52 protein-coding genes (2 of these 52 running past the window's edge) are annotated in these 57671 nt (G+C 39.2%); 20 read left to right on the top strand and 32 right to left on the bottom strand.

Annotation, left to right across the window (positions count from 1 at the left end; genetic code table 11):
- The 4 genes from AC1PJ9_RS04080 to AC1PJ9_RS04095 form a co-directional block, all read left to right on the top strand.
- Nucleotides 1-720: the 3' portion of a globin domain-containing protein gene (locus AC1PJ9_RS04080; RefSeq protein ID WP_311086482.1), read on the top strand. 45 nt of this gene lie to the left of the window's left edge; the window shows 720 of its 765 coding nt (coding positions 46-765); its start codon lies off the left edge, out of view; the stop codon is at nt 718-720.
- 85 nt (nt 721-805) lie between these two features.
- Nucleotides 806-1243: an RrF2 family transcriptional regulator gene (locus tag AC1PJ9_RS04085; protein WP_145849729.1), complete on the top strand. Its 438-nt coding sequence runs from the start codon at nt 806-808 to the stop codon at nt 1241-1243.
- A gap of 108 nt (nt 1244-1351) precedes the next feature.
- Nucleotides 1352-2128, top strand: coding sequence for a ribosome biogenesis GTP-binding protein YihA/YsxC (gene yihA / locus AC1PJ9_RS04090; RefSeq protein WP_005067265.1), 777 nt, complete (start codon nt 1352-1354; stop codon nt 2126-2128).
- Between the two features lie 123 nt (nt 2129-2251).
- Nucleotides 2252-3202 carry a metal-dependent hydrolase gene (locus AC1PJ9_RS04095; RefSeq protein WP_145849731.1) on the top strand — a complete coding sequence of 317 codons (951 nt, stop codon included), beginning with the start codon at nt 2252-2254 and terminating at the stop codon, nt 3200-3202.
- A 43-nt stretch (nt 3203-3245) separates the two neighbouring features.
- Here AC1PJ9_RS04095 and AC1PJ9_RS04100 read toward each other — a convergent pair whose 3' ends face one another.
- Both AC1PJ9_RS04100 and AC1PJ9_RS04105 read right to left on the bottom strand, forming a co-directional pair.
- Entirely contained in the window at nt 3246-4511 is a 1266-nt protein-coding gene (locus AC1PJ9_RS04100) for a dicarboxylate/amino acid:cation symporter (protein WP_191001671.1), read from the bottom strand.
- Between the two features lie 105 nt (nt 4512-4616).
- On the bottom strand, nt 4617-5489 hold the full coding sequence (locus tag AC1PJ9_RS04105; protein ID WP_004705360.1) for an acyl-CoA thioesterase: 873 nt from the start codon (nt 5487-5489) through the stop codon (nt 4617-4619).
- A 275-nt stretch (nt 5490-5764) separates the two neighbouring features.
- Here AC1PJ9_RS04105 and plsB point away from each other — a divergent pair, with 275 nt between their 5' ends.
- The gene (gene plsB / locus AC1PJ9_RS04110; protein WP_311086483.1) at nt 5765-8338 is read left to right on the top strand and encodes a glycerol-3-phosphate 1-O-acyltransferase PlsB; all 2574 of its coding nucleotides are present in this window, start codon (nt 5765-5767) and stop codon (nt 8336-8338) included.
- 42 nt (nt 8339-8380) lie between these two features.
- Here plsB and AC1PJ9_RS04115 read toward each other — a convergent pair whose 3' ends face one another.
- Complete coding sequence (locus AC1PJ9_RS04115; protein ID WP_311086484.1) at nt 8381-9376, bottom strand: putative solute-binding protein; 996 nt, start codon at nt 9374-9376, stop codon at nt 8381-8383.
- Nucleotides 9377-9434: 58 nt separating this feature from the next.
- The gene (locus AC1PJ9_RS04120) at nt 9435-10262 is read right to left on the bottom strand and encodes an NAD-dependent epimerase/dehydratase family protein (RefSeq protein WP_311086485.1); all 828 of its coding nucleotides are present in this window, start codon (nt 10260-10262) and stop codon (nt 9435-9437) included.
- Nucleotides 10263-10282: 20 nt separating this feature from the next.
- Here AC1PJ9_RS04120 and recG point away from each other — a divergent pair, with 20 nt between their 5' ends.
- Nucleotides 10283-12328 (top strand): ATP-dependent DNA helicase RecG, encoded by a 2046-nt coding sequence (gene recG / locus AC1PJ9_RS04125; protein ID WP_311086486.1) that lies wholly within the window; start codon nt 10283-10285, stop codon nt 12326-12328.
- Complete coding sequence (locus AC1PJ9_RS04130; protein WP_311086487.1) at nt 12321-12956, top strand: ComF family protein; 636 nt, start codon at nt 12321-12323, stop codon at nt 12954-12956. Before recG ends, AC1PJ9_RS04130 begins: the two co-directional genes overlap by 8 nt.
- 5 nt (nt 12957-12961) lie before the next feature.
- Here AC1PJ9_RS04130 and AC1PJ9_RS04135 read toward each other — a convergent pair whose 3' ends face one another.
- Both AC1PJ9_RS04135 and AC1PJ9_RS04140 read right to left on the bottom strand, forming a co-directional pair.
- Nucleotides 12962-13360, bottom strand: coding sequence for an NUDIX hydrolase (locus tag AC1PJ9_RS04135; RefSeq protein WP_263614662.1), 399 nt, complete (start codon nt 13358-13360; stop codon nt 12962-12964).
- Nucleotides 13361-13374: 14 nt separating this feature from the next.
- Nucleotides 13375-13956, bottom strand: a complete 582-nt coding sequence (locus AC1PJ9_RS04140) for an LOG family protein (protein WP_311086488.1) — start codon at nt 13954-13956, stop codon at nt 13375-13377.
- 157 nt (nt 13957-14113) lie between these two features.
- Between AC1PJ9_RS04140 and AC1PJ9_RS04145 the strand changes: the two genes are divergently transcribed.
- On the top strand, nt 14114-15127 hold the full coding sequence (locus tag AC1PJ9_RS04145) for a magnesium and cobalt transport protein CorA (RefSeq protein ID WP_263614664.1): 1014 nt from the start codon (nt 14114-14116) through the stop codon (nt 15125-15127).
- A 74-nt stretch (nt 15128-15201) separates the two neighbouring features.
- Here the strand turns inward: AC1PJ9_RS04145 and AC1PJ9_RS04150 are convergent, their stop codons facing one another.
- The 8 genes from AC1PJ9_RS04150 to dxs form a co-directional block, all read right to left on the bottom strand.
- Nucleotides 15202-15489: an STAS domain-containing protein gene (locus AC1PJ9_RS04150; protein ID WP_000250997.1), complete on the bottom strand. Its 288-nt coding sequence runs from the start codon at nt 15487-15489 to the stop codon at nt 15202-15204.
- A gap of 11 nt (nt 15490-15500) precedes the next feature.
- The gene (locus tag AC1PJ9_RS04155; RefSeq protein ID WP_263614666.1) at nt 15501-16142 is read right to left on the bottom strand and encodes an MlaC/ttg2D family ABC transporter substrate-binding protein; all 642 of its coding nucleotides are present in this window, start codon (nt 16140-16142) and stop codon (nt 15501-15503) included.
- 26 nt (nt 16143-16168) lie between these two features.
- A complete protein-coding gene (gene mlaD / locus AC1PJ9_RS04160; protein ID WP_311086489.1) occupies nt 16169-16855 on the bottom strand; it encodes an outer membrane lipid asymmetry maintenance protein MlaD in 687 nt (228 codons plus the stop codon).
- Nucleotides 16855-17631, bottom strand: coding sequence for a lipid asymmetry maintenance ABC transporter permease subunit MlaE (gene mlaE / locus AC1PJ9_RS04165; protein WP_004705340.1), 777 nt, complete (start codon nt 17629-17631; stop codon nt 16855-16857). Before mlaE ends, mlaD begins: the two co-directional genes overlap by 1 nt.
- Nucleotides 17628-18446, bottom strand: a complete 819-nt coding sequence (locus tag AC1PJ9_RS04170; RefSeq protein WP_004705339.1) for an ABC transporter ATP-binding protein — start codon at nt 18444-18446, stop codon at nt 17628-17630. The genes mlaE and AC1PJ9_RS04170 overlap by 4 nt, the downstream gene beginning before the upstream one ends.
- A 405-nt stretch (nt 18447-18851) precedes the next feature.
- Complete coding sequence (locus AC1PJ9_RS04175; RefSeq protein WP_311069750.1) at nt 18852-20714, bottom strand: DEAD/DEAH box helicase; 1863 nt, start codon at nt 20712-20714, stop codon at nt 18852-18854.
- Nucleotides 20715-21124: 410 nt separating this feature from the next.
- Nucleotides 21125-21955: an inositol monophosphatase family protein gene (locus tag AC1PJ9_RS04180; RefSeq protein WP_000433617.1), complete on the bottom strand. Its 831-nt coding sequence runs from the start codon at nt 21953-21955 to the stop codon at nt 21125-21127.
- Between the two features lie 121 nt (nt 21956-22076).
- On the bottom strand, nt 22077-23981 hold the full coding sequence (gene dxs / locus AC1PJ9_RS04185; RefSeq protein ID WP_311086490.1) for a 1-deoxy-D-xylulose-5-phosphate synthase: 1905 nt from the start codon (nt 23979-23981) through the stop codon (nt 22077-22079).
- A 303-nt stretch (nt 23982-24284) separates the two neighbouring features.
- Between dxs and ribA the strand changes: the two genes are divergently transcribed.
- From ribA to aroE, 3 genes are all read left to right on the top strand, one after another.
- Nucleotides 24285-24887, top strand: coding sequence for a GTP cyclohydrolase II (gene ribA, locus AC1PJ9_RS04190; RefSeq protein ID WP_001121170.1), 603 nt, complete (start codon nt 24285-24287; stop codon nt 24885-24887).
- 127 nt (nt 24888-25014) lie between these two features.
- On the top strand, nt 25015-25965 hold the full coding sequence (hemF, locus tag AC1PJ9_RS04195; protein ID WP_019457803.1) for an oxygen-dependent coproporphyrinogen oxidase: 951 nt from the start codon (nt 25015-25017) through the stop codon (nt 25963-25965).
- A 179-nt stretch (nt 25966-26144) separates the two neighbouring features.
- Nucleotides 26145-26933, top strand: coding sequence for a shikimate dehydrogenase (gene aroE / locus AC1PJ9_RS04200; protein WP_311086491.1), 789 nt, complete (start codon nt 26145-26147; stop codon nt 26931-26933).
- A 47-nt stretch (nt 26934-26980) separates the two neighbouring features.
- On the opposite strand, the gene AC1PJ9_RS04205 is transcribed toward aroE, so the two are convergent.
- Nucleotides 26981-29326, bottom strand: a complete 2346-nt coding sequence (locus AC1PJ9_RS04205) for a hypothetical protein (protein WP_311086492.1) — start codon at nt 29324-29326, stop codon at nt 26981-26983.
- A 256-nt stretch (nt 29327-29582) separates the two neighbouring features.
- On the opposite strand from AC1PJ9_RS04205, the gene AC1PJ9_RS04210 reads away from it, so the two are divergent.
- Nucleotides 29583-31406 carry an acyl-CoA dehydrogenase C-terminal domain-containing protein gene (locus AC1PJ9_RS04210; RefSeq protein WP_174747979.1) on the top strand — a complete coding sequence of 608 codons (1824 nt, stop codon included), beginning with the start codon at nt 29583-29585 and terminating at the stop codon, nt 31404-31406.
- A 71-nt stretch (nt 31407-31477) separates the two neighbouring features.
- Here the strand turns inward: AC1PJ9_RS04210 and AC1PJ9_RS04215 are convergent, their stop codons facing one another.
- Nucleotides 31478-32134, bottom strand: coding sequence for a DcrB/PsbP domain-containing protein (locus tag AC1PJ9_RS04215; RefSeq protein WP_263614673.1), 657 nt, complete (start codon nt 32132-32134; stop codon nt 31478-31480).
- Between the two features lie 243 nt (nt 32135-32377).
- Here AC1PJ9_RS04215 and AC1PJ9_RS04220 point away from each other — a divergent pair, with 243 nt between their 5' ends.
- Nucleotides 32378-32632 (top strand): PspC domain-containing protein, encoded by a 255-nt coding sequence (locus AC1PJ9_RS04220; protein WP_002052345.1) that lies wholly within the window; start codon nt 32378-32380, stop codon nt 32630-32632.
- Nucleotides 32633-32701: 69 nt separating this feature from the next.
- Here the strand turns inward: AC1PJ9_RS04220 and AC1PJ9_RS04225 are convergent, their stop codons facing one another.
- From AC1PJ9_RS04225 to AC1PJ9_RS04240, 4 genes are all read right to left on the bottom strand, one after another.
- Nucleotides 32702-33802: an HPP family protein gene (locus AC1PJ9_RS04225; RefSeq protein ID WP_311069755.1), complete on the bottom strand. Its 1101-nt coding sequence runs from the start codon at nt 33800-33802 to the stop codon at nt 32702-32704.
- Between the two features lie 132 nt (nt 33803-33934).
- Entirely contained in the window at nt 33935-34732 is a 798-nt protein-coding gene (locus tag AC1PJ9_RS04230) for a TIGR03915 family putative DNA repair protein (RefSeq protein WP_311069756.1), read from the bottom strand.
- Nucleotides 34733-34734: 2 nt separating this feature from the next.
- Nucleotides 34735-35997, bottom strand: coding sequence for a putative DNA modification/repair radical SAM protein (locus AC1PJ9_RS04235; protein WP_151823145.1), 1263 nt, complete (start codon nt 35995-35997; stop codon nt 34735-34737).
- A gap of 109 nt (nt 35998-36106) precedes the next feature.
- Complete coding sequence (locus AC1PJ9_RS04240) at nt 36107-36523, bottom strand: lysozyme inhibitor LprI family protein (protein WP_311069757.1); 417 nt, start codon at nt 36521-36523, stop codon at nt 36107-36109.
- Between the two features lie 29 nt (nt 36524-36552).
- Between AC1PJ9_RS04240 and AC1PJ9_RS04245 the strand changes: the two genes are divergently transcribed.
- The 3 genes from AC1PJ9_RS04245 to glyS all read left to right on the top strand — a co-directional run bounded on the left by AC1PJ9_RS04245 (nt 36553) and on the right by glyS (nt 40114).
- The gene (locus AC1PJ9_RS04245; RefSeq protein ID WP_311069758.1) at nt 36553-36978 is read left to right on the top strand and encodes a hypothetical protein; all 426 of its coding nucleotides are present in this window, start codon (nt 36553-36555) and stop codon (nt 36976-36978) included.
- Nucleotides 36979-37067: 89 nt separating this feature from the next.
- Complete coding sequence (gene glyQ, locus AC1PJ9_RS04250; RefSeq protein WP_002044989.1) at nt 37068-38045, top strand: glycine--tRNA ligase subunit alpha; 978 nt, start codon at nt 37068-37070, stop codon at nt 38043-38045.
- A complete protein-coding gene (gene glyS, locus AC1PJ9_RS04255) occupies nt 38045-40114 on the top strand; it encodes a glycine--tRNA ligase subunit beta (RefSeq protein WP_311086493.1) in 2070 nt (689 codons plus the stop codon). The genes glyQ and glyS overlap by 1 nt, the downstream gene beginning before the upstream one ends.
- Before the next feature lie 53 nt (nt 40115-40167).
- Here the strand turns inward: glyS and AC1PJ9_RS04260 are convergent, their stop codons facing one another.
- Nucleotides 40168-40452, bottom strand: a complete 285-nt coding sequence (locus AC1PJ9_RS04260; RefSeq protein WP_311086494.1) for a YciI family protein — start codon at nt 40450-40452, stop codon at nt 40168-40170.
- A 35-nt stretch (nt 40453-40487) separates the two neighbouring features.
- Nucleotides 40488-41390 (bottom strand): DMT family transporter, encoded by a 903-nt coding sequence (locus AC1PJ9_RS04265; RefSeq protein WP_311086495.1) that lies wholly within the window; start codon nt 41388-41390, stop codon nt 40488-40490.
- Nucleotides 41391-41498: 108 nt separating this feature from the next.
- Here AC1PJ9_RS04265 and AC1PJ9_RS04270 point away from each other — a divergent pair, with 108 nt between their 5' ends.
- From AC1PJ9_RS04270 to AC1PJ9_RS04280, 3 genes are all read left to right on the top strand, one after another.
- Complete coding sequence (locus tag AC1PJ9_RS04270) at nt 41499-42365, top strand: LysR family transcriptional regulator (RefSeq protein ID WP_311086496.1); 867 nt, start codon at nt 41499-41501, stop codon at nt 42363-42365.
- Between the two features lie 146 nt (nt 42366-42511).
- Nucleotides 42512-42931, top strand: coding sequence for a hypothetical protein (locus AC1PJ9_RS04275; RefSeq protein WP_263614683.1), 420 nt, complete (start codon nt 42512-42514; stop codon nt 42929-42931).
- A 96-nt stretch (nt 42932-43027) separates the two neighbouring features.
- The gene (locus AC1PJ9_RS04280; RefSeq protein ID WP_311086497.1) at nt 43028-43459 is read left to right on the top strand and encodes a hypothetical protein; all 432 of its coding nucleotides are present in this window, start codon (nt 43028-43030) and stop codon (nt 43457-43459) included.
- A gap of 99 nt (nt 43460-43558) precedes the next feature.
- Here the strand turns inward: AC1PJ9_RS04280 and AC1PJ9_RS04285 are convergent, their stop codons facing one another.
- Both AC1PJ9_RS04285 and AC1PJ9_RS04290 read right to left on the bottom strand, forming a co-directional pair.
- Entirely contained in the window at nt 43559-44890 is a 1332-nt protein-coding gene (locus AC1PJ9_RS04285) for a S8 family peptidase (RefSeq protein WP_311086498.1), read from the bottom strand.
- Between the two features lie 35 nt (nt 44891-44925).
- On the bottom strand, nt 44926-45234 hold the full coding sequence (locus AC1PJ9_RS04290) for a hypothetical protein (protein ID WP_031945722.1): 309 nt from the start codon (nt 45232-45234) through the stop codon (nt 44926-44928).
- A 581-nt stretch (nt 45235-45815) separates the two neighbouring features.
- On the opposite strand from AC1PJ9_RS04290, the gene AC1PJ9_RS04295 reads away from it, so the two are divergent.
- Nucleotides 45816-46550: a hypothetical protein gene (locus AC1PJ9_RS04295; RefSeq protein WP_311069769.1), complete on the top strand. Its 735-nt coding sequence runs from the start codon at nt 45816-45818 to the stop codon at nt 46548-46550.
- A gap of 57 nt (nt 46551-46607) precedes the next feature.
- Here the strand turns inward: AC1PJ9_RS04295 and astE are convergent, their stop codons facing one another.
- The 8 genes from astE to AC1PJ9_RS04335 form a co-directional block, all read right to left on the bottom strand.
- Nucleotides 46608-47582 carry a succinylglutamate desuccinylase gene (astE, locus tag AC1PJ9_RS04300; protein ID WP_311069770.1) on the bottom strand — a complete coding sequence of 325 codons (975 nt, stop codon included), beginning with the start codon at nt 47580-47582 and terminating at the stop codon, nt 46608-46610.
- Nucleotides 47583-47594: 12 nt separating this feature from the next.
- Entirely contained in the window at nt 47595-48938 is a 1344-nt protein-coding gene (gene astB / locus AC1PJ9_RS04305) for an N-succinylarginine dihydrolase (RefSeq protein ID WP_263614688.1), read from the bottom strand.
- Between the two features lie 17 nt (nt 48939-48955).
- Nucleotides 48956-50425 carry a succinylglutamate-semialdehyde dehydrogenase gene (gene astD, locus AC1PJ9_RS04310; protein ID WP_311086499.1) on the bottom strand — a complete coding sequence of 490 codons (1470 nt, stop codon included), beginning with the start codon at nt 50423-50425 and terminating at the stop codon, nt 48956-48958.
- Nucleotides 50425-51456 carry an arginine N-succinyltransferase gene (gene astA / locus AC1PJ9_RS04315; RefSeq protein WP_311086500.1) on the bottom strand — a complete coding sequence of 344 codons (1032 nt, stop codon included), beginning with the start codon at nt 51454-51456 and terminating at the stop codon, nt 50425-50427. Before astA ends, astD begins: the two co-directional genes overlap by 1 nt.
- Nucleotides 51457-51474: 18 nt before the next feature.
- Entirely contained in the window at nt 51475-52689 is a 1215-nt protein-coding gene (locus AC1PJ9_RS04320) for an aspartate aminotransferase family protein (protein WP_311086501.1), read from the bottom strand.
- Nucleotides 52690-52833: 144 nt separating this feature from the next.
- Entirely contained in the window at nt 52834-54108 is a 1275-nt protein-coding gene (locus tag AC1PJ9_RS04325; RefSeq protein ID WP_134262440.1) for a Glu/Leu/Phe/Val family dehydrogenase, read from the bottom strand.
- 1036 nt (nt 54109-55144) lie between these two features.
- Nucleotides 55145-56578 (bottom strand): amino acid permease, encoded by a 1434-nt coding sequence (locus AC1PJ9_RS04330; protein ID WP_311086502.1) that lies wholly within the window; start codon nt 56576-56578, stop codon nt 55145-55147.
- 413 nt (nt 56579-56991) lie between these two features.
- Nucleotides 56992-57671, bottom strand: partial view of a hypothetical protein gene (locus tag AC1PJ9_RS04335; protein ID WP_311086503.1) — the 3' portion only. The gene runs 598 nt beyond the window's last position; the window shows 680 of its 1278 coding nt (coding positions 599-1278); the start codon falls outside the window, past its right edge; the stop codon is at nt 56992-56994.

The following is a 57671-nucleotide window of genomic DNA, read 5'->3' on the forward strand; positions in this document are numbered from 1 at the left end:
TTACGTGAACATGGCGTTACGCTGACTACATACTTTTATAAGCGTATGTTGAATAACAACCCAGAATTAAAAAATGTATTTAATCTTGATGATCAGACCAGCCTGCGCCAACCTCGCGCTCTTGCAGCAGCAGTACTCGCGTATGCTGAAAATATTGAAAATCCTACAGTGCTCGCTAAAGCAGTTGAACGTATTACCACCAAGCATGTGAGTTTAGATATTCAGCCAGATCAATATGCAATTGTGGGCGACAACTTACTTCATTCAATTAGTGAAGTTTTAAATGTTCCATTTGAATCAGAACTGATTGAAGCGTGGAAACAAGCTTACTTACAGTTGGCCAATATTTTAATTGGTGTTGAAAAACAAAAATATGAACAGCTTGAAAGCTTAAAAGGTGGATGGGCTGGCTGGCGTTCATTTGAAATTACACAAATTGATCCACTTGAGTCTGGCAAACGCTTTACATTAAAAGCGACTGATCATGAAGATGTACTGACTAGCCCAGCAAATGCTTTTATTTCAGTAAAAGTTCAGGTTCCTGATCAACAACTGGAACAACCTAAAGCTTTTAAATTTACAGAAGCTCAAGAGAACAATAGTTATCATTTTGATGTTCAACCTGAAGAAAACCATACAGAGTTTTCGGTCTCGAACATTTTGCTTGAACACTATAGAGTGGGTGATCAAGTACAAGTTTCAGCCCCTTTAACGCTGTAACTGAAAAAGCGCTAGCCTGAAAGTTTTATTCTTTAGACTTTCAGGCTAAGATGATCAACCTCTTAACCTTTAGTTTTTGGTGATCATGCAACTTAATAAATTTACCGATTATGCTTTGCGAATATTAATGTATGTCGCTCGCCCAAGTGACGCGCCATACACAATTGCAGAAATCGCTCAAGATTTATATGTTTCGCAAAATCATCTCGTGAAGGTTGTCCATTTTATGGGTAAACAAGAGTGGATTATTACCATTCGCGGTAAAGGTGGTGGAATTCGCTTAAACCCCAAAGCGTTAGACTTAAAGCTCGGTGCAATTGTCCGAATTTTACAAGGTGACCATCAAATTGTTGAATGCAACACTCCACCGTGCGTCCTACGTTCGCATTGCGGTTTAAAAGGAATTCTTGATCAAGCTTTAGAAAGCTTCTATCAAAGTTTAGACCAATATACGCTGGGTGAAGTCTTACAACAGCCTAAATCTGCTTCAAATACCTCGCCTATAGACTTTTTACAAATCTAGTGCCCGTAATTCTATTTATCTTTGCAAGCAAGCTTACTGAAAATTAGCAAGAATAACCAAGCTCCTTTATACTAGGCGCGAGCCCTCTCATTTAAAAAGTTATTTTTTATGCGTCGTAGTGAAAAATCGAAAGACACCAAAGCCAGACTCGCACCCAAGCAAAAGATCAGTTATGAAAAGAAACCAGATCCAGCAATCACAGCGTATGCTGTGCAATCTCTGAACTGGTTACGTCAAGCTGAGTTTTTAATGAGTGCTCCTAAATTGGCACTTTGTGTTGAAGATAGTGGCTACGAGATTGCTTTTGCAGGACGCTCAAATGCTGGTAAATCTAGTGCTATTAATGCTTTAACCAACAAAAAACAACTCGCACGCGCCTCAAAAAAACCTGGCCGTACTCAAATGATTAACTTCTTCAGCCTAGGTAATCCTGATCAACGCTTAGTTGACCTTCCTGGTTATGGTTATGCAGCTGTACCAGAAGATATGAAGCGTGTTTGGCAAAAAGAATTAGAAAACTATCTAATCCATCGTAAAAGCTTACAAGGATTAGTTTTACTTATGGATATTCGCCACCCTTTACAGCACTTTGACATGATGATGCTAGAGTGGGCTTATTCACGCCATCTATTTGTTCATATTCTTTTAACCAAAGCAGACAAACTGAACCGCGGTCCAGCAAACAAAGTCTTGCTTGAAGTTAAACAACAACTGAAAAAAATGAAGCTTGATTTCTCGATTCAGCTTTTCTCTTCATTAAATAAACTAGGCTTAGAAGAACTCGCAAGTGTGATGGCCGGACGTCTGCACTTTACGCTTGATCAAGAGCCGGAATTTGACGTTGATGCGATTCCTGAAGCAAGCGATGAGGATGCTGAAGAGTAAATCGTCAAAACAGATACAATTTCTTTATTAAATTTATATTCAATTGGCCCCTATTGCTAAACACAAATGTAGGGGCTTTTTTTATACTCGTTATAACTTCATCGAGTTAAAAATCAGGACTAAATGATGAAATTGTTATCTTTTTTGAAGAACAAGGCTTTAGGTTCTTCTATTGACTATAAAATTCTTCCACGCAAAGTAAAATTTGACTGGAAAGATACCCCTGTAGACTGGATTCCAAACCAACCGTTTGCAAGTTATTTTATTAATGAAATTAATAATATCCTGCCTGCTGGAGAGTTCTGGTTCTGCCGACTCTATAACAAGGTTTTACCTCGTATTACCGATGAAAAACTTAAACAGGATGTTCAAGCATTTATTCGCCAAGAAGCAATGCATGCCAATGCACACACTTCTGCCAATAAAGAATATTTAAGCGCACGTAATATTGATATCCAGAGAAATCTGGACATTATGAATTATCTATTTACCACCGCTTTGGCAGATAAACCTTTTGACAAAGAAGTTCCTCAATTCTTACAAGAGCAATGGGATCTATTCCGTTTAGGCGTTATTGCCACTGTTGAACATATGACCTGTGTACTCGGTAAATATGCGCTTTATAACAATCGTTGGGAGGAACTAGGTGCAGATCCAGAAATGGTCGATCTGGTTAAATGGCATGGTTCAGAAGAAATTGAACACCGTACCGTAGCTTTTGATTTATATCGCCATTTGGGCGGTGGTTATATCCCACGTTACTATTTAAGCCTTGCAGTGATTGTACTGGTACTTGGATTATGGGTAGACGGCGCTGCACATATTATGAAGCAAGACCCTCGCTTTGCTGATGCTGCTAAGTCGAGATTTTTCCCAGCATGGGTTGCTGTAGAGTGGTATAAAATTAGCCGAAAAGATAATCAGGTTTTACCAAACCCAATCTGGCTTATTGCTCAGCAAATTGACTACCTTATGCCTTGGTATGATCCGGTCAAAGAAGGCAGCACTGAAGATGCGGTAAGTTATTTATCTCAATCTCCAGCAGCAAAAAGAGCCGAGCTACAAGCCGCTTAAAAATAAAAAAGCAGGATATAAATCCTGCTTTTTTATTTAGAGATCAGACACTGATATCTTTATCTTTTGTATATCGATCTACAACCACACTAATCATCATATCGCCCTGAACATTTACCACTGTTCTTACCGTATCAAGTAGACGGTCGATTGGAAGTAAAATTGCAATCGCTTCGGCTGGCAAGCCTACAGACTGTAAAACCATAATCATGGTAACCATACCCGCGCTCGGAATTCCCGGTGCTCCAAGTGATGCAATCATTGCTGTTAAACACACGACAATTTGCTGGGTCAGATTTAAATCCAGTCCTACTAGATTTGCCACAAACAGTGCAGCTGCTGCTTCATATAGTGCGGTACCATCCATGTTGAGCTGCGTACCTAATGGAATCACAAAACCCGCCGTTTGAGGACGTACGCCTAAGTTTTCTTGTGCGCATTTCATACTCAGCGGCATTGTGGCAGAGCTAGAACTGGTTGCGAATGCAGTAATTAAAGCTGTACGTGTACCTTTGAAAAAAGTCCAAGGGCTCATACGACCAAAAATCCAAAGCAGTAATGGCAAAACGACAGCACCATGAAAAATAGTAGTTCCGGTTACCACAACGGCAAATTCAGCCAGTCGACTTAATACTGAAATGTCTTCTGTCGCCATTAACTTAGCAAGTAATGCAAAAATTCCTAATGGCGCCAACTTCATGACCCAGCCTACTAGCATCATCATCATTTCAAAAAACTGATGACTCAATAAGCGGATACTCTTAAAGCGCTCACCACCATGAACTAAAGCAACACCCACAAATAGTGCAAACACGACAACCGCTAGGACATTTCCATCACTAAATGCTTTAAATGGGTTAATTAAAGTATTTTGAATAAAATTAGTGAAGAAAGTTGCCGGGTTTAAACTATCTGGTGCCTGATAACTTTGCATTGATGCCTGAAAAATTGAAATATCTACGCCTCGACCCACCTCAAATAAATGAGCACAGCTAATACCTAAAATTAAGGCCAAGGTGGTGGTGGTGATACAACATAAAAATGTGATTTTCCAAACGGGACCTAACTGCCCACCTGCCTGTAAATTTGAAACTCCAACCACAATGGAGGTAAAAATTAATGGCACCAACAACATTTTAAGTAGTCCAATAAAAACACTACTTAATATGCCCAAGCCATATAAACTATGCTTTACAAAAGCAGTGTCTGGATACATGGTGAGTAGGAAGCCAAAGGCTAAACCTAAAATCGCGGCAATCAGAATTTGTGTATTTAAGTTCATATCAACATTATTTTTTTCAGTAGGCAATCCTTTTGCAAATATGACATGAGCTTGCTTTTCATTCGAGCAATTTTTTGTCACATCCTTTGAATTAAAAATAAAAAAGCCATCTTTTCGATAGCCCTTTATTCTTTATTGCGTTTCAATTTCCCGCAAACGGATCAAACCCTCTTGCACCGTACTACATACAAGTTGGCCATTTTGCCACATACGGCCAAAATTCAATCCGCGAGAAGCTGCACTAACCGTTGCCTCCATGTCATAAAGCATCCATTCATCAGCACGAAGTGGACGATGGAAATAAATGGCATGATCAATACTGGCACATTGCAAACTTGGAGAAATATAGCTTAAGCCATGTGGTCTTAAAGCCGTAGTCATTAAAGTGAAGTCTGAATAAAACGCCACAATTGCTTGGTGTAAAGCAATGTCATCTAGCTGTTTTGGAATGCGATCATGGGTACGAATATAGTGCGCATTAAACGGTGCTTCCGGCTGAGGCTGAAATGGATTGACTGGATCAATCGGACGAATTTCAACATGACGCTCACGCATGAAACTTGCACGAACATTCTCTGGTACAAAATTAAGAATACCTTCTTTAAGCTCACTTTCCGATTTTAATGTCTCAGGAGCTGGGTATTCTGGTTCTGAATGCTGGTAATTCAAACCTTCTTCAGGGTTGGCGAAAGACACCATTGCCGAGAAAATAACTCGTCCATGCTGAATTGCCCGAACTTGACGGCTGACAAAGCTTTTTCCATCACGCAAACGATCTACTTCATAGATGATTGGAGCATTAATGTCGCCACCATATAAAAAGTAAGCATGCATAGAATGCGCAGGACGATCGGTTGTATAAGAGGCTGCACGTAAAGCCTGACCTAAAACCTGACCTCCAAAAACACGTTTACCGACCAAATTACGGCTAATTCCACGGTAAATATTTTCTTCAAGCTTTTCTAAAGTGAGCAGCTCAACCAGTTCTTGGGTTAACGCATTCATGAGAGATACCTTCATATTGCAGGCAAAATTGGTATTAAAGGACAGATGTGTATAATCTATTGTGCCATAAAAAACTATTTGTACATGGAACAATCAGTCAACTTCTGACGAACATTGCCCTTAAAACAGCTAAAAATACGATTTTTAACGATAAAAAATGCCAAAAGCATTATAATTTATAAGAAAGTAGCATATTGTTTTTTTTAATAAATGCCTCAAAATAATTACCCTCTGCATTTGGTGCCGGGATTTGTCTTTAAGAAGTAGGAGTTCTTATGTCCAAGAGTGGGTTTGGTCAAATGTATCGTCGGCTTTCGAGTAAGCTACTTGACCTCGTGGTAACACCACATGTTCTTGGGGAAGTTCCTACTGAACCAGTATCAGAAACAGCGGAAACTGAAGCAAAGACTGAGCGCCAAAAAGTGGTGTGCTATGTCTTACAAAACCATTCTCGCAGTAATGCTTTAGTGGTGGATGGGGAAACTCGCCGTTTAAATTTAAAGCCGGCTTTAGATCCGTTAGTTATCGGTTCTCATCAGGAAAAAGCATCAGTTTTATTTTTACAGCATAATGATGAAAATAACCTGTTAAATCCCCCACCTCATGCTTTTCCACCTCGCTTAATTAAACTGATTGAAGTTTTACAGGCAAATCCTGAGCTCGACATAGAACTGGTTCCAGTAACCGTTTTGTGGGGTCGTTCTCCAGATAAAGAAGACTCTTGGTTCAAGCTCTTATTCTCAGATACATGGGCAACACCAAGTACAGTTAAGCAGCTTGTGAATATCGGTTTACATGGGCGCCAATCTTATTTGGAGTTCCATGAACCGCAGTCTTTACGTGACCTCGTTGAATATGCTCAACAGCATTATCCGAACCTTTCACCAGCGACTTATATTGTTAGTACTTTAAATGACTACCTTGACCGTCAGCGTGAAGTGGTCTTAGGTCCTGACTTATCAGATCGCCGCAATGTCATGCAGTCAGTTGTAAAGTCTCGTGATGTGCAAGAGGCTATTCGACGCGAGAGTATTCGTGGCAAAATTAGTATGCTCGAAGCAGAACGTCGTGCGATTGGTTATGTCAATGAAATCGTATCTGACTACTCACACTCAGCAGTTCGCTTTGCAGATTTAGCATTAACACGCCTATGGACTCAGCTTTATGACGGCGTAGAAGTTCATAACTTTAGTACCGTTCGTGAACTCGCGAAAGATTACGAAATTGTTTATACACCGTGTCATCGCAGCCATATTGACTACTTATTATTGTCTTATGTGATTTATAGACGCGGCCTAATGGTTCCGTATATTGCTGCTGGTGACAACTTGAACTTGCCTTTCGTGGGCCAGCTTTTACGTGGTGGTGGTGCTTTCTTTATTCGCCGCTCTTTCCGTGGCAATGGTCTTTATACAACTGTATTTAAAGAATATTTATACAGCATTCTTTCTCGCAATACGCCACTTGAATACTTTATTGAAGGTGGTCGTTCGCGTACAGGTCGTTTATTACCACCGAAAACCGGTATGCTTGCCATGACTGTTCATAGTCATTTACGTGGCCGTACAAAGCCAATTGTATTTGTACCAACTTATATTGGTTATGAACGTCTGATGGAAGGTTCGACTTACGTTGGCGAAATGCAAGGTAAGCCAAAAGAAGCTGAATCTATTTTTGGTATTGTTAAAACATTACGAAAAATTGAGCGCATTTTCGGTAAGGTACACGTTAACTTTGGTGAACCCGTTTTTCTTGATGATTTGCTTAAACAGCATAACGCAGAAAATGTCTATATCGAGAAAAATGACGACCCAATTCCTCAAGCCGTTTCAGATGCTGTAAATAGCTCTGCACATGCAATTTTAGAAAATATTAACCGTGCGGTAGTTATTAACCCGGTTTCTTTACTCTCTATTATCTTACTTGCAACTCCAAAGCATACGCTTGATGAAGAAATCTGTATTAAGCAGCTTGAAGCTTACCGCAATTTAGCATCGAATTTCCCTTATGATCAGCGTACAGAAGTAACGCCGTTATCTGGCAAAGAAATTATTGCTTACGGCTTAAAGCTTAAATTGATTAAGCGTGTACAACATGCGCTTGGCGATATTATTGCGATTGAAGATAACCAAGCAGTTCTGCTTACATACTTCCGTAATAACATTTTGCATGCTTTCGTTTTACCTTCATTGGTTGCATCGCTTGTTGAGCATAACGGTAAAATCAGTCGTGCTGATTTAAGTAATGTCATCTATACGCTTTATCCATTCTTAAAAGCTGAACTATTCCTTAAGTGGCAAAGCAGTGAGCTTAAAGAACAGATTGAACAATATGCAGATGCATTGGTTCAATCAAACCTTATTCAGCAAGATGATGAAGGTAACTTGATTAGCTCTGCTCCAAATACTGAAGAGCACAATCAACTTGTAGTATTAGCAACACCTGTTAAACAAAGTCTTGAACGTTATTACATGACTTTAGCTTTAATCACTCAACGTGGTTCAGGCAATATCTCAGCAAAACAAGTTGAAGAGTTAAGTCATTTATTAGGACAACGTTTATCTGTTCTTTATGAATTTAATTCTCCAGAGTTCTTTGATAAAGCACTATTCCAAAGCTTTATTAAAGTTTTAACTCAGCAAAATTACATTCGCACAAATGACCAAGGCCAAATCGAGTTTGATGATAATTTCCGTCAAATGGCAGCAGGCGCACAGTTAGTACTTGATGAAGTAACGTTACAGATGTTGCAACACATCACGACCTTTACTGATGAAGAGTTAAAAGAAGCTCTTGAAGCAATGGCATCTCAACAAGCGAAACGTCGTTTAAAACGTAAAAAAGCTTAAAATTTTACTCAAAATAAAAGGCAACTCAGGTTGCCTTTTATTTTATCTACGCATTGAACATTCGAAATAACGTGGATCATCGATACAACGTAAACGCTTCATCAACTCAACAAAGTAAGCATCGTAATATCCAGAACGAACATATTGATTGCGTATTTTGGCTACCATAATGTCGTAGCTCTGCTTTTCGTAAAAAGAAACATCCACCCAATAATAAGCGGGCAGATGGTTTTCCCACTGTATCGCTCGATTCGTTAATAATTGGCTATTTTGCACAAACCAAGCCCGAATTTTTCGGCCAAAATTGGCAGGATAAGCTTGAGGTTTAATAATTAAATTTACTCCGAAATAAGCCAGTGGAAAGTTAATCACCTGAGTGTCTGGCCCAAAATCTTTCTGTAAGTTATAAGATAAAAGCCCATAAATCGGTGCAGGCATAATATCGATTTTATTCTGCTGAAATTGTGAAATCGCATTAGATAAATCAACATAGACTGGCTGCGCCCCTACACTTCTCACCAAAGCCTGCTGTGGAGGATTATTGGCTAACACACCGACTCGTTGACCTCTAAGCTGTGCCACTTTCGATATTTTTTTGTTTTTCATGACCATATAGGCAGTTCCTACCGGAATCATACCAACTACTTCATAGTCTTGATTAATTAGTTTTTTCTCAATCGTCGGGTGATTTAAAAGCTGTAATAAATTTCGGGCGGTTCGGTTATTAGGTATAAGACCAATACCCGAACTGCTCCCCATAAAATGATTGTATTGATACGTATTAAAGTTACTGGCTGCTAGACCCGAACATTTTCCCTCATCAAAAGCTTGTATAGCTTGCTGCTCTTTTTGATAACTGACGACCTTGAACTTGACTTGATATTGCTGAGCATATAATCGGATGTCATTTAAACGACGCGTTATATCCCCTTGGGTACCCATAGGATCATATGTGCACCACAACTGATCCTCGGCCCAACTCGCAACAGACATTGCACTCAAAATAAGAGCTAAACAAAATTTCTTTACTTTCAACATTTTTATCTTTATCGGCAATTTATTTGCCTCTTCAGGTATTTCTATTGTTATTTAAAGTTTAGTCTAAATTTTGATTTGTACCATGAGCATTTAAACATAATAAATAGTCATTAAAGCAAATCGGGTGCTCCAGCTGAAAACCTGTTTCAAATAAATATTTCGCATATATTTTTTTACCTGAAACATGAGCTGAATCTAAGGTGAGTAGCGGTAAGTCTAATTGGCTTTGAAACCAAAGAATGACTTCATGTAGAGGCACAGGGGCATTATTAGCAACAAGATAGCTCTTATGCGGTTTTTCATAATCGGCTAAAAATACTAAAAATCTTGCTAAATCATCAATATGAATACGATTACTATAGTGAATATTTGGATAAGTCTGTGTGTTTTCAGCCATTCGTTTTAATCGATCGACCGAAGCACCATAGATACCTGTAGGACGCACAATCACGCATTGAGCTGGAAAATATTTCTGCCATAGCAATTCCATATTATGAAGGATATGCCCTTGAGCATCATTCGGATGAATCTGGCTATCATCATCAATCGTTTCACCAGAATTTTCACCATATACCCGCGTAGATGACACGACAATCAATCTTTTGACTGGATGAGCTTTTAAAGCCTGACGAATAGGTTCAATACTGTCCACATAAGTATGTTGATAACCTTGAACTGTACTATCGTCCGGAGAAAGTAAAATATAAACTACATCTACAGGCGCAATTTCACTTAAATCGAGCGTAAAAATATCCTGTACGAGGTGTGTCCCGTAAGGATCTGTTTTTTCACCGCGGCTGATTGTGGTAATTTGATGTCCTGTCTCAAATAGTTGTTTAGCAACACGCTGAGATGTTTTACCATAACCGATAAATAATATATGCATAGAAAACTCGTTGAGGGGACATGACTTCAGTCCATCAGTTACAAGGCGTTGGATCGGCTTCAGCAGCCCTACTCGAAAAACTAAATATTTTTACCACAGATGATTTACTGTTTCATCTGCCCCGTGATTATGAAGATCGCAGTACCATTATTCCTATGAATCAATTGGTGGTTGGTCGTAGTTATTTACTCGAGGGTGAAGTCAAATCTGTTGATTTCCCTCCAGGTAAACGTAAATCTATGGCTGCATTAATACAAGATGAATTTGGTAAGGTGACTTTACGTTTTTATCATATTTATAAAAACTTAACCGACAAAATAAAACCTGGTAACCGTTTACGTATTTTTGGTGAAGTTCGCGTAGGTGCACGAGGGCTTGAGCTTTATCATCCAGAAATTCAGCTCATTAATGAACATACACCACTGCCAAAAACGCAGCTCACAGCAATTTACCCGAGTACTGATGGATTAACACAACCTAAATTACGCGAATATGTTAAACAAGCTTTGAAGCATCATAGTGATGCTCTACCCGAGTTACTCCCTAAGCAATATACAAATGGGTATGCTCTCAAAGAAGCTTTACATTACATTCATGAGCCACCTGTCGATGCCAATATGCTCCAATTGGCCCAAGGATCTCACCCTGCACAGCAGCGACTTATTTTTGAAGAACTGGTCGCACATCAAATTAGTCTTCTCACCCGACGTGCTTATATTCGTCAAATTGCCTCGCCCACTTTCCCAAGCAGCAAAGTACTTGCGAAAAAACTGTTAGAAGCTCTACCCTTTCAAATGACCAATGCACAAAAGCGTGTATCAAAAGAAATTTTAAGCGACTTAAAACAACACCAGCCTATGCTGCGTTTGGTACAAGGTGACGTAGGTGCAGGGAAAACTTTAGTTGCGGCAGTTGCAGCATGTCATGCATTAGAAGCAGATTGGCAAGTTGCATTAATGGCACCTACCGAAATTTTGGCAGAGCAGCATTATTTAAATTTTAAACGTTGGTTTGAACCTTTGGGCATTACGGTCGCTTGGTTATCTGGCAAACAAAAAGGTAAAGCGCGAGCACAAGCTGAACAACAAATTAAAGAAGGTCATGCCGAACTGATTGTAGGTACTCATGCCTTATTTCAAGATAATGTTGGGTTTGCAAAGTTAGGACTTGTGATTATCGATGAGCAACATCGCTTTGGGGTAGATCAACGGTTAGCCTTACGTAATAAAGGCGCTGAACAACTAACTCCACATCAATTGGTCATGACTGCAACGCCAATTCCTAGAACATTAGCGATGAGCGCTTATGGCGATTTAGACACATCCATTATTGATGAATTACCACCAGGTCGTACACCAATTCAGACAGTGACTATTCCGCTAGATCGTCGTGAAGAAGTGCTAAATCGAATTGCTACAAACTGCCGAGAAGGCAAACAAGCTTACTGGGTATGTACTCTGGTTGAACAGTCAGAAACTTTAGATGCTCAAGCCGCGGAAGCCACCTATCAAGAAATGAGAGAGCGCTTTCCTGAACTTAATATTGGTTTAGTTCATGGCAAAATGAAAGCTGATGAAAAGCAATCTGTCATGCAAGCATTTAAAAATAACGAACTACAACTCTTGATTGCCACAACTGTCATTGAGGTTGGGGTAGATGTACCCAACGCTTCGATTATGGTTATTGAAAATGCTGAGCGTTTAGGCCTTTCACAGCTACACCAATTACGTGGTCGTGTCGGACGAGGTGCAAAGGCTAGTTTTTGTGTTCTTCTTTATAAACCACCACTTTCACAAAATGGGCAAGAAAGATTATCAATTTTAAGAGAAAGTAATGATGGCTTTGTGATTGCAGAAAAAGACCTTGAACTAAGAGGACCAGGTGAATTATTAGGAACAAAACAAACAGGTGATATGGGCTTTAGAGTGGCGCGATTAGAACGAGATGACCATTTACTGAGTCAAGCGCATTATGTTGCACAACAGGTTCTAAAAGACTATCCAGAACAAGCTGATGCCCTCTTGAAGCGCTGGCTTCCTGAAGCACCACGATATGCTTATGTTTAAGTTGTTCAACCCTCAATATCTGTTTCAGTTATTGTCCCCTTGCCTGTTATGTGAAATAGGAACACGGGGCAAATACTCTCTTTGTAAAGAATGTTGGGAACAACTACCGTGGCTTAAGCAGACAGTTCAGCGTAATGATCTATCTGTTCTTGTGGCCTGTCATTATACCTATCCAATTAACCGCATAATTCAGCAGTTTAAATATGAACAAAAATTACATTACCAAACCTTACTTGCTGAAGTTTTGCAGCAGATAAAATTTCCTAAAGTACAGGCCATAGTACCGATGCCTATTTCTAAACAACGTTTAACGGAACGTGGTTTTAATCAATCCTTATTACTTGCCAAACTTCTAAGCAAGCAATTAAGAATACCCGTTTGGCAGCCTGTACAGCGCCTAAATGAGCGCTCTCAAAAAGGGTTATCTCGACTTGAAAGATTTGAAAATATTGAACAGCAATTTGTTGCGATAACTCAAGAAAAACGACGCTACCGTCGTGTGTTGATTATTGATGATGTAATCACAACAGGAAGTTCAATTTCCGCTTTAAGTCAGGCACTCAAACAGCTAGGTTGCACCTCTATTTATGCAAGCTGCCTAGCTGCTGCCTCATCTACATCGTATTAAAATAATCAAACTGTAGATAAGTTTTGCTCACACCATGGAATTACAATTTCTTTAGTTAATGGCGCAAGTTTGGTCTCGGAATCATTAAATTTCACCCACTTCATTTCAGCAATTTCAGCTGCAATTTGTGGAGATTGTTTTAATCGAACCAAATATAAATGGCTAATCAGCGTATGGTCCGGTTCATTAGCAGCTGCTGTCTCAAAACGCCCTATAAACTGTTCTATTACACACGGGCTGCCTATTTCTTCCAAAATTTCACGTTGTATGGCTGTTTCTGGAGCCTCATTCGGCTCCAGCTTACCGCCTACTTGCATAAAAGCTTGTGTATTACGCTTTCTAACAAGCAATAATTCATTGTGTTCATTTAAGATCACCGCAGCGGCGACCGTAATTATTTTCACCTATTTAACCTCGTTTATGGTTGAACGTCTGCATTAGCCCATTTTGGAGCTGGTGGTTGATATTGTTCAAATTGTTGAAGAATATCTTCAATTTTATCCGATGCGATCAATTTATCAGCGAATCGTGCTTGGCTAAAACCTTTATCTACAGTTCCTTGAACCATTTTAAGCAAATCTTCATAAAAGCCCGCTACATTTAGAAAAGCACACGGCTTTTGATGAATACCTAATTGCGCCCACGTCCATTGTTCAAAGATTTCTTCCAATGTACCTGCACCACCTGGTAAAGCAATAAAACCGTCCGACAGATCTGCCATTTTGGTCTTACGCTCATGCATATTCTCGACGACATATAATCTTGTCAGTCCGGGATGAGCTAACTCGCGATCGACTAAAGCACGAGGAATGACGCCAATGACCCGCCCACCGGCTTGCAAAGCACTATCAGCGACAACGCCCATTAAACCTGAACGACCGCCGCCATAAACGAGAGTTTTATCTTGTTTGGCAATAGTTTGACCGGTTAATTGAGCAATTTGTTGAAAGATTGGGTCTGAACCTAGAGATGAACCACAGAAAATGCAAATTGAATTCATAGTATAAAAACCGTTTTATTGAACTGTCATGCTGACAAACTAGACTATCGACAGAGTTTTTTTTTGCAAAATAGCGTATTGGCAAGTGTTTTTCGGCAAATCCTTGTCTAAAATACACCCATCGATTTCCATCAGACTGCGTGAGGAAAAAAGACACATGCTTGAAGCCTTTTATGCCACAGAACGCGGAAGTCTGGAAGATGCCACCATCAACGGTGGATTTGATCTACATCCCGAATTAGTATGGCTTGATCTAATTGCACCCTCTCAAGAAGAACAACAATGGGTCTTAGATGCCTACGATCAGAACTTACCTACACTAAAATCGCTAGAAGACATTTCATCTTCTGCTCGATTCTACCGTGATGATGATGGTATTTTGCATATCAGCACCTATTTTTTAACGAAAAATAAAAATTATCAGGTCGATGGTGATGCTGAAGAGTCATCACATATGCTTGCCATGGTACAAACCGTAGCATTCATTTTACACAAAGATCGCTTATTTACTTTACGGGGTGAAAAGCTAGTTGCCTTTCGTGCGTTTCGTGCCCGAGCTCGCCGTAATGACTATGAAATGGACTATAAAGATCCAACTTGGATTTTATTAGGCCTGCTTGAAGCAAAGCTGGATGAGCTTGCGGATATCTTAGAAGATATCCACAAGGATCTAGAAAAATACTCCACTGAGGTTCTTAACAACCATCAACGTGAGAAGATTTTAGACCTTGATGACATGATTACTCGCTTGGCTCAACAAGAAGACATGCTTGGAAAAGCACAACTTTGTTTAATTGATTTACGACGTGTCTTAACGTTTTTATCTCGTCCACGTGCCTTAGGCAGTCATATCTATGATGCCGATATTCGAGAGCTCAGTGAAGACGTCCGCTCGCTTGTAGAACATGATGCATTCTTATTCCAAAAAGTACGATTCTTACTTGATACAACGTCTGGGTTCATTAACACCGAACAAAACGATACGATTCGTCGATTCTCGATCTTACCAAGTATGTTAGCGCCACCGATGCTCATCGCAAGTATCTATGGTATGAACACTGAAGTATTGCCTTTTGCTCATGGTAAAAGTAGCTTTATCGCTGTCTTATTAATTATTGCTGGCTTTTTTATTGGTCCTATCATTTACTTCCGCTGGAAAAAATGGATTTAGAGTCTGTTTTTATCCACCCATCCTTTATATAAAAAAAGCACCTAAATTTAGGTGCTTTTTTTATTTTTGCATCATCAGACCAAATGTAGATCTTCTTGCAAATGGCAAGCTTGAATGATTTTCAGCATCTTCTCTGGAACATTTTTAAAATGTAATCCAGACTTCTGTGGCGTCTGACGTAACCATTGGACTAACACCGCCAATGCCAACGTATTACCATGCTCAAGCTGTTTTAGATCGACAATTAAAGGAAAGCTTGTCTGCTTTTTAATAATTGCCAATCCAGCTTGGTATTGTTGCTCAGCATTTTCAAAATCGATTTTGCCTGAAACAACTAACTCTTGGTTAAGATACTGAACCACTCTTCACCTACTTATTTTTGTTTGTTCTGATTAACAGCAGCATCTGCATCAGGTTGGAATGTAGCAATTGCTTTATTTAAATCGCCACCATTACGTTTCACAGTTGCAGCAAACTGGTTGCGGAACTGTAATCCTAAATCAATGCCAGAAACATTGATGTTACGGATTTTCCACTGTGAACCTTTGTCAGCCAACTGGAACGACACAGGAATTTTGTCGCCATTGTGGTTGAAGTCTAAAGTCACAACAGGGTTTTTACCTGCAGTCGCTTTATAAGGACGCATGGTATAAGTCTGGTTTGTATACTTAGCAAATGCGCTACCGTAATTCTCAATTAATGTATTACGGAAGTTTGTTTCAAACTGAGCACGCTGTGCAGCTGTACTATACTGATTTGTCGCATAAGTACCCATCACAATACGAGTGAACGCTTGTGAGTCAACATACGGATCTAAGTTCTGACGTATGATTGATTTAACCAAAGCAGGGTTGTTTTGTAGCTTGGCATGATCTGTTTTTAAACGAGCAATCAAACCATCAGCAACACGCTTAATAAAATCAGGTGGTGCTTCTGAAGGTGCAGCAAAAGCTGTACCTGCAATCATAGTAGACAAAATACTTGCTGTCAGGGTTTGTTTAAACAACGTATTCACCTGGAACCACTCCTTCAAATAATCTCTTACTCAACAAATGACGGCTGTGCGCTGCTGTCAGTACTTGCAGGAGCTTTTTCTTCTGCTGAGGATGATGATGAACCAGCGGCAACTTTACCTGCGCCACCACCAGTAATAAATTTACTAATTAAATCTTCTAAATCCATCGTTCCTTGGGTGTTAGAAATTGTATCGCCACGTTTAAGGTAGTTAAGACCACCACCCGGTACGATTTTTAAATATTTCTCACCCAACAAACCATTGGTTGCAACCATTATATAAGCATCTTCATCAATACTGGTGATGGATGACATGTTACTGATCAGTTGCTGTTCCATTGTTTTTTGTTGCGCTGGAGTCGCTTGCGTATAATCAGAACTATAACGTAATTCGTCTAAAGCATTTTTTTGAACTTCTTTTAACTGCTGAGCATTAAAACTTGTCAGTTTTCCATCAAGGTCAAAAGTTACTGTAGCTAAACGTGTAACTGGATCAAGCGTAATTGAATCAACACGGCCAATTGTTACACCACTCATCGTTACTTTAGCACGTGGTTTAAGTCCGTTAACGTTATCAAACTGAGCTTTCATGGTGTAACCTTCGCTCAAGTTTGTACCTACCAAACCACTTACTTTCATTGCTAAAAAGAATAAAGCGATACCGAAGATAATGACAAAGATACCTACGGCCAGCTCACTAGTACGTGATTTCATTAAATCCCTCCGAACATGACCGCAGTCAACACGAAATCAAAACCTAAAACACATAATGAAGAATATACAACCGTCCGGGTCATTGCCGTTGCAATGCCTTCAGGTGTTGGATCACATGCATACCCTTGGAAAACTGCAATCCATGTACAAAGTAAAGCAAATACAATGCTCTTAATGATGCCATTTACGACATCATGGCCAAATTGAACATTATTTTGCATACCACTCCAGAAGGAGCCTTCATCAACGCCAAGAAAATCAACGCCAACCATTTTGCCGCCAACAATACCAATCGCAGCAAAGATAACGGTTAACATTGGCAAACTGACTATGCCAGCCCAAAGACGTGGTGATACGATTTGCTTTAAAGGGTCAACACCAATCATTTCCATACTGGCAAGCTGTTCACTTTGTTTCATTGAACCAATTTCAGCAGTTAATGCAGAACCTGCTCGACCAGCGAATAATAAAGCAGCAACAACTGGTGCAAGCTCACGTAGTAGGGTTAAAGACACCATCGTGCCTAGCATTGATTCACTACCCACATTGACCAATATTGAGTAGCCTTGCAATCCGAGTACCAGACCAATAAATAAACCTGATACCGTAATAATAAGTAAAGACATTACCCCTACACGATGCATTTGATAGACGAAACGCCCAAAACCGCCCGATGAAGGTAATGAAAAAATAATCTGTAAGAGCATCAGTGCCGCAACACCAATCCCTCGAATCCGCTCAATAACGAGTCTACCTAACCAGGCAATCGTATTCATGGACGAACCTCGTTATCTAAATAAGCTTGGTGGCTAAACTGGTACTCAACCGGACCTTCTGCCGAACCGGTTAAGAACTGTTTTACAAAAGGAGAAGCATATTTTTGCAATTCTTCCGGCGTTCCCTCCCCTTGAATCTTTCCTTCCGCTACAACATAAATGTAATCAGCAATAGATAGGGTTTCGGAAACATCATGCGAGACAATAATGGTGGTTAAATCCAAAGCTTCACGCAACGAACGAATAAGACGAGTTAAAACACCTTTTACAATCGGGTCTTGCCCAGCAAATGGTTCGTCATACATGATTAAATCTGGATCAAGTGCGATTGCACGAGCCAAAGCAACTCGTCGATTCATACCACCTGATAACTCTGTAGGCATGAGCTGTTCTGTTCCACGCAGGCCAACAGACTCAAGCTTTAAAGCAACCAGTTCAGCAATCAAATTTTCAGAAAGCTTGGTATGTGCCCTAATTGGAAAAGCGACATTTTCATAAACCGACATATCGGTAAATAAAGCACCACTTTGGAATAGCATTCCCATACGCGCACGGGCTGCAAACAATTCCTGACGTGACATTTGTGCAATATCTTTCCCATCAAGCAAAACTTCGCCTTGATCAGGAACAAGCTGTCCACCAATCAGACGCAATAAAGTCGTTTTACCTGTACCAGATGGTCCCATGATGGCCGTAATCTGGCCTCGACGTATATTTAAACTAATATTGTCATAAATGACGCGTTCCCCTCGGTTAAAACTCAAGTTTTTCACTTCAATCAGTGACTGAGTCGAGAGAGGAGTTTTATTATTCATAATGGCAATCATTCCTGCACTTTTATGCCCGCATACTATAACACTGAATTTTGGGAATCTTGTTGTAATTTTGACAAAAGCAAAAGCAAGCTCATTTATAAATATGAGCTAGATTTTAAAAAGAAATTTATTGATTGAGAACTTGAAACTGATCTACGAAATGGCCAGTTAACAAAGCATACGCAAAATAGATTCCATTGCACAAAGCGAGTGCAATAAAAAGGTATGGCAAACCATGTTGAAGTAATAATTTACTCAACCATGCCAATGGAGTCTCTTTTCGCTTACTTTTACGCATTATTACAATAAATATTGAACTATTTCACACTTTGTTATTTTATAACAAAACTGAAAAATAAAAAAGGCCAGTATGTTAACTGGCCTTTTTTTTAAATCTTTTTAAGATTAACGGTCGAATTTACGACGCGGTTTATCATCAAAACTACGACGCGGACGATCTTCACCACCGAAGCTACGTTTTGGACGATCTTCGCCACCAAACGCTGGACGCTCACCACGTGGTTTGTCGTCAAAGCTACGACGTGGCTTGTCATTAAAACCACCTTCACGACGTGGACGATCTTCACCACCGAAGCTACGTTTTGGACGGTCACCGAAACCACCTTCACGACGTGGTTTATAGTCTACGCGGTTACCACGATTGTCATCATTTGAATCAAAACGAGGCTTATCGTTAAAACCACCTTCACGACGTGGGCGATCAGAGTTGAACTCGCGACGTGGACGATCTTCACCACCAAAGCTACGTTTTGGACGGTCTTCAAAACCACCTTCACGACGTGGACGATCTGAATTGAACTCGCGACGTGGACGGTCCTCAAAACCACCCTCACGACGTGGGCGATCAGAATTGAACTCGCGACGCGGACGGTCTTCACCACCGAATGGACGATCACCACGTGGTTTGTCATCGAAGCTACGACGTGGACGGTCATCACGACCACCTTCACGACGTTTGAAGTTGCTTTCGCCTTCAAAACGACGACCACCGCCAAAACCGCCACCACCACGACGACCATCACGACCACCGTTGCCGCCACGACCACGACCACCACCGTCACGACCTGAACGAGCAGGAGGTGGAGATGGCTCTAAGCCTTCAATTTCAGAAACACTTAAACGTGCTTCTAAATATTCTTCAAGTGCACGAATCTTACCGCGTTCACGATAAGTCGCTAAAGTAATCGCTTGACCTGTACGACCAGCACGACCTGTACGACCAATACGGTGTACGTAGTCTTCGTGCTTCATTGGTAAGCCGAAGTTAATTACGTGAGAAATAGTTGGTACGTCAAGACCACGAGCAGCAACGTCAGTTGCAACTAAGATCTTCGCACGACCTTCACGGATACTACGTAAACGACGGTTACGAACTGTTTGTGGCATTGCACCGTGAAGTGCAACAACTGAATGACCTGCTTCTGCAAGTTCTTCAGCCAACATATCAGTGTCTTCTTGAGTGCTTGCAAAAACTACAGCTTGATCTAAGTTTTCATCACTTAACCAGTGAGTAAGTAATTTTTTCTTGTGCTCAAAGCCATCAGTCCAATGCAATGTTTGGGTAATATCTGTATTGGTTGAATGACCTGTTTCAATTGCGATACGCATTGGATCTTTCATCATGCATGCTGCAAGACGAATAATACGATCAGCAAATGTTGCAGAGAACATTAATGTTTGTTTACGGTTAGCCGCTAATTCGCTAATTGCTTCTAAGTCTTCAGAGAAACCTAGGTCAAGCATACGGTCCGCTTCATCAACGATTAAAGCATCTACTTGGTCTAATTTAATTTGACGACGATTTACCAAGTCAAGTAAACGGCCTGGTGTTGCAACAACAACTTGCGCGCCTTTTAACTGTTGGATTTGTTTAGCAAACGGCATACCACCCATGATGGCAGCAATACGAACACCTTTCATGTGACGTACAAATGCGATTGCATCTTGGCTTACTTGTTGCGCCAATTCACGAGTTGGTGAAATTACTAAAATATTCGGTTGTGTTACAGCTTTCATGCGTTCTTTGAACGGAACGAAAGTTTCTTGACCTGCCAAGTTATTTAATGTCGGCAACAAGAATGCAGCAGTTTTACCAGAACCAGTCTGGCTAGAAACTAAAAGGTCTTTACCTTCTAAAGCTGCAGGAATAGATTGTTCTTGCACAGGAGTCGGGGTAGTAAAACCTAAACCTTCAAGCGCTTGTTGTAAGGTTTCATGCAAAGAAAATTCGGCAAAAGTTTTGCTCATAGAGAGTTTCACCCTAGTGGGTGCTCCATTTTTAATAAGTACAAAATAGACATCGGCACAAAGCGGCAAAGCAAAATTAGCTGAACCTTATTATTCAGCGGCAATCCGAGTAACGACGATGTGGATTAAACGCACGCTTGATTACGGCCGAACCTGAAGAATCGCTGAGCGATCGGGGCGCAAGAAATGGTCCTCTCTATGGACAGCGTGCGCTTACAATGAATAGAACAGAATGTTCAGGTAATGAACGGAAATTTAAGTGCGTGGGCGGATTATAGCAGAAAGAATTTAAAAGTCATGTGTTTTAATCAACTTTATCGTTATTTCTACTATTATTTGTATTTTACCGATCATTAAAAAGTTAAAACCCTCTATAAAAAGAGGGTCTTAACATTGAAAGCATTTCTAAATTATTTTGCAGCTTTGTCCCAAGCAGGAACAACTGTTTGCATTAATGGCTTTAACATTTTAAGTGAACATGCAATCACTTGACCATTTTCAAGTGAATCATTTCCACCACGAGCATCAACCACTACACCGCCCGCTTCTTTAATAATAAGCTCACCAGCAGCGATATCCCATGGTTTTAAACCAAGTTCAAAGAAACCATCGAAACGACCAGCAGCAACATAAGCTAAGTCGAGAGCAGCTGAACCACCACGACGGATTTGAGCACCCGCTTGAGTCACAGCTAATAATGAAGCAAAGTGCTGCTCTGCATAAGATACGATTTCACCAGCACGTTTAGCACGGTAAGGGTGACCTACTGCCAAGAATGTATTTTCTAAGCTATCTTTTACATTTACACGAATACGGCGTTGGTTCATTACCGCACCGCGACCGCGACTTGCAGAGAACAACTCGTCACGTACAGGATCGTAAATTACGCCGTGTTGAGTAACGCCTTTATGTTGAACTGCAATAGAGATACAGAAATGAGGGAAACCATTAATAAAGTTTTGCGTGCCATCAAGTGGGTCAATTACCCAGCACCAGTCTGCATCATGGCCTTTGCCTTCTTGCAAACCGAACTCTTCACCTAAGAAGCTATGGTTTTTATAACTTTTACGTAACGTATCAATCGTTAATTGTTCTAAATAACGATCTACACGTGTTACCGGGCCATCAATGCCTTTCTCTTCAACTTGCAAATCGAGTTTATGACGATTTTGATGCGCTTTTAAAAGCTCTTGACCAACTGTTTGAGCCGCACGCGCAGCCATAACCACCATAGGTTCCATTGAACACCCACTACAATACAAATTTGAAGATTTTGACAAAGAATAATGCATAAAAGCGCATACATTTTAGCAAATGAATGCGCTTTATGGGAAAAAATGTTTCAAAAATTTTATTAAAGGCTTAAACGACCTGATTTTGCTTAAGCCAAGCTCTCTCAATTGAGTTCAAAATACCCTTAGCATCTAGACCACAATCTTGCAGCATTTGATTATGCGAAGCCTGATGCAGGAATGAGTCTGGCAAACCTAAGTTAATGATAGGTTTCACAATTTGCTCTTGCGCCATAAACTCATTCACAGCACTACCTGCACCACCCATAATCGCGTGTTCTTCAACTGTCACGAACAAATGAGTATGTTCAGCCAAATCTCGAATCATTTGTTCATCAAGCGGTTTTACAAAGCGCATATTTACGACACGCACACCAACATCGTGTTTTTGTGCAAGTTGCTCGGCAGCTTCTATAGCAACCATGACACGGCTACCAAATGCTAGAACTGTAATTTGCTCATCACTATTTGGTTTAATTTCTACAACAATTTCAGCTTTACCTAATTCAAGAACAGTCATTTCTTTTTGAATTTCGACACCAACACCAGCACCACGTGGATAACGTACTGCGGCAGGGCCATTATAGGCATAAGCTGTATGAAGCATTTGACGACATTCATTTTCGTCTTTTGGCGCCATAATTACCATATTCGGTACAGTACGCATATAAGCATAGTCATATGCACCTGCGTGTGTTGGGCCATCTTCACCTACTAAACCAGCACGGTCGATCCCGAAAGTTACATCAAGATTCTGTAATGCAACATCATGAATAAGTTGATCGTAACCACGCTGCAAGAATGTCGAATAAATTGCAACAACAGGTTTTAGGCCTTCACATGCCATACCCGCTGCAAGCGTCACAGCATGCTGCTCTGCAATGGCTACATCAAAGAAACGTTGTGGGAATTGCTTGGCAAACTTAACCATGCCCGAGCCTTCACACATGGCAGGCGTGATCGCAAGTAAACGCTCATCTTGAGCAGCTTCGTCACACAACCATTCACCAAAGACATCGGAATACTTTGGCGGTGTTTTACCGCCTGAAGCAGCATTAATTTTGCCAATCGCATGATAAGTGATCGGGTCAGCTTCCGCTGGAGCAAAGCCTTTGCCTTTTTTAGTATAAACGTGAACTAAACGTGGGCCTTTACGTTTTTTAAGCGCATTGAACACTTGAACCAACTGAGTAACGTCGTGCCCATCAAATGGCCCAAAATAATCAAAACCAATTGCTTTAAATAGATTATCTGCTGCATCAGTTGCTGATTGGTGTAACCGAGAGTTATAGGTCCATTTTGGGTGAGGTTGAATGTAAGCCTCACCATGTTCATCTACATTGACTAAATGACCTTTTTCCCAAATTGCAGCTAAATGTTTAGCAAAGCCACCAGTACTACAAGAAATTGACATGTCATTGTCATTAAGTACAACAATCAAGTCAGCATCATGTGCGACAGCATCGTTCATGGCTTCAAATGCCATGCCTGCAGTCATTGCACCATCACCCACAATACAAACAACTTCACATGGGTCATTTTGATAGCGGCGTGCAAGTGACATACCCAAGCCAGCTGAAATGGCTGTTGATGAATGCCCTACCCCAAAGGTATCAAAAACCGATTCTTCTCTAGCAGGGAAAGCTGCTAAACCATTTTTTGAACGGATAGTTGTAATTTGTTCACGGCGACCAGTCAGGATTTTATGTGGATATGCTTGATGACCCACATCCCAAACTAAACGGTCATTTGGTGTATTAAAGCAATAATGCAGCGCAACCGTCAGCTCAACCACGCCGAGGTTAGCACCGAAATGGCCACCACTCTGGCCTGCTGCATATAAAATATATTGACGCAACTCATCAGCCACTTGAACCAGTTGACTATGCTCGAGCTGACGTAATTGTTGAGGATGATCAATTGCATCTAACAATGGCGTAACAGGGCGTTGAGTTGGAATTTCGGTATACAACATATGTGGCAAAGCCTTTATAAGCCTGGCAAATCCTAAGCTGGGTCAAAATGGGTCGATCATACAATCGAATGAAGTCACCTTCAATCAGCCACATTTGCGAACGAGATCATGCAAAGCAGTCTCTCATACATTATGGGTATGGTTGGCAGATTATCCTGAATAATCTGACTATTTATCAACTATTATCGTCTTCTTTATACAAAAAAGAAAACCTTAGTGTGCAAAATGATTATGACAATTCGACCAATCTCCCAGCATTACGCTATACTTTAAACCGTTTTCGGTTAAAAGATGAGTTAATCTGTGCCTATAGAGTTCATTGCAACATCAAAACTCCCGACCGCTTTTGGTGAATTCAATATTTCTGTGTTTCAAGATCCAGCAACAGGTGAAGAACATGTGGCACTTTCTAAAGGGTTAGAAAATCCGCCAACAGGCCCTGTTTTAGTCCGTGTACATTCTGAATGTTTAACAGGTGATGCTTTTGCATCATTAAAATGTGATTGTGGCCCACAACTACAAGCCACTCAAAAACTCATCAATGAAGCAGGACAAGGCGTAATTCTATATTTACGCCAAGAAGGTCGTGGAATTGGTTTAACCAATAAAATTCGTGCTTATGCCCTACAAGATCAGGGACACGATACTGTAGATGCTAATTTACTACTGAATTTACCTGCCGATGCACGTCGTTACGATATGTGCAGCATCATGCTCGACCACTTAAAAGTAAAAGAAGTGAAGTTAATTACCAATAATCCTTTGAAAATTCAGGCACTCAAAGATCAAGGTATTAACGTTGTAGACCGTGTACCGTTAACCGTAGGTCGTAATCCTTTTAATGAACAATATTTAAAAACCAAGCGTGAAAGAATGGATCACCTTTATCAAAAAGATGATTTTTGATTTCAGGTGTAAAGTTTAAAAACAATGTTTAAGGGATTTTTTCAAGATTTAGAAAAAATCCCTTACTTTTTTTATGGTTTTATGTTTTGATGTATTTAATTTATATCAATCATCTTTGAGGGTCATTATGCAACATCCGACTTCCACAGATATTCAACGTGTCCGCGAATTTCTCCTCGATTTACAAGCCCGTATTTGCGCTGGTTTAGAACAACAAGAAAAAGCTGGCGGTGGTACGGCAGAATTTATTATTGATGATTGGGAACGCCCAGAAGGCGGCGGCGGTCGTTCACGTGTGCTGCAAAATGGTACAGTGATCGAAAAAGGCGGTGTAATGTTTTCTCACATCAACATTAGCAAACTTCCTGCATCTGCTACTGAACGTCACCCTCAAATTGCAGGTGCTAAAGCTCAAGCACTCGGTGTTTCTTTAGTTATTCACCCTAAAAACCCAAATATTCCAACCTCTCACGCAAATGTCCGTTTATTCGTTGCAGAACGTGAAGGACAAGATCCAATTTGGTGGTTTGGTGGTGGTTTTGACTTAACGCCATTTTATCCAGATGACCAAGATGTTTTAAATTGGCATCAAGCTGCTTATGACCTATGTAAACCTTTTGGCGACAATGTTTATAACGAACACAAGCAATGGTGTGATGACTACTTTTATTTAAAGCATCGCGACGAACAGCGCGGTGTCGGTGGTTTATTTTTTGATGACTTAAATTGCTGGGATTTCGAAACTTGCTTTAAATATATTCAAGCTGTAGGCAACGGTTATTTAAATGCCATTTTGCCAATTTTCGAAAAACACCGTGAACAACCTTATACCGAAGCTCAACGAGAATTTCAGCTTTATCGCCGCGGCAGATATGTTGAATATAACTTGGTTTATGACCGTGGTACGTTGTTTGGATTACAAACAGGTGGCCGTATCGAATCTATTTTAGTCAGTCTTCCTAATTTAGCTGCATGGTCTTATCGTCCTGAATGGGATGAAGACTCTCCAGAGAAGCGTTTAACTGACTATTACTTAAAACCTCGTGATTGGTTAGGTTTAAAAGAAAAAGTCGCTTAATTTTTTTGTTTTGGGGATTCTTTGGCTTCCACCCTAAAGAATCTCCTTTTTTATTTTTCAAGTTTTCTGACACCCTCCTAATATTTTTTCTTGTGCCAATTTGACTTATAGTGAGGCCTGCTGAATATTCAGTATAGGCTTTATCTGCTTTACGCCATTTTAAAATTTTGGATACAAGAATGACCAAACAGTTTGCAGTAATTGGCAACCCGATCGAACAATCACGCTCTCCTGAATTGCATCATGCTTTCGCTCAAAAAACAGGTATTGATCTCGACTATCAAAAACGACTGGCCCCTCTCGATGGCTTTGAATCAAGCATGCGCAGTTTCTTTGCAGAAGGTGGAAGTGGTATGAACGTTACCGTTCCGTTTAAAGAGCAAGCTTATGCTTTATGTGATGTGTTAACTGAGCGTGCCCAAATTGCTAAAGCTGTAAATACGTTATGGATGGAAAATGGCAAATTGCATGGTGACAATACTGACGGTCAAGGCTTAGTTGCCGCAATTCAAGCATTAGAATGGAACCTTGATAATACAACTATTTTAATTTTAGGGGCTGGTGGTGCAACTCGTGGTGTTATTTATCCACTTGTACAAGCTGGCGCTAAAAAAATCGTTATTGCAAATCGAACTCTGGCTCGTGCAGAGCAACTTGTAGATGACTTAAAAACAGCAGTTCCGCAAGCTCAACTACAAGCAATTTCCCTAAATGACTTAGAAGGGAATTTTGATATTGTAATTAATGCGACTTCTGCAAGCCTTTCAGGCGATGCTTTACAGTTACCTGAAAAATTACAATTCAAACATGCTTACGAAATGGCTTACGGCAAGCCATCTAGTTTCCTAGATCAAGCTAAACAACGTAATGTGCCTTATGCAGAAGGTTTTGGCATGTTAGTAGGCCAAGCGATTGAAGCTTTTTATATCTGGAATGGTGTAAGACCAGACTTAAAAGATTTCTTATAAACAAAAAAAGAACCTACTTAAAGTAGGTTCTTTTTTTATCTTATTTACTATTTTTTAGCAGCAACCATTTGCTTATAAACATCTCGGAAAATTTCATAATCAATAAATTCATTATGTTCAGGTTTTAATTTCTGAATTGTTTTTTCCGTAAGCTGTTGTTTACGAGCGGCTACATAGACATTCCCTAAAATATCAGCCGTTTCTGATAACAAATGCTTTTCTTCAGCAGAAACACCGTTTTGTTTTTCAAATTCTAACTGATACTGTTTTGAGAAAAGTTGAGCTGGCTGTTTATATTGTTTCTGTAGTTTCTGCCAAGCTTCACGCCCTGCTTTACCTTGTATAGTCTCTATTACAATATGATCTACAGCACGACCTAATTCATGATCAAACTGCTCATCTTGCTCAAGATGATGCTTTTGCTGTAAAGCTGTAATACGTTCTAAAGCCTTTCCTTGAGGATTATAAGTATCTTCCTCAGAGAACCAGTAAGCATAAACCTCAGCAATTTCTTGTAGCTGTTGAACAGAGTAATACTTAATATATGACGGTTTTTCGGCAGTCAATTTGGCAATAAATACTGCTTTATAAGTTTTGTCATAAGCATGCGTTGCATCATAGGTTTTATCTGCAAGTACAGCCAGATTTGTATCTAAATCTTGTACATCACTATGTGTGCCTACTGGATGCTCTAACACATCACCTTGACCAAGTTTTTCTCCAAAGCCTTTAATAAAGTTTTCCAGCATAGAGCCTTTACTTGCTTCAGCTACAGACTTGGCTTGTTTAAGTTGCTGCTGATCAATTGAGGTTGCTTTACCGTAGTTTAAAATTTGCACATCCGCTTTAATATTAAAGCTGTGTTTAAACTCAGCTGGCGTATAAGCAACATCATAAGTCATGTTCACTGCACGGCCTTTGTCATCTAAAGCTACATCAATCGTAATTGGATTTCTTTGCTTCGGTAAAGCTTGTTCAATCTCGGCTTTGTGTTTTAGCCATAGTGCTTTGAATGCTTCATCATTGATAAACTGGTTTTGGTTATAAGCTTCAAAAGTTTGTTTTAAAGCATCTCGGCGAGACTTGGTTTGAACTTTTTCAGCACTTGCAGCGCTTTGATCAAGCACATCTATACCGTAGACTTGGCAATAATTAATATCACCTAAAGCAACAGGTTCCTTCAGTGATTTTAATTCAATACATTGATCTTCAGTGAGGTTTACAACATCTTCAGCTTGTGCATCTTGTACACCATCTGCTGCTTCACTGACATCTTCGTCTTCAGAAGCCGAAGCATCTGCAGCTTCCGGAGCTTGTGCTGCCGCACTTAAATTATCTTCACCTTCATCATCTGATGAAGAAAGAGCACCATCAAAGTGTGCGTTGATTAAACTATATAGTTCCTGACTTACAGCAGCGGCATCATCCGAAGAAACTTTTTGTTCTTCTTTATCAGCAGCTCCTTTTTTCGCTTCAGCAGCAGCAAGCTCATTGGCTACTTTTTCTGCCATCTTTTCGTTGTCGAAACCTAAAACACTTTTTTGAAGGTACTTATCATTGACCTGACCATACAACTCAACTTCTAAAAGTAATTCTTCAATCGTAGTTTTTAAACGAATTTTATCAACAGCCCCAGCCTTACGATCAGTATCTGTCAGAGATACGCGTTGTAAGTTTTGCGGGTCAGCCAAACGATAAGAGACCGCACTAGATGATTTAACATATTCAATAAACTTCTTCATATCGACATTTTTAAAGAAGTCTTTGTACTTTGAAAAATCAATATAAGCTAAATTGTTTTGATTTTCTTTATTGACTAAATACGGCATTAAACCGAAGTAATTTACGTAAAACTTATAATTTTCTAAATCAAGCACCATTGGCAATTTTGCCTGAACCAATAGCGTTGGCTTTTCATATCTGGCAGTTAGGTTAAATGAGCCCATTTTTTGACGATAATGAATTGAGCCGTCATAGCTAAATTGAAGATCATTTAATAAATTAATTAATACGGCGTTTACTTTGTCAGAACGTGCTGATGAGGTCAGTCCCAAATCGCCTTGTTCATTTGCAATAGCTGCATATAAGGTCTGTTTCTGCGCTTTACTTAAGCTAACTTTTTGCTCACGTAGATACTGATCAACTTTCTTTTGTAATTCAGCATTAAGCTTAGGTGTATTTTCAGCTTTTGAGTTTTGCTTTATTTGTGATGGATCAACCGTAATTTTAAAGTTTCCGCGATAATCGTAACTTGGATATTCATACATCGCGTTAACGCTTTGAATAGCTTTTTGCTCTAAATTCGCAGATGCCACTTGTGGTCGCACACTGTGTTGCGCACATGCCGTCAAGCCCAAACTAAATAAACATAAACTGAGATATTTTAAATGCATAACCTTTTTTAAAACCTTATCGCTTTATCTTTTCAGCAAAACTTGCTAAAAATAAAAAATTAGTTGTTTTTTCACATAAAAGTATAAGACCTGACTTTATCAGAAAATATAATTTCCAGTGTATTTATTTTCGACAAAATTCGCTTTTCTGACATTCTTTTCGGGTGTGATTAACATTGTATTTTTATCATGCGAGTGAATAATCAAATCATCGATTGAGATAATCCCACAATGATTCAAAATTAGGATTAAAGCCATGCCAGCATATAAAGCTCCCTTACACGATATCCGCTTCTTAATGAATGAAGTACTAGACTACCCTGCTCACTATAAAACTTTATCAAATGGTGAAAGCGCAGATCCAGATACTGTAGATATGATTCTTGAAGGTGCGGCCGATTATTGTGAAAACGTACTGTCACCACTTAACCAATCTGGCGATGAAGAAGGTTGCCATTTTGACAACGGCGAAGTAAAAACGCCAAAAGGTTTTAAAGAAGCTTATGATCAGTTCGTAATGGGTGGCTGGCAAGGGCTTTCTTATCCTGAAGAATTTGGTGGTCAAGGCCTGCCAATGTCTTTAAACCTGATCAAATCAGAGATGATGGGTACTGCAAACTGGTCATTTACCATGTACCCAGGTTTAAGTTCAGGTTGTATGAACACTATTTTGCAATTCGGTACAGATGAGCAAAAACAAACATATATGCCTAAACTTGTTGAAGGTACATGGAGCGGCACAATGTGCTTAACCGAACCTCAATGTGGTACAGACTTAGGTCAGGTAAAAACTAAAGCTGAACCTCAAGCAGATGGTACTTACAAAATCACGGGTACTAAAATCTTTATTTCTGCTGGTGAACACGATTTAACTGAAAACATTATTCACATTGTGCTTGCGCGTCTTCCAGATGCACCAGCGGGTACACGTGGTATTTCTTTGTTTATCGTACCTAAATTTATGCCTACAGCTGATGGCGGTGTTGGTGAACGTAATACAGTGACTTGTGGTTCAATCGAACACAAAATGGGTATTCGTGCGTCTGCAACTGCTGTACTCAACTTTGACAATGCAACAGGTTACCTGATTGGTGAAGTAAACAAAGGTTTACATGCAATGTTTACCTTCATGAACACAGCGCGTATCGGTACTGCGGTTCAAGGTATTGCACATGCTGAATTATCTTTCCAAGGTGCTCTTCCATATGCTAAAGACCGTATGTCTATGCGTGCCCTTTCTGGTAAGAAAGATCCAGACAAAGTTGCTGATGCAATCATTCACCATGCAGACGTACGCCGTATGCTTTTAACTCAAAAAGCAATCGCTGAAGGCGGTCGTGCAATGATTTACTACGCTGCACAAATCGCTGACAAAATGACAGATGCGTTAACACGTGGTGATCAAGCTGCTTTTGAAGACTACGATGACAAACTTGGTTTCTATACACCGATCTTAAAAGGTTTCTTAACTGAACTTGGTTTAGAAGCTGCTAACCACGGTATGCAAGTTTATGGCGGCCATGGTTATATTAAAGAATGGGGTATGGAGCAAATCGCACGTGATGCACGTATTGCGACCTTATACGAAGGAACAACTGGCGTTCAAGCACTCGACTTAATTGGTCGTAAAGTGTTGTTAAGTTCAAAAGGTAAAGTAGTACGTGAATATACTGCTGAAATCTTAAAATTCTGTGCTGCTCACGCACGTAATAAATACTTACGCCGTTTTGCTTGGGACTTAACCAAGCTTTGTGCGCAGTGGAATACGTTAACAGTTCGTATCATGCTTGCTGCACGTAAAGACCGCGACATCGTATCTTCTGCTTCTGTAGATTTCTTGATGTTCTCAGGCTATGTCATGATGGCTTATTTCTGGGCTCAACAAGCTGTGGTTGCTTCTGAAAAATTAGAAGCAGGTAACGGCCAAGAAACTCCTGAATTCTATAAAGCAAAAATTAAAGTTGCTGATTTTTACTTCGACCGTTTATTGCCACGTGCACAAGGTCATGCAGAATCAATGGTGACTACGTCTCGTACACTTACTTCATTACCAGTTGAACACTTTAGCTTCGACTACTAATAATAAGTAAGTATTAAAATCAAAAGAGCGCAATATAAATTGCGCTCTTTTTTATTGAATTAAAATTAACTTTATTCTTTATTAAGCACATAGGCTTTTGTGGGAACAAAATAGTTTTGTTCTAGAAATTCACGATTTTTACCATAATCGCTGTAGAACAACTTCTCCAAATTTACGATTAATTTTTGTTTTGAAATAATATTAAAATAAAAATTAACATCTGATGTTGGACATTGAATTTTTAACTCATGAGCATCAGAATCAACTTTCCACGTCAAAGAAGGACATAATTGATTAATGGCTGCACTTTTTGCACCGTCTTTATTACTAATTCGGCCAAAATGAATAACATTCCAATACGCAGTACCATCAGGTAATAAATTTAAAATATATTCTGCTTCACCTGTTTCACAATCGGCAAAATTATCTTCACACGAAATACGAGTATGGTAGCGACCCGCATATTGTTGATCTGTTTCAGATAATTTTGACGTCTTATCTTGCACACCATCAGGCAAGAAAGTTCGTCCCGCGGCATCATCCAAAGTTTTAACCACAGTAGTACTTTTAACTAAACTATCTTCATGTTTAGAGGTCGTTGCTACCGCTGAGTGATCCTTAGAATCGGCATGATTTGCATCACAGGCACTCAGTCCTATACATAAAATGGCAGCCAAACCCAAATGTTTCATTAAAAGACCAGACGACTTCAAAGATATATACATCATTTACATACAACAGCAATGCTACAGTTCAAACTAGGATTCAAGAACGATCTCATCACTGCTACAAACACTTTCAGCCCCGAAAGAGTGCATTTTAGTTGATGTTGCTTTCATTCATTTAAACCATTTACATATTTTAACTATTTTTAGTTTTACCGGACTTTAATTTGCTAATTTTGACGCCATATTTCTACTAACCAAGGGAAATAAATATCCCTTGTCATTTATATATTTGAGGAGAACTACATGACCAATTCTGGTTTATATCGCTCGAACCGACAAAGCATGATCGCCGGTGTAATGGGCGGTATTGCTGAACGTTTTGGTTGGAACGCAAATTTATTACGCATTATTTTCGTATTGGTTTCGGTAATGAGTGCGGCTTTCCCAGGGATTTTAGTCTACTTGGTTTTATGGTTAGTCATTCCTAAAAGACAGCCTGAACAAGTACAAGGTTATCAACAACCTGTTCGTACTGTACGAGAAGAACAAATACATTAAATAACTTAGTTTATTTTGGTCGCTACGGTTGCATCCCCTAATCAACCGTAGCTTTTTTTATTTTAAAAATTATAGTTTTCGATTTAACTGTTGCTGTAAAGCCGCGATCATATCTGCACGACTAATCATTCCTATAAGCTTACGATCTTCAACCACAGGAATGTAGTTAAACGACTTTTCAACAAAGTATGGCACTAAATCTTGAATAGGTTGAGTTGGTAGTACAGTAACCACTCGACGACTCATGATCTGCTTTACATAATGCTGCCAAGAGTTTCTTGGATCAGCTGCCCTTTTAAACCATTCTACGACTTCATATAACGCTAAAGTTCCGACCAAATGGTTTTCTACATTGACCACAGGTAAACTCATGAGATTCTGCTGTTTAAACTTATCTAATGCCTGATGAATATCATCATCTTCATGTAGTTTAATCACATCACGGCTCATAATATCCTGACAGATATATTGGTTCACCATACGTTCATTAGCGTGCTCTTGCGCTTCTAAAATAATTTTTTCTAAATCGTACTGGCTAATATCTAACAGTTCAGTGTGATGCTCTAATGCATACTCAATATCTTTCGGTTGAATCGACACTTTCTGAGTTGGCGTTGGATCCTTACTTCGCTCATTTAAATGTGCGGTAACTGGGTAATGTCGCCCAATCAATCGATTAAAGAAAATAGCGAAACCGAGTAGAAGCAAAGAGTTGAGTAAAACTGGATAAAAAACGAAATAAAAACCTAATTTATGAATGGCAGCGCCGCCCAGTACAGCCGTAATTGCGACTGCTCCACTCGGCGGGTGTAAAGAGTCGGTGGTCATCATTAAAAAGATGGCAAGCCCAACAGCCACACTAAAAGCTGTAGTTAAATCAGGAATCCATTGCGCACAAGCAACCCCAATAATTCCGGCTAATGTATTACCGACAATAACATTCCATGGTTGAGCCAATGGACTGGCTGATACTGCAAATAAAAGAACAGATGATGCCCCCATAGGCGCGATGTACCAAGCATTAATTCCGCCAAGAACATACCAACTAATTAAGGAAGAAATTGCTAAACCACATAGTGCTCCAATACCGCAAAGCAATCGCTCTTTTAGTGGTAAAACCTTAAAATTCGGCTTTAAAATCTGTAACCATTCTCGCTGTATAACACTCACAGTACACCTTAGGGGATATGCCGTTATTTATAACGGGCAAAAGTATACGCCCAAAGCCACATAAAGTGCATTTAAATTATATCTTTTAAATATCAGAAAACTTGTTGAACGTATTCTTACTATTTTAAAACTTTAATATTCAATTAGTTTTTCATTCAAATAACGCCAGTACCGTTTCGGCAAATACTGCACGTGGAGTTTGATATTCTGACGTTCTATAATATTTACACTCTTAAAATAATCTTTCCAAAGCTGATCATACAAAACTTCCTGCTCATCTAACTCAAGCTGAAAACTTTGACTCATGCCATTTTTTAAATTACGGTCAACCTCAGAAGCTTCGAGTGAAACTTCATGTATTTCACGTAAATCATAAAAAATTCCAAACTTACGTTGCTCATCATAAATGAGCCAACGCTGATCTTGATAACGCCGTTTAAAATGCGGCTGGATAAGCGGTAAAACATTAAAATCAGGACGAACCAGACTTAAAAAAAGCTCATCTTTAGTTTTCTTAAACCGAATAAAAGCCTCCATTCTATGCTTCTCTCGCCCGACCTTTTTCGTCCATTGTGCAATCGCTAACACACTTGGATTTAAATAATCTTTTTCTATGGAAACATGGCTAGTAAACACATAGATACAGTAATTAAATAAATGCTGATAGGCATCTAAAGATTCAGATAAATAAGCAAAATAAAATTGTTTTAACGAAGAAGATGAAAGCTTTTTTTGTAGCGCAGACCACACACGTTCGGCATGTTGCTCGTTATTTGCAACCTCAATTTTATCGGCAAATAAGCCATGTTGAGCCGCATCATTTAAACAGAGCCTGACCTGTAATTCTTTAAATTGAAATGCACGAAAAACACAGCTTAGCAGCCCAACCATTGAACCATCAAAATAGTAAGCGACTTCCTCATTAAACATGGCTAAAACCCAAGGCTTAATTGTGGCGAGAGTTGCTGCACATATTTCGAAGATCCCTGCGTTAAAATTTGCTGTCGAATAAAACTTGATGATAGTTCCTTTTGGAATTTCGGACTGTCTTCACAGCGAATGAAGAATTTTGCACGCTGGTAGGCCACGCCTAGTTTTTTAAGTAAATCGATATGGATTTTTCCAAAACGGCGAGCCTGCACAATTTTCTTGGCCGATTTCACTCCAATGCCCGGTACACGCAAAATCATTTGATAATCTGCACGGTTTAAATCTACCGGAAACTGTTCAGGATGCCTTAAAGCCCAGCTTAATTTCGGGTCTACATCAAGATCCAAATTTGGGTGTTTTTCATTGACGATTTCATTGACCTGAAAACCGTAAAAACGCATCAGCCAATCGCTTTGATATAGACGATTTTCACGAAGCAAAGGCGGTGCAGAACCCACTGCTGGTAAATAATTATTTTCAGTATTAATTGGGATATAACCCGAAAAATAGACGCGCTTGAGTTTAAATTCTTTATAGTGCTTGTCTGCCATAAATAAGACATCTTGGTCTGATTCTTGATGAGCACCAACAACCATTTGGGTGGTCTGCCCTGCTGGTACATATTTCGGTACATGCTTAATGATTTGTCGCTCATCTTTAAGCTGAATGAGCCTGTCACGGACTAAACCTAAATCTTTTTGTACTTCCTGATGTGATTTTTCTGGCGCAAAAGTTTTTAACCCAATTTCGGTCGGCATCTCTAAATTAATACTCATACGGTCAGCATATAAACCTGCTTCATGAATCAATTCAGGCGATGCTCCCGGAATAGTTTTTAGGTGAATATAGCCATTAAAGTTTTCTTCAAGGCGCAACTTCTTCACAACTTGAAGCATACGCTCCATCGTATGATCGGCCGATTTAAAAATGCCTGAGCTTAAAAATAACCCTTCGATATAATTACGGCGGTAAAAATTAATAGTTAAATCTACGACTTCTTGCACTGTAAATGCTGCACGCTGGACGTCATTAGAACGGCGTGAAACACAATAGGCACAGTCAAAAATACAAACATTACTAAATAGAATTTTTAAGAGAGATACACAGCGCCCATCTTCGGTATAGCTATGACAAATACCCGAATGACTGGCATCACCCAGACCTTTATTTTTATTTTTACGGTCACTGCCACTTGATGAACAAGACACATCATATTTAGCAGCATCAGCAAGAATCTGTAGTTTTTCTCGAATGCGATCAGACATATCAAACGACTCATTTGTGGCATCGTTTAAAAAATATCATTTCGCATTCTTAAATTTAATCTAGTAAAGTACGCTCAGCGTCATGAGATGACGTTTAAAATGAACCAGCTTAATTAACGTATTCTTCAAGCTGCTTTACACGCTTTTCATACTCTTGCATTGGGCAATATGAATACATCGGTGAACCAATGTATGAACCTGCATTACTACATTCCTGATCTACATAGGCTTTCCAAAGTCGCTGAGATTTTAAAATATCTTGGTAACGTTCTGGCTGTTTGTATTCTTCGCTTTGTGCACGAATTTGATCAATCAGAGCAACAATTTTTTCTTCATAAGTCTTTTTAGCTTGTTCAGAACAACTATACACGACCATATTATTAATACTTTCAAGCTTCATTTCTTTAATAGTCTGGTCTACACATTGATTGTATTCATCTTGCTCATCAGTTTCGGTTTGCGCATGAAGCCACGGACTACAGAAAAGACTGGATAAAACAATAAGTTTGCAGCAAAATTTCAACATAACTTCTTCTCAGTTCTATAATTTTTAATATGCTTCAATATAACAAAAAAATGATTATTCACGCACTTGCGCTTGCACCCATACCATTGCTGAGTTTATCTGCCTTAGGGGTCATAATATTAAATGCTGAATTTAGCCTTTATTCGATTGGAGTTATTTTACTAGCCCATTTCTTATTTTATTTACTTTTTTATGGCCTTCTAGTTATTCCTTTCGCATATATCATTTCCTATTTTCTGACTCGTAAAAATCGTTTAAATCTGATGAGTATTTTTATCTGCGCAACTGTCATCTGGATTTTGATTAGCCCTATTACGCGCTTAATTTTTGTCGGTTCATTCCCTTCTCCTTGGGGGGATATTTATAAGATCTACAGTTTTTATCTCATGATTTTATTTACCAGCTTTTGCTACTGGTTAAGCTTGAAGTGGCTAAGCCGAAAACAAATAGGCTAATCGCGCATTCCTTTGATTAAGCCTTTGCCACTCCCCCACAAAATCCTTATACTTAGGGGCAATTTTTCTCATAAATTCGTGGATGCTACATGAGTCGCGCCATCTCGCATATTGATACATTTCAGGGTTTAATTCTTGCCCTACAAAACTACTGGGCCGAACAAGGCTGCGTCGTATTACAACCTTACGACATGGAAATGGGCGCTGGAACATTCCACACCGCAACATTCTTACGTGCTTTAGGGCCTGAGACTTGGAACGCGGCATACGTTCAACCTTCACGTCGTCCAAAAGATGGCCGTTATGGTGAAAACCCGAACCGTTTGCAACACTACTACCAGTTCCAAGTGGTACTTAAGCCAAACCCAGACAATATCCAACAGCTTTATCTCGATTCTTTAAAAGCGATCGGGATTGATACGCTTACTCACGACATTCGTTTCGTAGAAGACAACTGGGAATCTCCAACTCTTGGGGCTTGGGGCTTAGGTTGGGAAGTTTGGCTCAACGGTATGGAAGTGACTCAGTTCACTTACTTCCAACAAGTTGGTGGCGTTGAGTGTTATCCAGTAACAGGTGAAATCACTTACGGTTTAGAACGTCTTGCGATGTACCTTCAAGGTGTTGACTCGGTTTATGACCTAGTTTGGACCAAAGGCCAATTCGGTACCGTGACTTACGGTGACGTATTCCATCAAAATGAAGTTGAGCAATCGACTTATAACTTTGAATACGCTCCAGTTGAAAAATTATTTGAACTCTTTGACTTCTATGAGTCAGAAGCAAACCGTTTAATTGAAGCAAAACTTTCTCTTCCTGCTTATGAGCAAGTGGTTAAAGCGTCTCATACCTTTAACTTGCTTGATGCACGTGGCGCAATTTCTGTAACTGAGCGTCAACGTTACATTTTACGTGTACGTACTTTAGCGCGTGCTATTGCACAAAGTTATGTACAAGCACGTGCGGAGCTTGGCTTCCCAATGGCAGAACCACACTTACGTGATGAAGTATTGGCGCAGTTAAAAGCACAAGCTGAAAGTGAAGCAGCAAAGGCGGAGAAAAACTAATGAGCAAACATACTGTTTTATTCGAACTTGGCTGTGAAGAGCTTCCACCAAAAAGCTTAAAAACGTTACGTGATGCACTACAAGCAGAAACGGTAAAAGGCTTAAATGAAGCTGGTTTAAACTTCGCATCTGTTGAAGCTTATGCTGCTCCACGTCGTTTAGCGCTTAAAATTGTTGATATCGATGCTGCTCAAGCTGATACACAAAAACGTTTTGACGGCCCTGCTGTTCAAGCAGCTTACGATGCAGAAGGCAAACCGACTAAAGCACTTGAAGGCTTTATGCGTGGTCAAGGCATTACAGTTGATCAGCTTTCTACTTTCCAAGCAGGTAAAGTTGAAAAAGTTTGCTATCTAAAAGATGTAAAAGGTCAAAGCCTTGACGCTTTACTTCCACAGATTTTGCAAACTGCGTTAGACAATTTACCAATTGCTAAGCGTATGCGTTCTGCTGCAAGCCGTACCGAATTTGTACGTCCAGTGAAATGGGTTCTTTTACTCAAAGACGATCAAATTGTTGACGCAACGATTCAAGATCACAAAGCTGGCAATGTGACTTATGGTCACCGCTTCCATGCACCTGAAGCAGTGACTTTAGCGCATGCAAATGACTACTTAGCTGCTTTAGAAAAAGCTTACGTTGTTGCGAACTTTGAAAAACGTCAAGCAACTATTCAAGAACAAGTGAAAAAGTTAGCTGATGAAGTTAACGCGACTGCGATTGTTCCAGCGGATTTACTTGATGAAGTAACAAGTTTGGTTGAATGGCCAGTTGCTCTTCGTGCAAATTTTGAAGAGCGCTTCCTTGCTGTTCCTCAAGAAGCTCTCATTACGACAATGCAAGACAACCAGAAGTATTTCTGCTTGATCAATAGCGAAGGTAAATTACAGCCTTACTTCATTACTGTTTCAAACATTGAGTCTAAAGACCCGACTCAAATTATTGAAGGTAACGAGAAAGTTGTTCGTCCTCGTTTGTCTGATGCTGAGTTCTTCTTCCTACAAGATCAAAAGCAACCGCTTGCATCTCGTAAAGAAAAACTAGCAAACATGGTATTCCAAGCACAACTTGGTACGCTTTGGGACAAATCAACACGTATTGCAAAACTTGCTATTGCATTATCATCAATCACTGGTGCAAACCCAGCCGATGCTGAAAAAGCTGCATTACTTGCTAAATGTGACTTAACCTCTGAGCTTGTTGGTGAATTCCCAGAACTTCAAGGTATTGCGGGTACTTACTACGCGCGTATTGAAGGTGAAAACACTGAAGTTTCTGAAGCTTTAGGTGAACAATATTTACCAAAATTTGCGGGTGATGTTTTACCTAAAACCAAAACAGGTACAACCATTGCCCTTGCTGACCGTTTAGATACCCTAGTTGGTATTTTCGGTATTGGACAAGCGCCAACGGGTTCTAAAGACCCATTTGCTCTTCGTCGTTCAGCAATTGGTATCTTACGTTTAATCATTGAAAATGAGCTAGACGTAACAATTGAAGAGTTAGTTAATCTTGCACTTCAGGGTTATGGCGACATCGTTAAAGACCACGACAAAACTCGCGCTGATGCCGTTGCATTCTTGGAAGGTCGTTACCGTGCTAAGTACGAAGACCAAGGTGTTGCTGTTGATGTGCTTCAAGCAGTTCAAGCACTTGCACCAAAATCTCCACTTGATTTTGACAAGCGCGTAAATGCTGTTAACCACTTCCGTACATTACCTGAAGCTGCTGCACTTGCTGCTGCAAATAAACGTGTTGCTAACATTCTCGCAAAAGAAGCTGCACCAGAAGGTTCTGTAGTTGAAGCAAACTTGATCGAAGATGCTGAAAAAGCATTATTTGCTGAGCTCCAAGCAGTTACACCTGTAGTTGAACCATTACTTGCAGCAAAAGACTACACTGCTGCCCTTTCTAAGCTTGCAGCACTTCGCGCGCCGATTGATGCATTCTTTGATGGTGTAATGGTAATGGCAGATGATGCTGACCTGAAAGCAAACCGTTTACGTTTATTGGCTCAGTTACGTAACTTGTTTACTGCTGTTGCTGATGTGAGTGTGTTGCAGGGTTAATTAGTTCATTATTAAATAAAGGGGTCTTTTATAGATCCCTTTATTTTTTTACGTTAAATAAATGCTTTAATTTCTTCTAAACTTTTCGATGGCTCAAACCACATAAAATCATAATCGGCCACATTATGAATATAAAACGGATCATTTTTCATGATTTCTTCGGCTTCTTGAATCGAAGAACTTAAAACTAAAATCACCCCACCTACTCTATTTTCCCGGCGCCCCGACGCTAAAAACTTCTTTTGCTCATAGTAATGATCTAAAAACGCAATATGTTCTTTGAGTACAGCATCAACTTCGGCTAACGGTTTTTTATAAGTCAAGGTAACAACAATCATCTCATTCTCTTAAAGCAAGTAGCGCATGACATAGCTTATTCGATAGTACGCCTATTCCCCCAATTCATCCACACCAAACTCCCTACAATAATTACTCCACCCAGAAGCACCATCATTGACGGTTTTTCATTTAAGAAAAGCACTGCCAAACTCATTGCGACAATAGGTGAACAATATAAAAAATTCGATGCAATCGTTAACGGCATATTTTTAAGTACATATCCCCAAAGCACATACGCCATTCCACTTGGGAAAATACCTAATAGGACAACTGACATATTGGCTTGCCAAGTGGCATGTAAAATTTCATTCGGTAGATTAGCGCTATAAAATAGTAAAGGAATGGTCCCGAACCAGATGATGTAGCACATCATGCTCAAGGCATCATAATTTAAAGCAAATTTTTTATATAAATTAAAATAAAGGCCCCACGCAATTGCTGCTAACACTATCAACAAACTGTAAGGGCTCGGCATACCAAAACCATGATCTCCACTAACCACTAACACGGCGCCACAAAGGCCAAGCAAAATACACAACCACTGTTTGAAACTAATTTTTTCTTTAAAAAGCAAAGCTGAAATAATAAAAGTGAATAGCGGAATAGATTGACTCAAAATACTAGATGCAACCGCAGTCACATACTGCTGCCCGGTATTTATAAGTAAGTGATGTAGCGTTACAGAGAAAAAACCCAATACAGCAAGCGCAGGAGCATCTTTCCACTTTAATGGCTGAATTCTTTTTTTCATGACCAAAAGAAGTAAGAAAACGGATGCGATTAAAAAGCGGAGCAAGGCAATATGCTGCGGTGTATATGAATGCAAGGCACTATGTACGCCAATAGGTGAATAGCCCCAACAAAAGACAGTAATAGCAATACATAGGTAAAGCTTAAATGCGGGAGGCTGAGTTTCGGCAGCAAGAGAAATTGCCATGTTAAATCTGCACTAAAGAAATGGAACACTTTCATCATATGCGCATGGATAGTTGAATAAAATTAACTTATATTGAGTCATATATTCATTAAAAGTGAATGATAAAATATGGATATCGCCCAGTTAAAAATGTTTCAAACCGTGGTTGAATGCGGCACCATGGCTAAGGCATCAATGCAACTACATTGTGTACCCTCCAATATCACAACGCGTATTAAACAACTTGAAGAAGAACTAGGGGCACCGCTGTTTTATCGTGAAGGAAAAAGCTTAAAGCTCACGCCATCTGGAGAAATCTTTCTCGATTATTGCCGTAAAATTTTAGCACTCTGTGACGAAGCCAAACGAAGTATTCACCCTGATGCACCGCCCTCTGGCCCATTAAAAATTGGAGCTATTGAATCTTCTGCCACAACTCGCCTACCCAATTTACTTGCGAAATATCATCAACGTTATCCAGAAGTTTCCATTCAAATTATTACTGGCACATGGAAACAGCTATTAGTCGATATTTCTCAGCACAAACTTGATGGTGCAATTGTCGCGGGCAATATAGAGTTTCCTATGCTAAATAAACTCAGTATTTATCAAGAAGACATGGTCCTAATTGCGTCTCACTCTTTGGGTGAAATTCATTGCCAAGAAGATCTGATTGGTAAAGAAATTTTTATGTGGACTGAAGGCTGCCCTTACCGTGCAGCTCTCGAAGATTGGCTTAAACTCAAGAATATTTCACTTCCCATCACCAGCATTACCAGTTATGCCACCATTATTGGGTGTGTGAGTGCGGGTTCTGGCGTGGCGTTAGTGCCTAAGAGTATTTATGAACAATATAAAAATTTAGCGCATATTCAGAGTTATAAGTTTGAACATCTTGCCTTTATGCAAAATCACTTTTTCTGGCATAAAAATGTGAGCAACCACAAAGCAAGAGATACATTTATAGAGTTAATTAAGTCTGAATTTTATTTATGAATATTGGGAATAGTAAGTCTATTGCTATTAAATGATGAATTCTCGTAATCAAATCGTATGGGTTTTATCTCATGGCTGCACAAGGTTTATTTTTAACAGTAAGATCAGCACTTCAACTTTTAAAGTAATTGGGGAGATTGGTCCAAATGAAAACCTTACAAGTGTTATGCGTTGCAAGCTCTATATTGGCTTCATCAACCCTTTTTGCTGAAACAACACAGCCTCAACAAGTAAGTGAAGCAACATCTAAAACTCAACCTTATGGTGATAACCCAAGTTTAGGACGTGTCCTGTTATATAAAACAGGAAAAGGCATACAAAATTTAGGAGACTCTATTCAAGGGGCTTCAGAAAAAACTTCGAATAAAATTAGTGAAAAATGGAAAAACACCAAAGAATTTACAGCTGAAAAAGCAGAAGTCGTTCAACAAAAAGCAGATACCGCAAAAGTCTTTACTGAACAGAAAATAGAGCAAGCCAAACAAAATATTACCAGTAGTCGAAATGGTGAAAACATACCGATAGAACAAGGTGAGTTAAGCAAATCTAGCACGACGACCAATTAAAATTGGGTTTGAGGAGCGCGATCATGTCGCGCTTTTCAAAAAATATATACTTTAAAAAGAAAGATCACCAAATACAAAGAGCTAGGAATCTGCCTTATGAATAGTCAAAAACTTCTCTTTTCAACACTATGTTGTGTAGCATTAACTGCGTGTGCGACCACCAAATCTGTTTCTTCTTATTCTCAGGCACAAGTTTTAGAACAAGATACGAATATTGAAGCTTATCCAACCACCACTGGCAATGTAGCCAAACTTATTAAACACGATAAACAAGCTTGCATGATTGAATTTACGGGTTATTTAGGTGGAGGCCAAGTGACTGAGCACTGGATTTTTAACAATAAAGGATTAATTTCAGCTCAATCATTTACAGAGCAATATCCAGATTCTTCTGGCATATTAAGTCAAGCCACCAACTCGACAACAAAAAGCTCAACCACGTTTAATATTCAAGATCCAGCAATTCAAAATAATTTTAAAAAACTCCAGAGCAATTTTAATAAAGCCAATTTAGAGAAATGTGATTAAAAATTTTCCATAAAAAACTCGTTGCAGAAGTAATCTTTTGCAACGAGCCATAGCCATTTTAAATTTCTTGGACCGAATAGAAAATTATAAATATGCTATTTAATTAACAGTTAAACCATTGGTTGCCGCCAGTAAATCAATACGCGGGAAAACTAAGCCCGTTCTTGAGTCAGTAATAGGTTTACCCGTGGTTCTTAAACGATTAATGGTCTGATCGATAGTTTCAGTTGGTGTAACACTGTTTGCTCTTAATAATGCAATTGCGCCAGCCACATGTGGCGTCGCCTGAGAAGTACCTCCCATAGTATAGCCACCCGCAGTAATCATTGCCCCTGGTGCCAATAAAGTCACAAGGCTGCCCCCGTTACTAAAGCATGCCACTTTGTCCGCTGCCGTGGTTGGGTCAGAACATTTCACTGGGTTCCCCCATGACACACCACCAATATTACTGTCATATACAGCACCTACTCTTACCGCTCCAGCAACACAAGCAGGTGAAGAAATACCATCAGGGAATGCATCGTTACCAGTTGCGACTACTGGTACTACTCCAGCAGCTCGCGCATTTGCAAATGCTGTTCCATAACTACTATTACTACATTCAGATTTGTATTTAACACCAGGAACACCAAGGCTCAAATTTATCGCTTTAATATTGTATGTTTTAGCGTTATTTACTGCCCAGTTAATGCCCGCAATGATATCACTATCATAGGCTGAACCTGATCGAAAAACGTCTATTCCAATAATTTTTGTTTTGGTAGCAACTTTAGACACAATCGCTGAAACATTACTACCGTGACCATTATCGTCAAGTGAGCCATCATCTGGAGCACTATCAAATGAATAAACGACACGACATGTACTTGAAGGTGTATTCACCGCCGTACAGCCAAAATCCGAATGTAAATAATTTACCCCTGTATCCAGCACAGCAACACTAGAACCGGTTCCATTAAAACCTTTAGTATTGGCCTGAGGCTGATTAATTAAAGGCAGACTTTCCATCGTCGTAGGCTGATTGATTCGGTTTGGATATACGGCCTTAACGTTCGGATCGTTAAGTAAATCAACTAAAGCTTCTCTATTACTAATTCGATAAAAAGCTAAAGGCAAATTATTGTAGTCCCGAAGTACTTGTACCCCTACACCACGATTAAACCTCGATTGTATATTCTTTTTATTTGCAGCAATATAACTTCGCCGCTCCAAACCTGAAGCTACACTTTCCGAAGGGATATTGTATTCAACGATAAGGTCATTAGAATCATTGGTGACCAAGGCATCTAAATCAATTTTACCCTGAAATACTTTTTGTTTTGCTGCCTGATTTAACTGCTGTTTAGCACCTTTAGAGTCCAAAGGAAGAGCAGATGCAGTTGTACTTAAGATCGTACATAGACCTAATAGAAATAACGTTTTACTTTGCATTATTTTTCTCCGTAGTCTTTCGACTAACAATTTACTTATTTCGCTTTTATTTCATTTGCTGGATCTTTTTCTGGATCAATCGGTTGAATAGAAAGATCACTTTTTGTGTCATAGAAAGGAACAGTATCTGCTGATACTGGGCTGGGTTGAGTTGAATTTAAAGATACGTTTTTAGGTTGAGCAGGCTCCTTAAGTTTAGAAAGTAAAGATGAAGTGTCTGGTTGTGATGAATTCGGCTTATGTAAAGCAGAATTGAACACCTCAGATGCACCGCTTGTTGGCTTAAAATAAAGAACAACGGCGACTAAGCCGACCAATATGAAAAGGGAAGCAATAATTTTCATCATTTAAGATCTCTGTTTTTTTGTTTATAGACATCTACATTTATTTTTGATTATTCGAAATAAGGCGCTATTTCTTTAGATATATTTCATGTGAAATTTCTATTTCTTGAAATATATAAACATGAGAAAAGCTAAAACACCTTTTCCCGAATAAGCAAAAATACAGTTCTGCCCTGTACGTTTATATTTCTGGCAGAATATGGTTCAAAAAAGCGCCAAAAAGCACCCTATTCTCATAATAAGCAATAACTATGCCGTTAACTCCAATAAAAAATGAAAAAAGAATCATCTTTAGAGATATAGAAAAATGGTTATGTTGAATGCTTTTAATTGTTTTTATTTCAGAGAACAAAAAGAGAGAAAATATTTTGCTGGTTTTAAATCATAAAATATCGATATCTATTTCACTTTATTATTAATATTTTTCTTTCTCCACAATTTCTCCCTTATGTGTTTATTGACTGTAATGCTGTTGTAACGTTTTGATGAAGGTGATTCCCAAGCGAATCAAGGTTTGACTATGATGCGATTGCGTTTATGAAATACCTCACTAAAGGGTATATTCTTTGAAGGATATCGCAATGAAAATGATGAAAACAGCTATCGTGACTGCAAGTGTTCTTGCTTCTGCCTCTATTTTTGCACAAAGTGCGGGCGTTAATGCAGGTGCCTCTGCCCAAGTTAATGTACAACCAGGTGGACTTGTTAGTGGCGTAGCCAATACAGTCAAAAATACTGCTCACACTGTAGGCCATACTGCAAAACATGCTGGTCATGTAGCGGCTGACACTACAGTTAAAGCAACTAAAAAAACAACAGGTAAAGTGACTGAACTTTCTTCTGATGCTGTAACAGGCACTAAACATTTTGCTACTGAAGCAGCAACAGGAACAAAAAATTTAGCGACTAAAGCCGCAACGGGTACTAAAAACTTAGCAGTTGAAGCTAAAGCTGATACAAAAGCGCATCTTGATGCAGTAAAAACTAAAGTTGCAGAAAAACAAGCCGACCAAAAAGAATTTACTGCTGAAAAACAAGCTGATGCTCAAGCACGTGTAGATGCAGTTAAAGCCCGCGTAGCTCAAAACCAAGCAGAGCAAAAAGAATTTGTTGCTGGCACTAAAGCTGATGCTCAAGCACAATTAAATGCAGCTCAACCAGCTCATGCAGTTAACGCTCAAACAGGTGTAAACGTTGGTGTTAATGTTGCTCCAGTTGGAATTAGTGCAAATGCAAACGTAAATGCAGGGGCTCAAGGTTCTACACAAAAAACTGAAAAGAAATCTTTCGTTAAAGGTCTTTTCGGTACTAACTAATCAGTTATCAATAAAAAAGGGCAATTTATTGCCCTTTTTTATTGATCTAAAAGTTATTTAGCGTGTTTCAGTTAAAACCAAGCCTGCACGTAAACCGATCTTCACATTTGGGTTTGGAAATAAAATCCAGACCTGCTCTTGCTCAACTACATAATTACCCGAAGGTTGCATCGCAATGATTTCGTCTTTAGTAAAAGTTGAAAAGTTTGGAGCCTCAGCAGATAAATTCATGTGAAACTCTTCATCTTTTTTTATTAAAGAGTCAGATACCTGAAACACTCGAATTTTCGATTTATGTCGTGTCGGTAAAGCTTGTTCGGAAACCACATGACGCATGACTTCATCAATTGCAGCAAACTGGCTCAAGTCATTTTGTCCAAATGGCAAGGCTTTCCCCAACTCCAAGGTGGCACTCGCAGCTTTAAAACTCTCACTGGTAAAATGTGTGAAGGTTTTACCTGCAGCGCGGTGATAAACCAAAGCATCTAAATCGGCAGCATCAAGACTTGCTATCAAATCAGCATCGTAGTCATGCGTTTGATAAGGCAATAAAGCAAAGGTTGGTAATAATGAAGCCCGAATTGCGGTATGCAAATCATAATGATAGCGCTTAGCCTCACTCTCACTTTCCTGAAAGAAAGTGGCAACTGCGTGTTCCAAAACCTCAGCTCGCTTAGATTCCTCTGTTACGGGTAAATTTTTATATCCACCACAAAACATTCGGTTTACATCATCATGCACATAACGCTTACCTTGACGCATTGCATACGGGTTACCCAATACAAGCAGCAACCTCACAGCAAGGTTTAAACGTCCAGCAAATAAATCAGTGCAAAGTTGAGACAACAATTCAATTGGTGCTGTTTCATTACCATGTACCCCAGCTGACAGTACGACAGCTTTGTCGTACTGTACATGTGGCGTACATTCAAGAAGTCCCTCACCTAACCAACGCCAAGAAAAATTTTCTTGTTTTCCCTCGCGTACTGTAGGTTGCTCACCTTGTAAGGTTAATGCTAGAAAATCTTGCATGTCACCTCCTCATTATTTTTGGAAAGGATAAACCGAACCCAAACCTAAAATTTTGGTGAGTTCATCAAGCGCCATACGGCTTTCCATAAGCAAATGCGGATCTGCTAAATCTTCTTGAGCTAAACGATCACGATAGTGTTTATCTACCCATTGATTGAGTGTGCCAAACAACTGATCATTCATGAGGACTTTTGGATTTACAGCATTTAATTCAGTTTCGTTTAAAGCTACACGCAAGCGTAAACATGCTGGTCCACCACCATTACGCATACTTTCACGTAGGTCATACACCTGAATTGCATCAATTGGTGTACCCATTTGAATCATATCATTCAAATAGCTCCACACTGCAGCATTTTGGCGAGACTCTTCTGGTACAACAATGGTCATACCACCATCAGGACGAGTCAAAATCTGGCTATTAAACAAATAAGTTGCTACGGCATCATCAACAGTAACGCGGTTTTCAGGTACTTCAATCGAAATAAAATCTTCACCAATGCTTGCCATTTTTTGACGAATTTCAGCAAAAGCTTGATCTTGATTTAAGAAAGCATGTTGATGGTGGAATAAAACCTGTTGGTTACTTACCGCGATCACATCATTATGGAAAACACCCTGATCAATCACATCTGGGTTTTGTTGAACAAAAACCGTATGTGCATCATCTAAACGGTGTAAACGTGCAATTGCTTCACTTGCTTCACGTGTCTGACGTGCTGGATAACGTTTTGGTCCCGGTAAGCCATTATTTAAATGTTGTTGACCATAAACAAAAACCTGAACACCGCGCTTAGCATAATCACCACCTAAACGATTGTGATTTGCTGCACCTTCGTCACCAAATAAAGCCACTTGTGGTAAAGCTTCATGGTGTACAAAGTGACGTTCATTTTTAAAGATGGCTTGTAAAACTTGGCTCGTTGTTTCAGCTTCAATTGAACGGTGAAACTTATTGTTCAAGTTCGCTGCTGTAAAATGCACGCGTTCATCTTGGCTATCAGCCGAAGGTGAAACTGTTGCAGCATTTGCAGTCCACATTGGAGAAGCTGAACTTAAAGATGACAATAGCTCTGGTGAATAACGCATTGCTTGAGCAACAACACTAATGTCATCTCCAGTAAAACCTAAACGACGTAACATTGGAACATGTGGACGCTCATGCGGAGCAAGTACACCTTGTTTCATTCCCATATCAGCCAAGGCTTTCATTTTTAATAAGCCTTGTTTCGCTGCTAATTTTGGATTCGAGGTGTTATTACGGTTTTTGGTTGATGCTTCATTACCAAAAGACAAACCCGCATAGTGATGTGTTGGTCCCACTAAACCATCAAAATTTACTTCATATCCTTTCATTTTTTCTTTCCCTAGTGTTAAGGCAACACAATCCCTGGAGATAATTTTTCTGGCAAACTTAAGCTTTCACTTTCAAGTGAAGCCATTGGCCAAGCACAATAGTCAGCAGCATAAAACGCGCTTGCACGGTGGTTACCCGAAGCTCCAACACCACCAAATGGCGCAGCACTTGAAGCGCCTGTTAATGGCTTATTCCAGTTTACAATACCGGCACGTGCTTCAATCAGTAAGTCATCAAAGAGTTCACGTTTTGGAGAAACCAAACCAACAGACAAACCAAAACGAGTTGCATTGGCAATTTTCAATGCTTCATCAAAGCTGTCATAACGTTGAATGGTGGTAAGCGGACCAAAATATTCTTCATCTGGAATACCAGCCACACCTGTTACATCAACAATACCCGGAGTAAGTAGCGAGCTGTCTTCTTGAGGACGTGTCATTGGCAATAAGCTTTTTGCACCAAGCTCAAGTAACTTTTGCTGAGCATTCATCATGTTTGTTGCAGCAACCGATGAAATCACGCCACCCATAAATGGTTGTTGTTCGTCGTTCCAGCGACCAACTTTCAGGTTTTTAGCAACTTCAACAAAACGTTGAATAAATGCATCACCTTCTGCACCATTTTTGACTAAGATACGGCGCGCACATGTACAACGCTGACCAGCCGAAACAAAAGCAGATTGAATAGTAAGGTTAACTACAGCATCAATGTCTTCAATTTCATCGATAATCAATGCATTATTGCCACCCATTTCAAGTGCAAGAATTTTCTCAGGCGCACCTGCCATTTGCTTATGTAAGTGGTAACCCGTATTTGCACTTCCGGTAAACAATAGACCATCGATTTCATGTGAAGCAGCCAGCGCTTCGCCAGTAGTACGACCACCTTGAACTAAGTTCATTACACCATTTGGCAAACCAGCTTGTTGCCAAAGTTTTACAGTTTCTTCAGCAGTCCAAGGTGTTAATTCACTTGGTTTAAATACAACTGTGTTGCCTGCAAGTAATGCAGGAACAATATGTCCGTTTGGTAAATGGCCCGGGAAGTTATATGGACCAAAAACTGCGAGCACACCATGTGGACGGTGACGTAAAGATGCCACACCATCTGCCATTTCAGTTGAGCTTTCGCCAGTACGCTGGTGATAAGCACGAATCGAAATCGCAACTTTGCCAATCATAGATTGAACTTCAGTTAAGGTTTCCCAAAAAGGTTTGCTGGTTTCTTGACTAATGACTTCTGCTAAATGTTTTTTATTTTCTTCAAGCAGCTTTGCAAACTTTTCTACAATCGCAACGCGCTCAGCAAGAGGTAAACGTGCCCATGCAGGAAATGCTGTACGTGCAGCTTGGCAAGCTTTATCAACATCAACGGCCGTAGCTTCACCACCTGACCATACAGTTTGGTTATCAACCGGATTTGTTTTTACAAATGTTGTACCGCTGCCTTGTAACCAGACACCGTTTATAAATAAAGAGTTTGACATCAGGATACTTCCATAGGATTTAGTGATAACACACGAACAGCGTGGCCTTCTTGTACACCGAGTTTCTCAGCTTGTTCATGGGTTAAATTTAGAGTGCTATCTACGAGATCAAGCTTCATTAACATGGCTCGATAGTCGTGATAATTATCATTGGCAACAAGGTATTGTGTTTTACCTACTGTTGTTTCATTTGTAATTTTGACTGTTAAAAATTGGCTTTCTTTAACTGCGCGCAACTCATCAATATTGGCTTCAATGGTTGGACCCGCATCAAAAATATCGACATATCCTTGATAACGTAAGCCTTCTGACTCCAGCACATGATAAGCAGGCAAAGTATGTGGATGCATTTTCCCAATCACTTCTTGTGCAGCCTTTGGTAAAAGGTCTACATAAACTGGAAAACGTGGCATAAGTTCCGCAATAAAAACTTTTTGGCCAATTCCACTTAAATAGTCTGCAGTTGAGAAATCCATATTGAAGAAATGGTGGCCAATCGCATCCCAGAAAGGCGAGCATCCATTTTCATCAGAGAAACCTCGCATTTCAGCAATGAGTTTTTTCTCAAAATATTGCTTAAATGCTGCGATAAACATAAAACGGATTTTTGATAAGAATTTACCGTTTTGGTTCTCACGACGTTCCGGATCTAAAAATAATGTACAGAGCTCACTACTTCCTGTTCTGTCATTACTTAAAAATAGAGTCGGTAATGCTTTATAGACATTTAATGCTTTTGAAGCGTGTACTTGTGTTCCCACATGAAAGTTGTACCAAGGTTCGATTAAACCTACAGCAACTTCAATTGCACTCACCCCAATAACACGTTGAGCTTCTGTATCTTCAAGAACAAACAAATAACCTTGTTCGCTCTTATGAACATTACCATTTAAAGTATTGCGAGTACGTGAAATTCGAGCCGAAAGCGTATCCATATTTTGTGGCAAGGAAGTCAGGCCAACACCTGACTTACCTGCTAATTTATAAATATCTTCAAGGTCTCGAAACTCGGCATGACGGACAATCATCATGGCTAGCTTTCCTTTTTTTTATTTAGCCAACTTTGCCAAAGCTCTTTTTAAACGAGCAATTCCTTCATCAATATCTTGTTCAGGAATAATCAGAGAAGGAGTAAAACGAACCACGTTTGGTCCTGCGATTAAAGCGAGTAGTCCTTCTTCGCCTGCCCAAGTTGTAATGTCTTTTGCTTTACCTGCATATTCAGCTTTTAATACACAGCCAATCAATAAACCTTGAGCACGAATTTCATCAAAAACTTGATATTCAGCATTTAAAGTATTTAATGCATCAAGGAAATATTGATGACGGTGTTTTACACCTTCAAGTACTTCTGGCGTATTAATAAACTCGAATACAGCACCAGCAACCGCACTTGCTAACGGATTACCACCATAAGTTGTACCGTGTGTACCCACTGAAAAATGCGGCGCAAATTTATCAGTTGTTAACATTGCACCCACTGGAAAACCACCGCCCAATGCTTTTGCAGTAGTGAGTACATCTGGTGTAACACCATAGTTCATGTAGGCATAAAGTGAACCTGTACGGCCTACACCTGTTTGCACTTCATCAAAAATAAGTAACGCACCGAACTCATCACACAGTGCACGTAAACCTTTTAAAAATTCGATGTCAGCAGGAATAACACCGCCTTCACCTTGGATCGGCTCAACAATAACTGCACAGGTTTGTTCATTAATGACTGCTTTGGCAGCTTCTAAATCATTGTAAGCAACATGGCTAATGCCGTTTGGAAGTGGTGCAAAGTCTTGTGAGTATTTAGGTTGACCACCTGCTGAAACGGTAAATAAGGTACGGCCGTGGAAAGCATTATTAAATGCCACGATGCCACTTTTACCCGCCACACCGCTGTCGAGTCCAGCTTTACGAGCAAGCTTTAATGCTGCTTCATTCGCTTCTGCACCTGAGTTACAGAAGAATACTTTATCTGCAAATGTATTTTCAGTGAGTTGTTTAGCAAGGCGTAGAACAGGTTCATTGGTATAACCGTTACCTACATGCCAAAGTTTTGTTGCTTGTTCTGTTAATGCATTTACTGCCACTGGATGCGCATGACCTAATGCGTTTACTGCAATCCCGCCTGCAAAATCGATATATTCTTTATTTTCTTGATCCCAAATACGTGAACCTTCACCACGTACCGGAATGAAATTTGCCGGTGCAAAAACTGGAACCATCCAGTCATTAAAGTTGCTTCGAGTTACAGAAATTGGCTGTTCCATGCTTACCTCAGTATCTATTTAATTTATTTAATCTGTCTTACTGTCTTTTATTTAATTTATTTAGAAAAAGGGACTGAGAAAATAACTCTATAACATCCTTTATATTTGCTCAGCCCACTTTTTCTAAAAGGTAATTTCCTCAGATTAGCCTGGGAAAATACCGCGTTCTTTACGAGCTTTTAAGATACGCTCACATGCCAAGATGTAAGCTGCTGTACGTAAAGTACAAGCATTGCTGTTTGCTGTATTCCAAACGTCATGCATAGCTTGAACCATCAACTTGTCTAAACGCTCGTTGATTTCTTCTTCGGTCCAGAAGTAGCTCGCCATGTCTTGAACCCATTCGAAGTAACTTACAGTTACACCGCCGGCGTTACATACCACGTCAGGAACCACAACAATGCCACGCTCAACTAAAATATCTTCAGCTTTAGGATAAGTCGGGCCGTTCGCGCCTTCTAAAATCAACTTAGCTTTAATTTTTTCAGCACGTTCAACTGTGATTTGACCTTCTAACGCAGCAGGAATAATGATGTCTACATCTGCAGTCCAGAAATCTTCATCAGCAATTGCTTGCGCGCCAGCGAAACCACCAACACCACCTTGGTTTGCATTTACGTGTTCACGTAATGCAACAAGATCAATACCGTCAGCATTGAAAATTGTGCCAGTGTGATCTTGAACGTGAGTGATTTTTGCTTTTGATTCAACAAACAAGAAAGCAGCTTCACTACCTACGTTACCAAAACCTTGAACAGCGATTTTCGCGCCTTCAATTGGTAAATTGATTTTTGCAGCTACTTCGCGACCTGTAACGAATACACCGCGACCAGTCGCTTTAACACGACCTAAAGAGCCACCTAAGTGAACTGGCTTACCAGTTACAACACCAGTTACTGTATAACCTTGGCTTGTAGAGTAAGTATCCATCATCCAACCCATGATATTGGCATTTGTACCAACGTCTGGAGCTGGGATATCTTTTTGAGGCCCGATAATGTGACCGATTTCAGTCGTATAACGGCGAGTTAAACGTTCTAATTCGCGATTTGAAAGTTTACGTGGGTCAACACGGATACCACCTTTTGCACCGCCAAATGGCAAGTTCAAAACAGCAGTTTTAATTGTCATCCATGCAGATAACGCCATCACTTCATTTAAATCAACGTTTGGATGGTAACGTACACCACCTTTACCAGGACCACGAGACAAGTTGTGTTGTACACGGTAGCCTTCAAAGTGCTGAATAGAACCGTCATCCATTACGATTGGCACGTCAACAATAAGCGCACGCTTTGGACGTTTTAAAGTGTCGATAAACTCAGCTAAGTGGTCTAAGTACGGAGCAACACGGTCAATTTGTGCCAAGTAAGTTTGCCATGCATCGCTATGTTCGTTTACGTATGAAAGATCTGACATCTTTTTTCCTATTTACCTATACAGACTCAGATGTGATAAATCCGCAGTCTTTATTATTCAGCAACCAAAACCTTGCAATAACAATGTTTTGATTTATTTATAAAATCTTCAGCCCTTTTAAAGCTTTAGACCCTTTAAATTCCATCTTGTGATATCAAAAGTACGATTTACTTTTATATATCGATATCTTTTACAATCTTTCTTTTGCCTCATCTGCTGTTTATAAAAACGTCTTTATAAAAGCAAAAGTCCACCGCAACCAACTCAAACAAGCCGATTGGAAATAAGTACAAAAGAGGTGATATAACCGTTTGGGAGTTAAAAAGAACTAGGGTTCATAAAACGAAAAAACCATAAGTCCATAAAATTATTTTTGACTAATCGATAGATCCCTCCATTAGTCTTTTTAAATAAAAATTGTTCACTAATACTGCAAGCTTCACATCACTACTCAAGCTGGTTAATCATGCTTTCATATAGACATAAAATCTTTAAGTAAATATAGCACAGCGCAAGGTAATTTAGAACATTTTAAAATAAACAAGCAGAGAAAAAATAATCAATTTTCTCTAAATTTTATAATAAAAAAGTAACTGAGCCTAAAAAAACCTTAAGCCATAATAATTTTATTTTATGGAAATTAAAAAAATATTAAAAATAAAAATGGTTAAAAAATTACCATTTAATAACAACAACTTAATTAACAAAAAATTTCAAAAAACCTTAGAAAAATTTAGAAAATTTCATAATATTTTTTTTGTGCGGTCCAATTTAAAACAAAAATAAAAATATAAAAAACTCCTTACTATTAAATAATCATGTTAAACATGTACTTATTTAAAAACTTATAATAATTAGCTATTAATACCATTCCGACAAATGGTTAATTTATGAATCATTATTTGATTTAATTATTAAAATAAAAAAAACATTTTTAAAAAAAATATATAACACCCCCTCTCCCAAGCTCAATTTATCGTCATAAAAAAAGGCCCCATAAGGGACCTTCAATCAACAAAATTAGCTACAAAATGGCTTAGTTCGGAGCAATCTCTTTCTTACGATAAAAAACAAAATAGCTCACATAGCACAGCAAGATAAAAATAATGCAGCAGATAAAGCCAACCTGCATAGATGGATCAAACACCATACTGACACAGGTAACAATACAGAATAGCCCACCTACAATTGGGGTAAGAGGGAAAAGTGGTGCAGCGAAACGTAAATCTTTTGCTGTTTTACCTGCTTTATACCATTGTCTACGGAAATTAAATTGTGAAACACAAATTGCGATCCACACCACCACCATTGTAAAAGCAGCAACACCCAACAAATTTTTGAAAATTGTTTCTGGGGCAAATTGTTCTGAAAGTAACCCGGGAATAGCACCAAACATGGTGACAATAATGGCAACAATAGGTGTTCCAGATGGTGTGAGTTTAGCGAAAATTTTAGGTAATTGATTTTTTGCTGAAAGCGACCACATCATACGTGAAGCAGCAAACAAACCAGAGTTAGCAGCAGAAAGTAGAGCCGTAATAATTACGAAACGGATAATGTCTTCTGCATACGGAATACCAATATAGTTAAATACCGTCACAAATGGACTACTGCTCACATCATTTGCATTAAGACCTGCAAGATGGAATGGTAGCAAAGAGCAAATAACAACAATGGTTCCTACAAAAAATATAAGTAAACGCCAAATTGCTGCATTAATTGCTTTAGGAACAGTCTTCGCTGGCTCCTCTGCTTCACCTGCAGCCACACCAATAAGCTCAGTACCAGAGAAGGCAAAATTCACAATAAGCATGGTTGTAAAAATTGGAAATAACCCGTGCGGGAACCAACCCTGAGCCGTTAAATTACTAAACAATGGTGCTGTTTCATGCCCGTGATAAGGAATAAAACCAAAAATTGCCAATAACCCCAAAGTAATAAAGACAATAATTGTTATAACTTTAATCAGCGCAAGCCAGAACTCAGATTCAGCAAATAAACGTGTTGAACTAATATTGAGGAAAAAGACAAGCCCACCAAAAAACAGAGTCCATGCCCAAACAGAAGTAGTAGGAAACCATTCCTTAACTAGTAAAGCTGCAGCAGTAAATTCAGTTCCTAAAGTGGCAGTCCAAGTTAGCCAATATAGCCAGGTGATCATATAACCTGTGCCTGGACCAATATAACGTCGTGCGTATTCACCAAAAGAGCCTGACTCAGGCACATGAACCGCTAGCTCACCAAGACAGAGCATAACGGTGTAGGCAATCAAACCGCCCAAGAAATAAGAGATAATTGCGCCAATTGGGCCTGCTTGAGAAATTACGTCGCCAGACCCTAAAAAAAGACCTGTACCTATGGCACCGCCAAGGGAGATCATCACCAAATGTCGAGTACTCATTGCTCGTTTCAAAGGTGCAGAACTTCCATGTTGCGATGCATCATTATTCCGATAATTTAATGATTGCATATAAAAAACTGTAACGACAATTTAGTAAAAAATCATTTTAGGAGAAAAAAATAAATATGCAATTATCTTTGAATAGTGAAGCTATTTTAAGCACACCTTCCCACCTCAAATAAAATATCAATGAAAAACAGCAGTTTGATAATTATAAAAGTATTAATTGTATTTTAATTAACCCCATACTATTTCTTTAATTTATATAAAAATAAAAACCATTATTTTTTAAATATAATAATTTTTCACTTAATTTATCATGACTACTTTTAACCCTATCTTTATTTGAAAATTAATCACACTATTTATTTAAATAATGACTTTTAATTTCATATACAAATAAATTAATAAAAAAATATTTTTTGAGCAAAAAATAAAGCCCAAATTTGAAGATTTGGGCTTTATTTAATCAATAAGGTAAATTAATAACTGGTCAGTACAAATTGTTGCGATGGTTGAACTGAACCTTCAATGTAGTCACAAACGCCTTGTTCATCACAATCTAAATTGAATTGCTTGTAGCTCAATGCAAAAAAATCAGAATATTGTTTAATGACAAATGGACTCATATCTGAGCTTAATGCATCACCTTGTTTAAATAATTTAATAATTTTTCGGTCATTCATACCTAACAAATAAATTTCATTATTTAATTCAATGTGTGCAACTCCGGTCTGCTCTGCCACAATCGGAATCAGATACGATGTATTTGCGAGCAACACATCTACAGCATAGCTTTCAAGCTTTAGATTAATTAAATTGAATACTAAGACTGTACCAGAATGAGTCTGCAAGCCTTTGTTAGAGCTTACAACTTGCTGGCTGTACTGAATTTTAATTCCAAGTTTTTGGAAGTCTTGTTCAGTCGCCTGCTTTGTTTTTACAAGACTACGTGTAATCGCTTGCTTGAGCGGGTTATCTAAATAACGCTCATCCAATTGAAAATCATTTTGACGTAAAATTTTCAATAACATGCTGTCATGGTATGTCAGCACATTCGCAAGTACATTACGGTAATAGAATTTACTTTGTTTTTTAATTTTACGAACATGTTGATAAAAATACGTTTCATCAAATTCATGTTCAATAAAATCATGTAAAA

The sequence above is a fragment of the Acinetobacter sp. 70_2 genome (assembly GCF_056736115.1).

What these genes read in the sequence shown, in the direction of transcription:
- AC1PJ9_RS04265 (WP_311086495.1), bottom strand. Translation starts at nt 41,390, where the DNA reads ATGGCAATTTCTCTTGCTGCCGAAACTCAGCCTCCCGCATTTAAGCTT.
- glyS (WP_311086493.1), top strand. Translation starts at nt 38,045, where the DNA reads ATGAGCAAACATACTGTTTTATTCGAACTTGGCTGTGAAGAGCTTCCA.
- mlaE (WP_004705340.1), bottom strand. Translation starts at nt 17,631, where the DNA reads ATGAATACGATTGCCTGGTTAGGTAGACTCGTTATTGAGCGGATTCGA.
- AC1PJ9_RS04120 (WP_311086485.1), bottom strand. Translation starts at nt 10,262, where the DNA reads ATGCATATATTATTTATCGGTTATGGTAAAACATCTCAGCGTGTTGCT.
- AC1PJ9_RS04290 (WP_031945722.1), bottom strand. Translation starts at nt 45,234, where the DNA reads ATGAAAATTATTGCTTCCCTTTTCATATTGGTCGGCTTAGTCGCCGTT.
- AC1PJ9_RS04325 (WP_134262440.1), bottom strand. Translation starts at nt 54,108, where the DNA reads ATGTCAGATCTTTCATACGTAAACGAACATAGCGATGCATGGCAAACT.
- astB (WP_263614688.1), bottom strand. Translation starts at nt 48,938, where the DNA reads ATGAAAGGATATGAAGTAAATTTTGATGGTTTAGTGGGACCAACACAT.
- AC1PJ9_RS04085 (WP_145849729.1), top strand. Translation starts at nt 806, where the DNA reads ATGCAACTTAATAAATTTACCGATTATGCTTTGCGAATATTAATGTAT.
- glyQ (WP_002044989.1), top strand. Translation starts at nt 37,068, where the DNA reads ATGAGTCGCGCCATCTCGCATATTGATACATTTCAGGGTTTAATTCTT.
- AC1PJ9_RS04215 (WP_263614673.1), bottom strand. Translation starts at nt 32,134, where the DNA reads ATGATGTATATATCTTTGAAGTCGTCTGGTCTTTTAATGAAACATTTG.
- AC1PJ9_RS04235 (WP_151823145.1), bottom strand. Translation starts at nt 35,997, where the DNA reads ATGTCTGATCGCATTCGAGAAAAACTACAGATTCTTGCTGATGCTGCT.
- AC1PJ9_RS04270 (WP_311086496.1), top strand. Translation starts at nt 41,499, where the DNA reads ATGGATATCGCCCAGTTAAAAATGTTTCAAACCGTGGTTGAATGCGGC.
- mlaD (WP_311086489.1), bottom strand. Translation starts at nt 16,855, where the DNA reads ATGAAATCACGTACTAGTGAGCTGGCCGTAGGTATCTTTGTCATTATC.
- AC1PJ9_RS04220 (WP_002052345.1), top strand. Translation starts at nt 32,378, where the DNA reads ATGACCAATTCTGGTTTATATCGCTCGAACCGACAAAGCATGATCGCC.
- plsB (WP_311086483.1), top strand. Translation starts at nt 5,765, where the DNA reads ATGTCCAAGAGTGGGTTTGGTCAAATGTATCGTCGGCTTTCGAGTAAG.
- AC1PJ9_RS04230 (WP_311069756.1), bottom strand. Translation starts at nt 34,732, where the DNA reads ATGTTTAATGAGGAAGTCGCTTACTATTTTGATGGTTCAATGGTTGGG.
- AC1PJ9_RS04095 (WP_145849731.1), top strand. Translation starts at nt 2,252, where the DNA reads ATGATGAAATTGTTATCTTTTTTGAAGAACAAGGCTTTAGGTTCTTCT.
- AC1PJ9_RS04115 (WP_311086484.1), bottom strand. Translation starts at nt 9,376, where the DNA reads ATGTTGAAAGTAAAGAAATTTTGTTTAGCTCTTATTTTGAGTGCAATG.
- AC1PJ9_RS04180 (WP_000433617.1), bottom strand. Translation starts at nt 21,955, where the DNA reads ATGGAACCTATGGTGGTTATGGCTGCGCGTGCGGCTCAAACAGTTGGT.
- astA (WP_311086500.1), bottom strand. Translation starts at nt 51,456, where the DNA reads ATGATGATTGTCCGTCATGCCGAGTTTCGAGACCTTGAAGATATTTAT.
- AC1PJ9_RS04295 (WP_311069769.1), top strand. Translation starts at nt 45,816, where the DNA reads ATGAAAATGATGAAAACAGCTATCGTGACTGCAAGTGTTCTTGCTTCT.
- AC1PJ9_RS04205 (WP_311086492.1), bottom strand. Translation starts at nt 29,326, where the DNA reads ATGCATTTAAAATATCTCAGTTTATGTTTATTTAGTTTGGGCTTGACG.
- AC1PJ9_RS04275 (WP_263614683.1), top strand. Translation starts at nt 42,512, where the DNA reads ATGAAAACCTTACAAGTGTTATGCGTTGCAAGCTCTATATTGGCTTCA.
- aroE (WP_311086491.1), top strand. Translation starts at nt 26,145, where the DNA reads ATGACCAAACAGTTTGCAGTAATTGGCAACCCGATCGAACAATCACGC.
- AC1PJ9_RS04285 (WP_311086498.1), bottom strand. Translation starts at nt 44,890, where the DNA reads ATGCAAAGTAAAACGTTATTTCTATTAGGTCTATGTACGATCTTAAGT.
- AC1PJ9_RS04240 (WP_311069757.1), bottom strand. Translation starts at nt 36,523, where the DNA reads ATGTTGAAATTTTGCTGCAAACTTATTGTTTTATCCAGTCTTTTCTGT.
- AC1PJ9_RS04175 (WP_311069750.1), bottom strand. Translation starts at nt 20,714, where the DNA reads ATGAGCAAAACTTTTGCCGAATTTTCTTTGCATGAAACCTTACAACAA.
- AC1PJ9_RS04130 (WP_311086487.1), top strand. Translation starts at nt 12,321, where the DNA reads ATGTTTAAGTTGTTCAACCCTCAATATCTGTTTCAGTTATTGTCCCCT.
- AC1PJ9_RS04170 (WP_004705339.1), bottom strand. Translation starts at nt 18,446, where the DNA reads ATGAATAATAAAACTCCTCTCTCGACTCAGTCACTGATTGAAGTGAAA.
- AC1PJ9_RS04260 (WP_311086494.1), bottom strand. Translation starts at nt 40,452, where the DNA reads ATGATTGTTGTTACCTTGACTTATAAAAAACCGTTAGCCGAAGTTGAT.
- AC1PJ9_RS04320 (WP_311086501.1), bottom strand. Translation starts at nt 52,689, where the DNA reads ATGGAACAGCCAATTTCTGTAACTCGAAGCAACTTTAATGACTGGATG.
- AC1PJ9_RS04105 (WP_004705360.1), bottom strand. Translation starts at nt 5,489, where the DNA reads ATGAATGCGTTAACCCAAGAACTGGTTGAGCTGCTCACTTTAGAAAAG.
- AC1PJ9_RS04140 (WP_311086488.1), bottom strand. Translation starts at nt 13,956, where the DNA reads ATGAATTCAATTTGCATTTTCTGTGGTTCATCTCTAGGTTCAGACCCA.
- recG (WP_311086486.1), top strand. Translation starts at nt 10,283, where the DNA reads ATGACTTCAGTCCATCAGTTACAAGGCGTTGGATCGGCTTCAGCAGCC.
- astE (WP_311069770.1), bottom strand. Translation starts at nt 47,582, where the DNA reads ATGCAAGATTTTCTAGCATTAACCTTACAAGGTGAGCAACCTACAGTA.
- astD (WP_311086499.1), bottom strand. Translation starts at nt 50,425, where the DNA reads ATGTCAAACTCTTTATTTATAAACGGTGTCTGGTTACAAGGCAGCGGT.
- AC1PJ9_RS04210 (WP_174747979.1), top strand. Translation starts at nt 29,583, where the DNA reads ATGCCAGCATATAAAGCTCCCTTACACGATATCCGCTTCTTAATGAAT.
- AC1PJ9_RS04145 (WP_263614664.1), top strand. Translation starts at nt 14,114, where the DNA reads ATGCTTGAAGCCTTTTATGCCACAGAACGCGGAAGTCTGGAAGATGCC.
- AC1PJ9_RS04280 (WP_311086497.1), top strand. Translation starts at nt 43,028, where the DNA reads ATGAATAGTCAAAAACTTCTCTTTTCAACACTATGTTGTGTAGCATTA.
- AC1PJ9_RS04330 (WP_311086502.1), bottom strand. Translation starts at nt 56,578, where the DNA reads ATGCAATCATTAAATTATCGGAATAATGATGCATCGCAACATGGAAGT.
- yihA (WP_005067265.1), top strand. Translation starts at nt 1,352, where the DNA reads ATGCGTCGTAGTGAAAAATCGAAAGACACCAAAGCCAGACTCGCACCC.
- AC1PJ9_RS04245 (WP_311069758.1), top strand. Translation starts at nt 36,553, where the DNA reads ATGCTTCAATATAACAAAAAAATGATTATTCACGCACTTGCGCTTGCA.
- hemF (WP_019457803.1), top strand. Translation starts at nt 25,015, where the DNA reads ATGCAACATCCGACTTCCACAGATATTCAACGTGTCCGCGAATTTCTC.
- dxs (WP_311086490.1), bottom strand. Translation starts at nt 23,981, where the DNA reads ATGTTGTATACCGAAATTCCAACTCAACGCCCTGTTACGCCATTGTTA.